38 protein-coding genes and 1 tRNA gene (2 of these 39 only partly in view) are annotated in these 57,671 nt (G+C 37.5%); 26 read left to right on the top strand and 13 right to left on the bottom strand.

What is annotated here, in order from left to right; all coding sequences use genetic code 11:
- From KCTC52924_RS09515 to KCTC52924_RS09470, 10 genes are all read left to right on the top strand, one after another.
- A protein-coding gene (locus KCTC52924_RS09515; RefSeq protein WP_251807997.1) for an RNA polymerase sigma-70 factor crosses the window boundary here: on the top strand, positions 1–33 show its 3' end. It extends 516 nt beyond the left edge of the window; 33 of the gene's 549 nt are visible here — the last part of the coding sequence; its start codon lies off the left edge, out of view; its stop codon occupies positions 31–33.
- A 52-nt stretch (positions 34–85) separates the two neighbouring features.
- Positions 86–1,231 carry a FecR family protein gene (locus tag KCTC52924_RS09510; RefSeq protein ID WP_251807996.1) on the top strand — a complete coding sequence of 382 codons (1,146 nt, stop codon included), beginning with the start codon at positions 86–88 and terminating at the stop codon, positions 1,229–1,231.
- A gap of 149 nt (positions 1,232–1,380) precedes the next feature.
- The gene (locus KCTC52924_RS09505; RefSeq protein WP_251807995.1) at positions 1,381–4,758 is read left to right on the top strand and encodes a TonB-dependent receptor; all 3,378 of its coding nucleotides are present in this window, start codon (positions 1,381–1,383) and stop codon (positions 4,756–4,758) included.
- A 30-nt stretch (positions 4,759–4,788) separates the two neighbouring features.
- Positions 4,789–6,432, top strand: coding sequence for a RagB/SusD family nutrient uptake outer membrane protein (locus tag KCTC52924_RS09500; protein WP_251807994.1), 1,644 nt, complete (start codon positions 4,789–4,791; stop codon positions 6,430–6,432).
- 31 nt (positions 6,433–6,463) lie between these two features.
- The gene (locus tag KCTC52924_RS09495) at positions 6,464–7,387 is read left to right on the top strand and encodes a sugar phosphate isomerase/epimerase (RefSeq protein ID WP_251807993.1); all 924 of its coding nucleotides are present in this window, start codon (positions 6,464–6,466) and stop codon (positions 7,385–7,387) included.
- Between the two features lie 7 nt (positions 7,388–7,394).
- Complete coding sequence (locus KCTC52924_RS09490; protein WP_251807992.1) at positions 7,395–8,690, top strand: Gfo/Idh/MocA family protein; 1,296 nt, start codon at positions 7,395–7,397, stop codon at positions 8,688–8,690.
- Positions 8,691–8,706: 16 nt separating this feature from the next.
- Positions 8,707–9,837 (top strand): metallophosphoesterase, encoded by a 1,131-nt coding sequence (locus KCTC52924_RS09485; RefSeq protein ID WP_251807991.1) that lies wholly within the window; start codon positions 8,707–8,709, stop codon positions 9,835–9,837.
- A 188-nt stretch (positions 9,838–10,025) separates the two neighbouring features.
- Complete coding sequence (locus KCTC52924_RS09480) at positions 10,026–12,242, top strand: sulfatase-like hydrolase/transferase (protein WP_251807990.1); 2,217 nt, start codon at positions 10,026–10,028, stop codon at positions 12,240–12,242.
- Positions 12,239–13,792 carry a sulfatase gene (locus tag KCTC52924_RS09475; RefSeq protein WP_251807989.1) on the top strand — a complete coding sequence of 518 codons (1,554 nt, stop codon included), beginning with the start codon at positions 12,239–12,241 and terminating at the stop codon, positions 13,790–13,792. Before KCTC52924_RS09480 ends, KCTC52924_RS09475 begins: the two co-directional genes overlap by 4 nt.
- 63 nt (positions 13,793–13,855) lie before the next feature.
- Positions 13,856–14,068 carry a hypothetical protein gene (locus tag KCTC52924_RS09470; RefSeq protein WP_370671535.1) on the top strand — a complete coding sequence of 71 codons (213 nt, stop codon included), beginning with the start codon at positions 13,856–13,858 and terminating at the stop codon, positions 14,066–14,068.
- On the opposite strand, the gene KCTC52924_RS09465 is transcribed toward KCTC52924_RS09470, so the two are convergent.
- Together KCTC52924_RS09465 and KCTC52924_RS09460 are read right to left on the bottom strand one after the other, a co-directional pair.
- On the bottom strand, positions 14,048–14,410 hold the full coding sequence (locus KCTC52924_RS09465) for a DNA-directed RNA polymerase subunit alpha C-terminal domain-containing protein (protein WP_251807987.1): 363 nt from the start codon (positions 14,408–14,410) through the stop codon (positions 14,048–14,050). The two genes, KCTC52924_RS09470 and KCTC52924_RS09465, sit on opposite strands and share 21 nt — an antisense overlap.
- A gap of 324 nt (positions 14,411–14,734) precedes the next feature.
- Positions 14,735–15,322 carry an RNA polymerase sigma factor gene (locus KCTC52924_RS09460; protein ID WP_251807986.1) on the bottom strand — a complete coding sequence of 196 codons (588 nt, stop codon included), beginning with the start codon at positions 15,320–15,322 and terminating at the stop codon, positions 14,735–14,737.
- 134 nt (positions 15,323–15,456) lie between these two features.
- Between KCTC52924_RS09460 and KCTC52924_RS09455 the strand changes: the two genes are divergently transcribed.
- The 10 genes from KCTC52924_RS09455 (at position 15,457) to KCTC52924_RS09410 (ending at position 33,461) form a co-directional block, all read left to right on the top strand.
- Positions 15,457–16,623, top strand: a complete 1,167-nt coding sequence (locus KCTC52924_RS09455) for a FecR family protein (protein ID WP_251807985.1) — start codon at positions 15,457–15,459, stop codon at positions 16,621–16,623.
- Between the two features lie 155 nt (positions 16,624–16,778).
- Entirely contained in the window at positions 16,779–20,222 is a 3,444-nt protein-coding gene (locus tag KCTC52924_RS09450; RefSeq protein ID WP_251807984.1) for a TonB-dependent receptor, read from the top strand.
- A 12-nt stretch (positions 20,223–20,234) separates the two neighbouring features.
- Entirely contained in the window at positions 20,235–21,749 is a 1,515-nt protein-coding gene (locus tag KCTC52924_RS09445; RefSeq protein WP_251807983.1) for a RagB/SusD family nutrient uptake outer membrane protein, read from the top strand.
- Positions 21,750–21,887: 138 nt separating this feature from the next.
- Positions 21,888–23,285: a sulfatase gene (locus KCTC52924_RS09440; protein ID WP_251807982.1), complete on the top strand. Its 1,398-nt coding sequence runs from the start codon at positions 21,888–21,890 to the stop codon at positions 23,283–23,285.
- Positions 23,286–24,058: 773 nt separating this feature from the next.
- Entirely contained in the window at positions 24,059–24,253 is a 195-nt protein-coding gene (locus tag KCTC52924_RS09435; protein ID WP_251807981.1) for a helix-turn-helix domain-containing protein, read from the top strand.
- A gap of 1 nt (position 24,254) precedes the next feature.
- Entirely contained in the window at positions 24,255–27,050 is a 2,796-nt protein-coding gene (locus KCTC52924_RS09430) for a DEAD/DEAH box helicase family protein (protein ID WP_251807980.1), read from the top strand.
- Entirely contained in the window at positions 27,051–28,688 is a 1,638-nt protein-coding gene (locus KCTC52924_RS09425; RefSeq protein WP_251807979.1) for an N-6 DNA methylase, read from the top strand. It begins immediately after the preceding gene.
- The gene (locus KCTC52924_RS09420) at positions 28,685–30,583 is read left to right on the top strand and encodes a restriction endonuclease subunit S (protein ID WP_251807978.1); all 1,899 of its coding nucleotides are present in this window, start codon (positions 28,685–28,687) and stop codon (positions 30,581–30,583) included. The genes KCTC52924_RS09425 and KCTC52924_RS09420 overlap by 4 nt, the downstream gene beginning before the upstream one ends.
- Positions 30,580–32,352, top strand: a complete 1,773-nt coding sequence (locus KCTC52924_RS09415) for a restriction system-associated AAA family ATPase (protein ID WP_251807977.1) — start codon at positions 30,580–30,582, stop codon at positions 32,350–32,352. The genes KCTC52924_RS09420 and KCTC52924_RS09415 overlap by 4 nt, the downstream gene beginning before the upstream one ends.
- A complete protein-coding gene (locus KCTC52924_RS09410; protein WP_251807976.1) occupies positions 32,352–33,461 on the top strand; it encodes a hypothetical protein in 1,110 nt (369 codons plus the stop codon). The genes KCTC52924_RS09415 and KCTC52924_RS09410 overlap by 1 nt, the downstream gene beginning before the upstream one ends.
- A 603-nt stretch (positions 33,462–34,064) precedes the next feature.
- Here KCTC52924_RS09410 and KCTC52924_RS09405 read toward each other — a convergent pair.
- The 6 genes from KCTC52924_RS09405 to KCTC52924_RS09380 all read right to left on the bottom strand — a co-directional run bounded on the left by KCTC52924_RS09405 (position 34,065) and on the right by KCTC52924_RS09380 (position 39,148).
- A tRNA-Val gene (locus tag KCTC52924_RS09405) sits at positions 34,065–34,139 on the bottom strand.
- 116 nt (positions 34,140–34,255) lie between these two features.
- Complete coding sequence (locus KCTC52924_RS09400; RefSeq protein WP_251807975.1) at positions 34,256–35,467, bottom strand: folylpolyglutamate synthase/dihydrofolate synthase family protein; 1,212 nt, start codon at positions 35,465–35,467, stop codon at positions 34,256–34,258.
- Between the two features lie 120 nt (positions 35,468–35,587).
- Positions 35,588–36,478, bottom strand: a complete 891-nt coding sequence (locus tag KCTC52924_RS09395; RefSeq protein WP_251807974.1) for an energy transducer TonB — start codon at positions 36,476–36,478, stop codon at positions 35,588–35,590.
- Positions 36,478–36,864 carry a biopolymer transporter ExbD gene (locus KCTC52924_RS09390; RefSeq protein WP_251807973.1) on the bottom strand — a complete coding sequence of 129 codons (387 nt, stop codon included), beginning with the start codon at positions 36,862–36,864 and terminating at the stop codon, positions 36,478–36,480. The genes KCTC52924_RS09395 and KCTC52924_RS09390 overlap by 1 nt, the downstream gene beginning before the upstream one ends.
- A 9-nt stretch (positions 36,865–36,873) precedes the next feature.
- Positions 36,874–37,566, bottom strand: coding sequence for a MotA/TolQ/ExbB proton channel family protein (locus KCTC52924_RS09385; RefSeq protein ID WP_251807972.1), 693 nt, complete (start codon positions 37,564–37,566; stop codon positions 36,874–36,876).
- 355 nt (positions 37,567–37,921) lie between these two features.
- Positions 37,922–39,148, bottom strand: a complete 1,227-nt coding sequence (locus KCTC52924_RS09380; protein ID WP_251808237.1) for a Glu/Leu/Phe/Val dehydrogenase dimerization domain-containing protein — start codon at positions 39,146–39,148, stop codon at positions 37,922–37,924.
- Between the two features lie 240 nt (positions 39,149–39,388).
- Here KCTC52924_RS09380 and KCTC52924_RS09375 point away from each other — a divergent pair, with 240 nt between their 5' ends.
- The 3 genes from KCTC52924_RS09375 (at position 39,389) to KCTC52924_RS09365 (ending at position 46,826) form a co-directional block, all read left to right on the top strand.
- Entirely contained in the window at positions 39,389–40,531 is a 1,143-nt protein-coding gene (locus tag KCTC52924_RS09375; protein ID WP_251807971.1) for an acyl-CoA dehydrogenase family protein, read from the top strand.
- A 312-nt stretch (positions 40,532–40,843) separates the two neighbouring features.
- Entirely contained in the window at positions 40,844–45,352 is a 4,509-nt protein-coding gene (gltB, locus tag KCTC52924_RS09370) for a glutamate synthase large subunit (protein WP_251807970.1), read from the top strand.
- Between the two features lie 7 nt (positions 45,353–45,359).
- On the top strand, positions 45,360–46,826 hold the full coding sequence (locus KCTC52924_RS09365; protein ID WP_251807969.1) for a glutamate synthase subunit beta: 1,467 nt from the start codon (positions 45,360–45,362) through the stop codon (positions 46,824–46,826).
- Between the two features lie 165 nt (positions 46,827–46,991).
- On the opposite strand, the gene KCTC52924_RS09360 is transcribed toward KCTC52924_RS09365, so the two are convergent.
- The 3 genes from KCTC52924_RS09360 to KCTC52924_RS09350 form a co-directional block, all read right to left on the bottom strand.
- Positions 46,992–48,683, bottom strand: coding sequence for a SusD/RagB family nutrient-binding outer membrane lipoprotein (locus KCTC52924_RS09360; protein ID WP_251807968.1), 1,692 nt, complete (start codon positions 48,681–48,683; stop codon positions 46,992–46,994).
- A gap of 11 nt (positions 48,684–48,694) precedes the next feature.
- Complete coding sequence (locus KCTC52924_RS09355) at positions 48,695–52,246, bottom strand: SusC/RagA family TonB-linked outer membrane protein (RefSeq protein ID WP_251807967.1); 3,552 nt, start codon at positions 52,244–52,246, stop codon at positions 48,695–48,697.
- 208 nt (positions 52,247–52,454) lie between these two features.
- On the bottom strand, positions 52,455–53,585 hold the full coding sequence (locus tag KCTC52924_RS09350) for a FecR family protein (RefSeq protein WP_251807966.1): 1,131 nt from the start codon (positions 53,583–53,585) through the stop codon (positions 52,455–52,457).
- A gap of 187 nt (positions 53,586–53,772) precedes the next feature.
- On the opposite strand from KCTC52924_RS09350, the gene KCTC52924_RS09345 reads away from it, so the two are divergent.
- On the top strand, positions 53,773–54,327 hold the full coding sequence (locus KCTC52924_RS09345; protein WP_251807965.1) for an RNA polymerase sigma-70 factor: 555 nt from the start codon (positions 53,773–53,775) through the stop codon (positions 54,325–54,327).
- A 55-nt stretch (positions 54,328–54,382) separates the two neighbouring features.
- Here the strand turns inward: KCTC52924_RS09345 and KCTC52924_RS09340 are convergent, their stop codons facing one another.
- Positions 54,383–55,969: a sulfatase gene (locus tag KCTC52924_RS09340; RefSeq protein ID WP_251807964.1), complete on the bottom strand. Its 1,587-nt coding sequence runs from the start codon at positions 55,967–55,969 to the stop codon at positions 54,383–54,385.
- A 33-nt stretch (positions 55,970–56,002) separates the two neighbouring features.
- Entirely contained in the window at positions 56,003–56,656 is a 654-nt protein-coding gene (locus KCTC52924_RS09335) for a DUF1080 domain-containing protein (RefSeq protein WP_251807963.1), read from the bottom strand.
- A gap of 257 nt (positions 56,657–56,913) precedes the next feature.
- Here KCTC52924_RS09335 and KCTC52924_RS09330 point away from each other — a divergent pair, with 257 nt between their 5' ends.
- Together KCTC52924_RS09330 and KCTC52924_RS09325 are read left to right on the top strand one after the other, a co-directional pair.
- Entirely contained in the window at positions 56,914–57,255 is a 342-nt protein-coding gene (locus KCTC52924_RS09330; RefSeq protein WP_370671534.1) for a transposase, read from the top strand.
- Between the two features lie 43 nt (positions 57,256–57,298).
- A protein-coding gene (locus tag KCTC52924_RS09325) for a transposase (protein WP_370671546.1) crosses the window boundary here: on the top strand, positions 57,299–57,671 show its start. It continues 563 nt past the right edge of the window; only the first 373 of its 936 coding nucleotides appear in the window; it begins with the start codon at positions 57,299–57,301; its stop codon lies off the right edge, out of view.

Below are 57,671 nucleotides of genomic sequence, written 5' to 3'. Positions count from 1 at the left end.
TTTCTAACACTATTTTTTATAACTTTTTTATAATTGTTTTAGGTACACCTTCTATTTGAATCGTCTATATAGTATAAGACATACTATGGAACGTGATCAAATATTGAAATATATACAGGAAAATACTTCTCCTCAAGAAACTCGTGAGATAGAAAAGTGGATCCGGTCATCAAAAGAGAATACCCAAAAGTTCAATATCCTAAAAGCTAGATATTTAGCTACTACATTTGAAGAAACTTCCAAAATCATAAATATTGGAAAAAGTTTAGAGGAATATAAAAGGGTATTAGATCAGGACACCATAGCCAAACGTAAGAGAATCTGGGTCGAAACTCTTAAGTACGCTGCAATGATAGTGGTGGTTTTTGGTTTGGCAACCATATATCAAGTAAATACTTCGGACACCAGTCCTATCGTTTCCATTCCAGAAAATACCATTACACTTAAGCTAGAAAATGGCGATATAAAGACAATAGATGACGATGGTACTACACGGGTTGTAGACTCCCATGGTAATATTGTAGGGACCCAGCATGGGAATCGAATAATATATAATAATGAATCGCGTGTCGAAAAGTTGATCTATAACATATTAACAGTTCCTTATGGAAAACGATTCGATATCATACTTTCAGATAGTACCCGTATATTTTTAAATGCAGGCAGTTCTCTTAAATATCCCATAAAATTTATCAAGGGTCAAAATAGAGAAGTATATCTCTCCGGAGAAGCTTTTTTCGAGGTAGCCAAAAATGAAAACCCTTTCATTGTTAATACTAATGAATTGGATATAATGGTTTTGGGCACATCATTCAATGTTACCTCCTATCCAGAGGACAACACTACAAATACAGTACTGGTTGAGGGGTCTGTTGCCCTATACCAAGATGAAGATCAGGACTCTAATAGGAAGACACTCCTAACTCCGGGACATTTAGCTTCGTTGAACAAGACAAATATGGAAATCACTATAGAGAAGAGCGAGACCTTCTTATTCACCGCATGGAAAAATGGCAACATTGTATTCAGGCATACCACTTTTAATGAAATTATTAAAAAACTAGAAAGACATTATGATATCACTATAATAAACAACAACAAGGTCTTAGGCCAGGAATTATTTACGGCCAGCTTCGAAAATCCATCACTGGAACATGTACTTAATACTTTCGAGGATAATTACGGGATAGAATATATTATTGACAATAAAAAAATTACAATTAATCCTTAAAGTTAGATTTAATATGATTTAAACTTAAATATGAAAATTTCACAGAGCATATCTTTTTTTACAAATCCTATTAAAATTGGGAAATGTGTCAGCATTTCCCGATTTACGATTTGACTAAATTATTTAACCACCTAAAAACCACAAAAATAATGAAAAAACCAATTATTAAAAGACAGCATATTCCTTTTCAGATGTGCTTAGATTTAAAGATGAAAATTACCGCTCTCATTTTGATCATTTCAGTGTTTCAAATGAATGCCAATTCTTCCTATGGCCAAAATGCAAAAGTCACCTTAAACTTTAACAATGTTAGTTTAGAGAAAGTCTTAAATAGGATTGAGGTGATAACCGATTATAAGTTTGTATATAAAGACAAAGAGGTTGATTATAGAAAATCCGTATCCGTTAATGTATCAGATAAATGGTTATCGGAAGTATTGGATGATCTTTTTTCAGAATCAAATATCGAATATAAAATGTATGAAAAGCAGATTATTCTACGAGCGCAAATAGAGCCTCAACCAAAGCCAAATGAAAAATCTATTATACTAGACAAAGCACAATTTGAAATAAGTGGGATGGTGATAGATTACGATGGCACTCCACTACCAGGTGCGAATGTGATTGAAAAAGGCACAACAAACGGAGTTACGACTGATTTTGATGGGAATTTTACTTTAATGGTTAAAAGCGAAAAAGCATCACTAACAGTTTCTTATATCGGATTCGCGACAAAAGAAGTTGTACTAAACGGGCAGAGTAATCTTACTATTACATTGGAAGAGAGTGCAGCAACCTTGGATGAGATTGTAGTAGTAGGGTATGGAACTCAGAAAAAAAGTTCCGTAACAGCTTCTATATCAACTTTAAAAGGCGATATGGTATCCGACAATCCTGTAGCGAATATAAATAACAGTATTGCTGGAAGAGTTTCGGGAGTACTTGCGTTTCAGCCTAGTGGAGAACCAGGAGCAGATGCTGCAGAAATTAGGGTAAGAGGTCTTGGAACAATTGGTTCTAATTCTGGAGCATTAACTATTGTTGACGGAGTTCCACGGAGCTATTCCCAAATTGACCCCAATGAAATAGAAAGTATTACAGTCTTAAAGGATGCGGCTGCGGTTGCCCCTTATGGCTTGGCCGGTGCTAATGGTGTGGTTGTTATAACCACTAAAAGAGGTAAAGAGGGAAAAATCAATTTCAATTACAATACATGGTTCGGTATCCAGCGACCCACTCGGTATCCAAAATACTTGGATTCTTATGACTTTGCCACTGCACTGAATGTGGCCAGTAAAAACGCTGGATTAGATCCAGCTTATAGCGAGGAAGAACTTCAAAAGTATAAAAATGGTAGTGATCCTGATCATTATCCGAATCACGACTGGGTCAAAGAAGTAATTGATTTTAATGCACCGATGTTAAACCACAATCTAACTTTTTCAGGTGGTTCTGACAAAATTCGGTTTTTTAGCTCACTGGGTTATCTGTATCAACAAGGTTCCGTAAAAACAATTAATTTCTCAAGATATAATCTAGCGTCCAACATTGATTTTGACGCAACTAACTCAACATTAATCTCATTCAATATCAAAGGTAGTTTAGAAGTGACTGAAAATCCCGGATCTGTAAACGGAGCAGGCATATATACACAAGCAACCAAGCAACCTCCATTGTTCCTAGATCAATTATCCTTTAGCAATGGTTTACCGGGAAATAAACTATTACCTTCCATTTACGATAGTGGCTACAACAACGACAAAAAAAATACCCTATACACACAGTTATCCATAGAGCAACAGATTCCAGCAGTTCCTGGATTAAGTTTAAAAGGAGTAATATCATATGACAAAGGATATACCTTAAACAAACAGTGGGAAACACCATATGTTTTTTATGCCTTAGATAGTAATGACGAGTTTATTGAAAGAAATGGAGGTGTTACATCACCAAGACTAAGTCAGTCTTTTCGCGAGAGGATAAACACAACCATTCAAGGCTATATTACCTATAACAACAGATTTGGAAAGCATGGTATTGATGCTCTATTTGTTGCTGAGCAAAGAAATGGGGATGGAATAGATTTTTCTGCCTCTCGAATCAATTATCAGGTCGACCTTGATGAGCTCTCGATGGGAAGTTCTTCTAAGAATGATTTTGATAATAATGGGTCTTCAAAAAGCAACAAGCAATTGGGCTTGGTATATCGGCTTGCCTATGATTATTCCCAAAAATATCTTGCTGAATTCTCCGGACGATATGATGGTCATTATTATTTCGCTCCAAACAACCGATATGCCTTTTTCCCCGCGGTATCTCTAGGTTGGAGGTTGTCCGAAGAGTCTTTTATTAAGGACAACGTTTCCTGGATCAATAGTCTTAAACTACGTGGTTCCTATGGGAAATCGGGCAACCTAGCAGGAGGGCCCTTTCAATATTTAAGTTCATTTGATCTTGTTAACAGCTATGTATTTGGTGGTTCTCAAGTACAGGGTGCGGTGGAGCGCAAGGAACCGAACGTAAATATTACTTGGGAAGTAGCCAACAAGATCAATGTGGGGCTGGAAGGAACATTTCTAGCGGGTCGATTAGGTTTTGAACTTGATTTTTTCAAGGAAAAACGATCAAATATGTTGGTTTCCCCAAATTCAGTAGTCCCTTTGGAATATGGAATAGGGATTTCTCAAATTAATGCAGGAGTTATGGAAAATAAAGGATTTGATTTTTCCTTAACCTCACAAAATAGCTTTTCAAATGACCTTAGAGTCGATTTTGGTCTGAATCTTTCTTACGCTAAGAATAAATTGATACAGACATTTGAGAATGAATCCACCCTGAACAATCCAAATAGAAGTAGAACTGGAAGACCACTTGACACACAATTTGGACTTAGGGCAATAGGCCTTTTCCAGTCTCAGGAAGAAATTGATGCCTCTGCTACCCAATTTGGTCAGTTACAGCCAGGAGATATAAAATACGAAGACATTAATAATGATGGAAAAATCAACAACGACGACGAAGTTGTTATTGGAGACTCTGCTTTCCCCCAAATCATTTATGGTATTACAGGCAATTTAAAATGGAAGAACTTTGACCTAGGCATGCTATGGCAAGGTGCTGCAAAGAATAATTTCCTTCTAACCAACGAAGCCGCAAACCCATTTTTTAATGGTGCAAAAATTTTCGAGGATCAGTTGGATTATTGGACCCCAGAGAATAGGGACGCCAAATACCCCATCATTTTACCATCGCCCAGCGCTAATAGCACTAAAGCTTCCTCTTGGTGGATACGGGATGGAAGTTACCTTCGACTGAAGAATTTAGAATTAGGGTTTAATCTTCCAATAGACGTATTGGAAAAGATGAAAATGCAATCATTAAGAATTTTCCTTTCGGGACAAAATCTCTTAACATTTTCATCGGAAGATTATCTTGACCCAGAGATAGGAGTCAGTGGCGGCAGTAAAAGGGCGAGGTATTATTTCCAGCAAAAGGTTTTTTCTTTAGGTCTTAATATTGGCTTTTAATTCATTTAATAAACATAAAAACATACAATTATGAAACCATTATATACTCCGTTTTTGATTGCTATATCCTTAACAATACTTTCATGTAGCGACGAAATGATAGACGTACAGCCCACCGATCAATTAAGCGATGGTACATTGTGGAGCAGTGCAGATAATGCAGGACTTTTCTTGAACGATATTTACAATAGTTTGAATCCAGGACCAGAGTCTTCAATTTGGACAAATGTACCATCAGAAATCAGCAATGATCCCCTTGATAATTTCTCAGATAATAGCGTAAGCGGGAATATAGCAGGTATTCCTTCCTACGAAAATTTCGCATTGGGTACTTATGGACCATCAACGCCAATATTCAATAGGCATTGGAGAAATATGTATGAAAATATCCGTAAATGCAATTTATTAATTGTCAATGTGCAAAAGGCGGACTTTAAGGAAGATTCAAAGAACTCCCTGATTGCTCAAGCAAGGTTTTTACGTGCGTACTATTATAAATCCCTTGTGGATCTATACGGCGGTGTTCCACTGATTCTAAAGCCATTAAATCGTAATACCGATGGCGATGAAATATTTACGGCCAGAAATACTTATGAAGAATGTGTTTCTTTTATACAGACTGAATGCGAAGAAGCATCAATAAACCTGCCCTTGACCGTTTCATCCGAAAATATTGGACGCGCTACAAAAGGTGCTGCCTGGGCCTTAAAGGGAGAGTTGGAACTTTATGCTGGAAAATGGCAGGATGCTGCTTCCACCAACTTAAAAATAATGGAGTCCAGTGCAGGTTACGACCTTTATCCTGATTACGAAAAACTGTTTCATATAGCCAATGAGAACAATGAAGAAATAATATTTGATGTGCAGTATGAGGCAGAAATAAAGGGAACAATAAAAGAAAAGTATTGGAATCCGATCCACGTGGCAGATGGTAATGGATGGGGAGCCGTTAATCCTACGCAGGATCTTATAGATAGCTATGAGTTTCTTGATGGCAAAACGGAAGCAGAAGGTTCTGCATTATTCGATCCCTCCAACCCATATAAAAACCGTAGCCAAAGATTCTATGGATCTATAATTTATGATGGCTCAACTTGGAAAGATGACATTATTTATACGAGGTTAGGCATTCCAAATAATAGGAATGAGATAGATGTTCCAGGTAAGGGCGGCAAAACTCGCTCTGGATACTTCCTTCGAAAACTAATAGACCCCTCAATTGTTCCAGGAAATAGCAGTGGATCAAATGCAATAATTTGGCGATATGCAGAAGTGCTGCTCAATTATGCCGAAGCAAAAAATGAAGTCTCCGGTCCGGATCCAAGCATCTATGATGTAGTAAATAAAGTAAGACAAAGAGCAGGGTTGCCCAACCTTCCCGTTGGTCTTTCCCAATCCGAGCTTAGAGAGCGAATCCGGAGAGAAAGAAGAGTAGAACTTGCATTTGAGGGGAAACGATTGTTCGATTTATGGAGATGGAAAATCGCAGATGATGTGTTTAACAAACCACTTCAAGGGATGAAGATTTCAGAAGACGGAGGGAACTTGGTCTATGAAAAAATAAATATAGGTGGCGGAGATATCCTTTTTGATGCCACAAAAAATTATCTAATGCCTATTCCTGAAAATGTGATATCATCAAATTCAAAAATCTCGCAAAATTCAGGCTATTAAAACTATTGTCATAGATAAAAACGACGCCTAGATGCGAAAAAAAATAACAAGAAAGGAATGGGGACATCTAACTCTAAGTGGTTTAGCATTACTTTTTGTGCCATTAGACTGTTTAGCAATGAGTAGTCCCTATTTACTTTCCAAAGATGAAAAGGACATCGTTCTTGGGGTTCAAACCTATAGCTTCCGTGACCGATCCTTAGATAAAGCCATTCAGGGAATGAAGGAATTAGGGATTAAAAGCTGTGAGTTATGGGAAGGCCATGTAGAGCCTCTAGAATTTATGTGGAAACGTAATTCAACACCAGAAGAAACCAAATTTAAAAAAGATGGATTGGCAAAATGGCGTTCCACTGTTACTATGGATGAAATCAAATCTATACGAGATAAAATTAATAATGCAGGAATAAATATCCAGGCCTACAACGGATCCTTTAAAGACAATGTCACAGATAACGATTTAGATTTGATTTTTAGAATAGCTAAGAATCTGGGAACTGATACCCTGACTACATCGGCCACGGTAGCTGTGATGAAACGTGTAGATAAATTTGCCCAAAAGTATAGAATAAAGGTAGGTATGCACAACCATTCGCACGTTGAAAATCCCAATGAATTTGCGACGCCTAAAAGCTTTACGGAAGGAATGAAAGGCAATTCAGAATATATCCGGATAAACCTCGATATCGGACATTTTACTGCTTCCAATTACGATCCAGTTGAATTTATACGCCAAAATCATAAGAAGATAGTATGTATCCATATTAGAGATCGAAAAAAAAATCAAGGCCCTTCTGTTCCATTTGGAGAAGGGGACACCCCTATCAAAGAAGTATTGAAATTGATACGAGACAATCAATGGTCCATTCCTGCCAATATTGAATATGGCTATGATGGAAATGACACAATGATCGAGATGAAACATAGTGTAAGCTACTGTAAAACGAACAGATAAACCATCTATGCAAAATAAAAAAAACACCACTGAAGGCAGAAGAAAATTTATTTATCAGACCGCTGCCTTGGCTTCTTTTACCATAGTTCCGAGCTATGTATTGGCACTCAATGAAAAGGCTCCAAATAATAGGATTAACTTAGGTTTTATTGGGGCTGGCAGACAGGCATTGAATTTGCAAAAATCCTTTTTACAAACCCAAGAAATTCAAATTGTAGCAGTAAGTGACGTATATCGTTCCAAAATGCAACACTTTATATTCGAACTGGACGCATGGCATACAACAAATCAAAGTAATTTTAAACAAGATTGTGTCGCCCATGAAGACTTTATGGAGCTATTAGATCGTAAGGACATTGATGGGGTTGTAATTGCCAGTCCGGATCATTGGCATGCGTCAATGGCTGTAAGAGCGGCTGAAGCCGGTAAAGATATTTATTGTGAAAAGCCGCTGTCCCTTACCATTTCCGAAGGTTGTGCCATGGTAAATGCAACTCGTAAGAATAAAAGAATATTTCAAACCGGGAGTATGCAACGATCATGGCCCGAATTTAGGCAGACAGTAGAGTTGATCAAGAATGGTTATATTGGTGACATTCAGTCAATAAAAGTGAACGTTGGCGGTTCACCAAAACCTTATGATCTGCCCCAAGAAACAATTCCCTATGATCTTAATTGGGACTTATGGTTAGGACCCAATGAATTCGTTCATTATAACCATCAACTTAATCCTGCTATCGGGGATGATTTATGGGCACAATGGCGTTATTATAAAGGACTTGGAGGAGGCGACATGACGGATTGGGGGACGCATATGTTCGATATCGTCCAATGGGCACTGGATAAAGATGATAGTGGCCCTATTGAAATAATACCGCCTGATGGGAGCAACTACCCCCATTTGACTTTTAATTATGGCGACGGAATCGTAGTGACCCGTGAGGATTTTGGTAAAAATCACGCTATACAGTTCAAAGGAACCGAAGGCTCCATAGAAGTACAACGACACAAGTTGGTGACCTTTCCCGAATCGCTATCAACCGAATCTATAAAAGAAAATGAAAACAAGGTCTATTATAGCGATAACCATTATAAGGATTTTCTAGATGCAATGAGATCACGTAAAAAACCAATCGCCGATGTTGAAACAGGGCATCGCAGTGCCACAATATGTAATCTCGGCAATATAGCTTGTGAACTTAGGAGACCATTATATTGGAATCCCAAAAAGGAAAAATTCAAACGGGATTCAGAAGCAAATAAATTGCGTTCCCGCAAAATGAAACCCGAGTGGAGTGTATAAAATAAACAGATTCAAAATGAGAATACTTTGTATTGATTTCAAAAAAGCAATAGTGCTGTTTAAGAGAAATTTCCAAAACTGGAATTTCCCTACATTAGCTCTTATTTGTTGTCTTTCTGGATTATCCGTTTCTGCACAAGACAACTATGAGCCACCGCACTTGAGCTCCCCGGATTCTTGGTCGATTATTTTACTTCCTGATCCGCAAACGTATGTGAAATTTGGAAGGAATCAACCTTTGTTAGAATTAATGACCACTTGGATCAGGGAGAATATAAATACATTAAACATTAAAATGGTACTCTGTACAGGAGATTTAGTAGAGCAGAACGAAAAAATAAATCCCAACGGCATTTCTTCTAATCAATCTAGCAAAGCGCAATGGGAGTCCGTCTCACATGCTTTTGGACGCTTAGATGGATTGGTGCCCTACATTACTGCCTGTGGCAACCATGATTACGGATATGTAAATATTGAAAATCGGAAATCTAACTTCATGAATTATTTTCCAGTAGATAAAAATTTTAAGAATCAAGAGATATTACGCGAAGTAGGATTAAATGCCGAGAATGTCCCTACTCTAGAAAATGCAGTATTCGAATTCGAATCACCACAGGGAAGGAAATTTTTATTCGTTTCCCTAGAATTTGCTCCCAGAGACACCATAGTGGAATGGGCAAAAGAGGTAACCAGTATGGAGAAATACAAAGACCATACCGTTGCGCTTCTCACCCATTCATATCTGAACCCCAAAAACGAACACATCGTCAAAGAACACTATAAAATTGAAGATTGTAACTATGGTGCAGCTTTGTTCGATAAATTAGTAAAGCCTTCTAAAAATATCCAAATGGTATTTGCTGGTCATATAGGTCGACCCAATGACCCCAAATCTCACGTAGCATTCCGTACGGACAGGAATGCAGGAAATAAAAAAGTACAGCAGTTGGTTTTCAACGCCCAGGCTTTGGGAGGGGGATGGATGGGAAATGGTGGCGACGGATGGCTTAGAATCCTAGAATTTTTGCCAGATAATAAGACCGTAAAGGTCAAAACATTCTCGCCTCTATTTGGAATATCTCCAACCACCCAAAAATATGCATGGCGCTCGGAATCCTATGATGAGTTTAGTTTTGAGCTTGATTAAACTTTCATTGTCCATCGTGAAATTTATCAAGTCCGATCAATCCTATTGTCTCAATGAGATAATTGCTCTTTCCATCGGGGCCAACATAATTATCTGGAATAGAATATCAATTATTAAAAATCTAATCCCAACAATGATATTTAGTGACCATATTTCTTAAACATTAATTGAACTAAATCCTCACAAATATGAACCGATCAATCATTATGGCCATTATGTTAATGGTTCAACCTAGTTTAATCACACTATATGCCCAAATCGATAACCAAAGACCTAATATCATTCTAATTATGGTTGACGATCTTGGCTATGGCGATCTTGGGAGTTACGGACAAAAAATGATCCACACTCCAAATCTTGATAAGATGGCGGAGCGCGGGATGAAATTCACCAATTACTATTCCGGCTCTACTGTTTGTGCTCCATCAAGAGAAGCACTTTTAACAGGCATGCATACCGGGCATACTTTTATAAGAGGTAATTTTTTAACAGATGAAATGGCGGACCCCGCCTTACCGACTGAAAAGAAGACCATCGCAGAAATCCTCAAGAACAATGGATATAAGACCGGACTCATCGGAAAATGGGGGTTAGGGGAACCAGGAAAGGGACCAAAATCTCAGGGATTTGATTATTCTTATGGTTATCTTGATCAAATTAACGCACACAACTACTATCCTCCCTTCCTTTTCGAAAATGAAAAAAAGATTTTACTAGATGAGAACGAAGATGGAAGACAAGGAACTTACAGCCATGATCTTTTTATTGATAAAACAAAGGATTTTATTGATGGACAACAGGCTGAGCGACCATTCTTTCTCTATTTGCCCTATACCATGCCACATGGAAAGCATGTAATACCTGATAATTCACTTTACGCAAATCAAGATTGGCCAGAAAAATTTAAGAATTATGCCGCAATGATATCTCGTTTAGATAAAGACGTGAAGGGCATAATCGATCATTTAAAAGAAAAGAATTTAGATGAAAACACCATAATATTCTTTACAAGCGACAATGGGGCCAATCCAGAATTTGGTAAATTCTTCAATAGTAATGGAGGTTTCAGAGGTGCAAAACGTGATATGTACGAAGGAGGCATCCGCGTTCCATTGATAGCCTATTGGCCACAAAAAATTAAAGGCGGCCAAGTATCTGATGAAATTCTTGCCGCATGGGACTTTATGCCTACGATTGCTGAAATTTCGTCGGTTTCAATTAAAGAACCTATTGATGGAATTTCGTTTTACAATACCCTATTCGGTACAGGAGTACAATTTCCACATCCTTATCTATATTGGGAAAATTACACTTATAATTATAGTTGGGACAAACCCAACAACGCTTTACCAAGGAATTGGCTAAGCAGTAGGGCAATAAGAATGGGAAAATGGAAGGCAGTATCTACTCACACCCCAGATAGCAAAAATGAAACTATAGAGCTCTACAACTTACTGCTGGACCGCCAAGAAAAACATAATGTGGCAGAACAGCACCCCGATATACTTTTGGACATAAAAAATATATTCGAGACTGCTTCTACAAAGAATGCTCCCTATTTCCCATATCAATTGCATACTTATGATATAAAATCTTCAAAGCAGCTTAAGGATTTTTTTAGATATTCTCCAGTAAAGAAACCAATCGTGAGTGCACATAGGGGCGGACCTCGACAAGGTTTCCCGGAAAATTGCATCGCCACCTTTAATAATACGCTGTTGCACACCCCCGCAATTTTGGAAATCGACCCCCATTACACCAAGGATGGAGAAATCATACTAATGCACGATCCAACTCTGGATAGGACAACCAATGGGTCGGGAAAAGTTTCTGATTATACCTTGTCGGAGTTGAAAAAACTGAGATTGAAGGATACAGAAGGGGAATTGACCAACTATCAGATCCCTACCTTGGATGAAGCACTTATATGGGCCAAAGGCAAGACGATCCTTGTATTAGATCAAAAAGATGTTCCAATTGAAATGCGAATTCAGAAAATAGTGGAAAACAATGCCGAAGCCAATGCCATTGTTATAGCATATTCCTTAGAAGATATTAAAAAAGCTTACCAGCTAAACAATAATATTGTAATGGAAGTTATGATGGGGAAAAAAAGTAATATTAAGGACTTAGATGAAAGTGGGGTTCCGTGGCAGAACGTTATTGGTTTCATTAGCCATGATCTACCTCCCAATAAAGAAATTATAGAATTACTTCATGAACGGGGAACCATGTCCATCCAAGGTAGTTCCAGGAACATCGATAAACAATTCGCTACAGGAAAAATAGATAAAGTCCAGTTGATTAATGGGTATTTGAATATTCTTGGAAGCGGGATAGATATTATTGAGGTCGATTTAGGAATAGAGGCGGGAGAAGCCTTGAAAAATATAAATAAGCCATGAGTTTAAATTATTTGACAAACAAAAATCCTATCAAAATCCATGTTATCAAAACGGATTTGAAACCATATAAGACAATTTACTTTTTAATATTCTCACTCTTAACGATAATCAGTTGTGGAAGTAAAATAGATAAAAATAATCCTGATTTTAATACCAGAAAAAAAGAACTCAACGCAATGGATGATAGGCCAAATATCCTTTGGATCATCGCAGATGATCTAGGCCCCGATCTAAATTGTTTTGGAGAATCCCTGGTTTACACTCCCAATCTGGATAAGCTCGCTTCTGAAGGCGTAAAATATTTGAATACGTATACTGTGGCAGCCGTGTGCTCGGTAAGTAGATCAACCTTAATTACGGGCATGTACCCCGGAAGTATTGGTTCTCAGCAACACAGGACCAGATACAAAGCCTCCTTGCCAAATGGGGTCAAACCTATCACAGAATATTTTAAGGATGCTGGCTATTTCGTTACCAACAAGGGTAAAACAGATTACAATTTTATCCATGATAAAAAAGACTTATATCATGGAACCGATTGGAAGGAAAGAAAAAAAGGGCAGCCATTTTTCTCCCAAATTCAAATTCCCATACCACATCGCCCATTTAAAAAAGACACTTCCCATCCCATTGACCCTAATACTATAAAATTGCCACTTTATTATCCAAATAAGCTAATGGTAAGACAGGATTGGGCAATGTATCTAGAGACAGTGCAACTAATGGATCAAAAAGTAGGTGAAATCCTCAATCGATTGGAAGCTGAGGGACTTTCAGATAACACAGTGGTATTCTTTTTCGGGGACCAAGGCAGGCCTCATGTAAGGGAGAAACAGTTTTTATACGATGGTGGTCTTCATACGCCCTTAATTGTTAAATGGCCAGGAAAAATTGAACCAGGTACAAGTAACAGTAATCTTGTTAGCAATGTAGATATTGCTCCAACGACTTTAAATATCGCCAATATAGAATTCAAAAATAACATTCAAGGCCGTGATTTTCTAGCCCAAAACGCCCTGCCCAGAAAATATATTTTTGGGATGAGGGACAGAAGGGATGAGACGGTCGATCGAATAAGAATGGTGCGTAGCAATGATTTTAAATATATAAGAAATTACTATCCGGAACTCCCATACACTCAATTTAATGCTTATAAGAAGTATGAATATCCAATACTGACGCTCATGCAGATTATGTACAAAGATAGCTTGCTTACAAAAGAGCAAGCTAGATTTATGAAGAATAAAAGAGCTAGCGAAGAGCTTTACGATTTGAAGAATGACCCCAATGAATTATTTAACATAATCAACGACAAACGTTATGAAAAAGAAAAAAAGCTATTGAGCAATGAATTAGAAAAATGGATAGGGAAAACAGATAAAGGGCAATACCCCGAAGATTCGAACGAAATTGAGTATGCAAAAAATATGATGACCGAACTATTTAAAAATCAAATGGAATCCAGAGGTTTAAACCCCAATATTTCAGACGAACTATATTTAGAATATTGGAGAGATTATTTAAAAGCCCAGTTTGAGCCTGTAAATTAAATTAATCCTTATAGATAAAAATTGGGATCATATATTACAATAAAATCCCTCAAGGAAAGGGGGATGAAATATTCTGGAATTACGGTACTTTCCAAAGGGGCCACTCCCCACTTTGAAAAAACACGCAACAAAAAAAGAAAACAGGTAATCTTAAAGAATGAGGATATAGAAAATTGGTTGGATAATGGCCTTTCTGAAAAAATAAATTCAACAAGTGATGCACAAGGAAAGGAGGTATGGGAGAGTGTCTCTATTCTATTGTCGCTTCATTTTTAAATTGACGAACATACAAAGCTCTTGAAATTCATCAATGGTTTTGTGGCCGGCATTCGGAGTGTGTAAAAGTTCGGTCAAGGTGATTTTGGCCAAATCCTCGGTCGTATCTTCCAAGATATCAATATTGTCCATTGCTTTCAGTACGTTCATTGCTCTTGTAGATAAGGGTAATCTATAAATTTTGGTATTCTTGTCCACACCGATAAATTTGGATAATGATCCCACCTCTCCTTCCGTTTCCTTATAAAGTGTAGATACTTGCTTCCTGAATTGCTTTACAATTGCCAAAGCTTCTAAAAATTCATCGTAAGTGACCCTATCTTTTGTTATGGCTTTTTTCATTAGATTATGTTTTAATGGTATCAACAGTTTTCATTTCGCTACTTAACCATACTATGTGACATCTGAAATATTCTAATCCTTCTATCTCTATATAATTATTTTAATCCAGTAATAAACTAACAATGAGATGAAGAGGTATAAAAGTTTATTTGTAATCTAGCTTAAACCTATCTATAAAAATTAATTTCACAATGCTAAAGATAAATCTTAGTGAACAAATAATTTCCCTTAACCTCTTGAAGCTCAAAAACAAGGGGTTAGACTTCCATAGCATTTACTTTAGATTTTTAATATAACCACTATTATTTTCTTGAACAGGAGACATTAATTATTACAACTCTTATTACAACTCAAGAATACTATCAGTAAACTTGTTTTTTTCTCCTTGAGCCATGTCTTTATGGACTGTGTTGCACGACTAATATGTTTTTCCACCGCCTTTTCTGAAATATCCAATTGGGCCGCGATTTCCTTGTGCTTGTACCCAGATTTCTTGCTGAGCAAAAAAACCACCTTGTTTTTTTTCGGGAGTTGATCTATGGCCTTTTCTAACAGTTTCATTCTTTCTTCTAAAACTGCTTCATCTCTTTCCTCAAAATCTACTAGGATATCATTTTTGAGCTCTAAAAGTGCAAGCTCTTCTTTTTTAAGCTTTCGGTATTCTTTAAGAAAGGTATTATAAACAGACCGATAAAGATAATTCTTAAAAGAAGAATGGATATCTAGGGTTTCCCTTTTAATCCAAATTTTCACAAAGGTTTGTTGTACAATATCCTCTGCTCGGTCTTGGTCCTTGGTTAAGTTATAGCAATACATTACTAGACTTGTATAGTATTTATGGTATAGGTTTTCATAAGCCCTTTCTTCTCCATTTTTAAGGCCGTCTAGAAATAAAGTATCTTTCTTGTACAAAATGTTTATATGGTTGATAAGATGTTAATCTATATAAAATTCTTTAAAATCTACGGAAATAAAAATAAAAGTCAAAAATAATGTAGGGATTAGAATAAAATTGGGGTCATACTAATGTAAATGATAATTTAACTATGAAGAATAGTAACTTAGAGCATCTTATTCAAGATTACTTGGATGGAAAAGTGACGGAGGCAAAGATGTATGACTATCTAAAGGAATATTCCTCGGAAGAAGTGAAAAAGAATTTTACGGATTTCATGGAAATGGATTATCTTTTATCCAAGAAATATTTAAAAACAGATCCAGAAAGTGCCTTCGAAGATTTTCTGAATCAAATTAGAAAACCGTCTATCCCTGTGAAAAAACCAAAAAGGCGAGCGATTCCAACATATTGGAAATATGCCGCCATTTTTTTAGGTTTAGTTGGATTAGGGATAGGGTTGACATTCTTATCAAGATCCAACAATGGGCAAGAAACCCTAATTATCGCTAATAAAGAAGTAAATCTACAATTAGGTAATGGTAAGCTAGAGATAATTAAAGGGACAGGTAGTAATAATATTATGGATTCTGAAGGGAATATTATCGCTGTGCAGACAGGGGATAAAATTAAATATAATCCAGTATACCATTCTGAAGAAATAAAATATAATGAACTAAGTGTCCCTTATGGAAAAAAGTTCGAAGTAGAACTGTCGGATGGCACTATAGTATACGTTAATTCTGGATCTGTTTTAAGATACCCTATAAGTTTTGCAGCCGAGAATTTTAGAGAGGTATCTCTAAAAGGAGAAGCCTTTTTTAACGTAACCGAGAATAAGGAGCTTCCATTTATAGTTAAAACAGGAGCTGTTAACGTAAGGGTGCTAGGCACAGAATTTAATGTTTCTGCATACAGCGAAGATAGACAAACTAGTACGGTCTTAGTTTCCGGAAGTGTACAGTTGTATGATTCCATATCCACAGAAAAGAACCGGATAAACTTACATCTTGTTCCCGGACAAAGAGGCACGTGGAGCAAGGAAAGACTGGATTTCAATATAGATAAGGTGGACACTTCCCTTTATATTTCTTGGTTGCAAGGCAAGCTCATTTTTAGGGACGTACCCTTTAAACAAATCCGTAAGCAATTGGAGCGACGTTACAATGTAACCATTATTAACACAAATGAAGATTTAGACAATAATACTTTCAGTGCAAATTTTGAGGAAGAAAGTATAGAAGAGATTCTGGAAATTCTAGATAGGACTTACGGAATAGATTATTCAATGGAAGAAAATCAAATAATTATAAAATAACTAACTATAACCAAAAATTGCCAATGAAATATAACATTTAATAAAAGTAAATATAGGACCAACCCCTAATAAAAAATCGGAAAATGCTCGTAACATTTCCCGACCTAAAGGTGCGGTCAAAAACAGAGTTACCAATTAATAACCATATCAAAGCTATGAAAAAACTGATTATATTCGGGTGTTCCTTTATGCTCACTCCAAAATTTGATCTTAAAATGAAGCTGACTGCATTTTTCCTTTTCGTTTTTATGTTGCAGATCAATGCCACCACCTATTCACAAAATACTAGGATATCTCTTGAAATGAACGATGTAAAGCTAAGTGAAGTCCTTAGCCGAATTGAAACCATTTCAGAATTTAAATTTTTTGTTGACACACAGAAAATAGATGTGAAAATAACAGTAGATATAAAAGCGGATAGAGAAAGAATTTCTGATATTCTCGATAAACTTTTTACTGGAACAAATATTACCTATGAGGTTCGTAAAAAGCAAATTTTATTAAAAAAACCAGATGTTGTTCCCACTAAATTAAAAACTACCAATTACGATCAAAGTTATATTCAAATTCAAGAATTGCAACAGAATGTAATGGGAACAGTAATGGATAATGAAGGAATACCATTGTCAGGTGCTAACATTTTAGAAAAAGGGACTACCAATGGTACACAAGCAGATTTTGATGGCAATTTTTCTATAGATTTAAAAGACAACAATGCGATTTTAGTAGTTTCGTATGTCGGTTTTGCTACCAAAGAGATTGATGTAATGCAACAGACCAATCTTAATATAATTCTAGAGGAAAGTTCCGCAGGGCTTGACGAGGTGGTGGTGGTAGGTTTTGGAACTCAAAAGAAATTGAACCTAACCGGTGCTGTTTCCAGTATTGGAAGTGAAGATTTAGAGAATAGGCCAATTACCAGTGCTAGTCAGGCACTTCAGGGAATGCAAGGTGTATATATAAATCAAGTCGGAGGTCAACCAGGAAACGATGCTGCAACTATTAGGGTAAGAGGAGTTGGCACATTGAACGATAATAATCCTCTAATTTTGGTGAATGGAATTGAATTCTCTATGAACGATTTAAATCCTAATGACATTGAAAGTATTACTGTTTTAAAAGATGCTGCTTCTGCTGCAATTTATGGCTCACGTGCGGCTAACGGAGTGGTATTGGTAACAACTAAGAAGGGATCCCAAAAATCTGAAATAACCTATAGCTCATCGGTCGGTATCCAAGAGGTAATCTCTTTACCAAGGGTCATAAAAGATCCTATTAGGTGGATGGAATTATATTCCCAAGCACAATTAAACTTTGGTACCAGCGAGAACGCACTGGTTTTTCCGCAAAGTTTAATTGACGAATATAGTACCGGCATGCAAACTGATCCCTATACCTATCCGAGTAATGATTGGCATGATATAATGTTCGATCCAGCATTGATGCATGAGCATAATTTAAGATTCACCGGTGGGAGTGACAAAACTTCCTTTTCCCTGTCCTTGGGCCTCCTTGATCAAAATGGGGTTTTGAGGAGCACCGATTCGGAAAGGTATACAGCAAACCTTAATGTTAGTTCGGTTATGAACAAAAGCATAACAATTGGAGGGACTTTTAATGTTTCACATAAAACTAGAAACGAGCCTGTTGTGGGAATAACGGAAATCATGGAAATGATTTTTAAAGCTCAATCTTATCACCCAGCAAAATTAGAAGATGGAAATTACGGAATGAATTTTTTTGATATCCCTGGACATCGAAGATTTCGAAATCCTCTGGCACTTGCAGATGAAGGTGATAGTAATATAAGGGGCCTTAAATTGTTTTTAAATACCTATGCTGAAATTAAGCTTCCGTTTAATATAGATTATAAACTTAATCTAGGTTACACAAATGATGCTCAACGAAGAAAAATTTTCACTCCCCGTATTGTATTGTACGACGCTAAAACAAAAGAGCCTACGCAAATTCAGGCTGGAGGAAATCCTTTCGTAACCTTTCAAGGACAAGAAAGAGGAGTTGACCAAAGAGATGATGAATCTCAAAATTTGACTGTGGTTAACACTTTAAATTGGAACAAAGCATTCAGCGATGATACGGATTTATCCATCTTACTAGGAAATAGCTATGAGAAATTCGATCGGAGTTTTTTTACCGCAAGTAATGAAGGGTACCTTAGCAATAATTTATATGAGCTGAATGCGGGTAGCACCAATCCTGTTGTATCCGGGACTTCAACCGAATCTACCCTAATATCTTACTTTGGACGTGCCAATTACGTATTGGATAGTAAATATCTATTTGAGGCGAATTTTCGCTACGATGGATCCTCTAAGTTCGCCAAAGGCAACAAATGGGGCTTTTTCCCATCAGTTTCAGCAGGATGGAGATTAAACGAAGAACAATTCCTTAAAGATGTTGATTGGTTGGGCCAACTAAAGGTTAGGACTTCTTGGGGGCAATTAGGGAATGAACGAATAGGCTTATTTCGTTATTTGGATTTAATAGCGCCCGGCCAGGATTATATCTTCGGAGGTAATATTAACCCTGGTACAGCAGTTCTTGTAGATAATGATGACGAGATTTCTTGGGAAACTACTACAATCTCCAATTTCGGGATAGATGCCACTTTTTTAGGTGGGAAATTCTCTACCAGTATTGAGTACTTCAATAAAACCACTAAGGACGTCTTACGACCCGTTGGGATTCCTTCTCAGGTAGGTTCTCTAGGTGGTCCAATTAGAAATATAGGTTCAATTGAAAATAAAGGTGTGGAAATAGCATTGGGACATCGAAATATTCTTGGTGATTTCAGATATGATGTTTCTGGTAATTTTACCTATATTACCAACAAGGTTGTGGATTTAAATGGTGAGATAATACTCGAAGATTTATCGTCGGATGGTAGGGGGCCTTTTAATATCACAGAAGAAGGGAAACCGATTAATCAGTTTTATCTTTATCAGGCCGATGGTTTGTTTCAATCTCAAGAGGAAATTGACTCCCATGCCTTTCAAGGTGCGGATACTCAACCAGGTTATATTAAATTTAAAGATTTGGATAATAATGGTGTTATTGATCAAAATGACAGAGTAGCGGATGGTAATACCATACCAAAATACACCTATTCATTTAACATCAAATTAGCTTATAAAAATCTTTCTCTAAATACATTTTGGCAGGGGGTTGGAGATGTGCAAACATATAATAAACATGTAACGGGAGTACCTTTTTGGTTTGGAACCGCCTTGCCAGTGGGTTGGGCGAATGATTCTTGGACCCCGGACAATCGAGATGCAGGTTTTCCAATTATCACAAGATATCAAGATACGCAAAACACGCTTTTTAGAGATAGTAATTATTGGCTTCTTGATGCTTCTTACCTAAGGTTGAAAAACATACAACTTACCTATGATTTTAAGCAAGAATTGTTAACTAAGATTGGACTTAACAAGTTATCAATCTTCTGTAATGCACAGAACCTTCTTACGTTTACATCATTAAAGGATTTTGATCCTGAAACAGAATTGCTAGGTAATAATTTCTACAATTATCCATCTACGAAGATATACACCCTTGGATTCAATTTATCTTTCTAAAATAAAAATATCATGAAAAAAAACATATATATAATCATTATTCTCAGTCTGAATATGGTATCTTATAGTTGTTCTGAAGATCTACTGAACTTAGAACCAGCGGACCAAAGTAGTGTAGAAACTTTTTGGACTTCAGAAGTCAATGCGGAATCTGCCCTTACCGGTTGCTACGAAACATTGTTAGGCCCTTATAGAGGAGAAGGGTCATGGTTACTAAAGCTTGAGGACCTAACACCAAATGCATTTGAGATCGATGACGGAAGCGGAGCCTCTTCAATCGCAAAAGGCAACAATAATCCTACGCTACCACTTGTAAATTCTCGTTACAGAATTTCATATGAAGGTATCGGAAGAACTAATACGTTACTGGATAATATAGATTTGGTTCCAATGAACGAGGAACTGAAGAAGCGTTTTAAAGCTGAAGCGCGATTTTTGAGGGCTTTTTATTATCTTAATTTAATAGAGTATTATGGTGGGGTACCTTTAATATTAGAAACTCCTAATAATAATACCCAGGGTCAATTACCCCGTAATACCAAGGCAGAAGTCTTAGAGGTAATTTATAATGATCTTGATGTTGCCGCTGCGGATTTACCTATTTCATATCCTAGTACCGATAAAGGACGTATTACAAAGGGCGCAGCTTTAGCCTTGAAAGCTAGGACTGCACTATATAATGAGGACTGGGATAAAGCACTCTCCGCTGCACAAGCTGTTATAGATTTAAACATATACGACCTTTTCCCGGATTATCGCGGCTTATTTCTTCTAGAAAATGAAGGTAATAATGAAGTGATTTTCGATGTACAGTTCCAATTTCCTGAAGTAACAAATAACTACCATGAATTGTTCCAACAAGGAAATGTGTTGAAGGATTTATACGACGCGTATTTGATGACCGATGGAGAACCGATTACCACTTCACCTTTATTTGACCAAGCGAGTCCAAATGCAAATAGAGACCCACGACTATCCCAGACATTAATTACAATAGGATCAATGTTCAATGGAGAATTAGTGACTGGAGATGAATTATTTGCTGATTTGACGGGATATGCTTTTAAAAAGTATACTTATTATGTTGATGATGTTAAAAGGACAGCACCTCAGCCTAATCAGTCTGAAATAAATCCTATCCTTATTCGATATGCTGAAGTATTACTAACTATTGCCGAAGCGGAAAACGAATTAAATGGACCAACCGATCGAGCTTATGAAGCCATTAACAATGTTAGGAATCGAATATCTGTAGCTATGCCAAATGTTATACCAGGGCTAAGCAAGGAAGAGTTTCGCAATATTCTCCGTTTAGAAAGAAGAATTGAATTTGCAGGTGAAGGTCTATATTACAAAGACATTATCAGATGGAAAACAGCAGAAACCGTTTTGAATGCAGATGGTTTGGATAAAGATGGAAATGTAATTGAAAAACGAAGTTTTAATGCCACAAGGGATTACTTGTGGCCTTTACCAGATCGGGATATTTTGTTAAATACAAACTTGGAACAAAATCCAGGCTATTAATATAATGGAGCTGTTAGGCTAAGCAGAAATAACAATCTCTAAACCAAAGCTTTATTCAACGGGCTTTTCTGTTAGAGATTTAGCATACATAAAAAACACCTTTAAAAAGTAAAAATTGAATTATTTAAAACAAATACAATGAAAATATTCACCAAATTATTTCATATTGGTATGGGAATTATATTTTATTCCCTAAGTACGTTTGGGTATTCACAGTCTTCGAATTTAAGTAAACCTAATGTCATAGTTATTATGACAGATGACCAAGGCTCCATAGATCTTAACAGTTATGGTGCTACGGATTTGTATACTCCAAATATGGATAGACTCGCAAAAGAAGGAGTCAGATTTACCCAGTTCTATGCTGGAGCACCAGTTTGTTCACCTTCACGTGCTGCCCTTTTAACGGGTAAGACCAATTTACGTGCCGGTCTTCCAAACAATGTACCTATACCTGAGAGTGCAGAAAGGACTGGTAGTTATGGATTGCCAACGAACCAGATCACTATGGCCGAAATGCTAAAGGATAATGGGTATTACACAGCTTTAATCGGAAAATGGCATTTAGGTCATCGCGAAGAGAATTTACCCAACGGCCAAGGATTTGATTATTTCTTCGGGCATCAACGTGGTTGTATTGATAACTATTCACATACTTTTTATTGGGATGGACCCAATAAACATGATCTTTTTAGAAATTCCAAGGAAGTTTTTTATGATGGTTCTCATTTTACCGATTTAATGACCGAAGAAGTAAAGCAAGTAATCAATCACAAGAAAAATGAGCCATTCTTCATTTACTGGGCATTTAATGCCCCACATTATCCTTATCAAGGAACCACAAAATGGCTCGACTATTACAAAGACTTTCCTACCCCAAGAAAGGAGTATGCAGCATTTGTTTCCAAGACTGACGAGTCAATAGGAGTTGTATTGGATTATCTGGAACAACAAGGGATGGCGGAAAACACTATAGTAATCTTTCAATCAGATCATGGACATTCGTTAGAGGAGCGTGCATTTTGGGGAGGAGGAAATGCAGGTCCCTATCGCGGCAGCAAATTCAGTTTGTTTGAAGGAGGAATCCGTGTTCCAGCTATTATTCGATATCCTGGGGTAGTTCCTTCCGATCAGAAGCGTGACCAACTTGTAATGCAGATGGATTGGTTTAGCACTATTGCAGAACTCACCAATTCCAAAGTAACCGAAAAAGTCGATGGAAAAAGTCTAATGCCTATTATTTTGGATGATAATAAAGAATCTTTGCATGACGAAGTACACTGGCAATTTGGGAGTTACGATGATAACACAGCTCAATGGGCAGTTCGAAAGGGGCCTTGGAAACTTATTGGAAACGTTAATGAACCCTCAGGAAAAGGAAAAAAAATCGAATTAGATAAGTTATTCCTGGTCAATTTGGATGAGGACATCACAGAAAAAAATAATCTAGCAAAATCCAATCCAAAGAAATTAAACGAACTATTACAATTACATAAATCTTGGTTAAAATCGGTTCGATTAGAGATGAATCAATAACCAATTATTTGATTGAAAATTTATAAAATGGTTACGATCATTAGCGAAATTTAATACGGTTGAGTTATTTAGTTTAGTTGAAAAAGGAACAATGGGAAACTATTGTTCCTTTTTTTTAGACGCTATCCGGTAAACTGTGAAAGTTTAAAAAACAAGGTTGGACTTTTCAAAGTTTGATCCCTTATTCTCCATATAGTTACACGTAATTTTGGAGACTTCCCCAGGTAATGACATCTTCCCCGCCTGTACCGGACGGGCAGGCCCGCCTGAAAGGCGCGGGCAGGTTTCCCTCGATTCCTGCCGTATCTACATAAATGCACTTTTAGTATTCTTTTGGGCGTTACAATGATGTGCTTGCTTATCCTCGTATATCGGCCTCTTATGCCATTCCTGTTTAGCCTGTCCTGAGCGAAGACGAAGGGTTATCCCTGCACATCAGGGACTTGCATCCTCTAGATTAATTATTTACCTTTCGGTAAATAAAAAGATGCCCATGCTGGGCACACACACGCTATATAATTAATGGCCCAAAACAAATTAGCCTGAAAAGGGCCACTGATCATATAGCCATCGTTGTGTTTCATGCAAAAAAAAGCCAGCCGCACATTTTAGCACATTTGGTTTTGCCAACGCTCTTAGTCAACTCTGAAAAACCAAAAGAGCTAAAATCTCCCCACGCACGGAGGGCGACAGTAATTCGAACGGTTTTTATATCGGAAAATGAGATAGTTATAAGATATAATCTTATCTTGGTTGGATAAATTTAGACGGAAATGAACCGAATAAAGGAAGTACTCGAAGAGAAAGGGATTAAGCAGACTTGGTTGTCAGAAAAACTAGGAAAGAGTTATAACATGGTAAACGGCTATGTTCAAAACAGACAACAACCTCGCTTGGAAATACTGAATGAGATTGCAAAGATCTTAGATGTCGATATAAAGGACTTGATAGTCTCAAATAAGAGTTAATATGAATGAGGCTCAAACTAGAAAAGAATTAATTGATAAACAGCTTCAAGAAGCTGGATGGAATATAAACGACCAAACTCAGGTCATTTCAGAATTTGATATAAAAGTAGATCTGCCTGATGGAGTTAGTGAGCCTCTTACACAATATCAAGGACGTCAATTCTCCGATTACGTTTTACTCGGAAAAAATGGGAAACCACTTGCCGTAGTTGAAGCTAAAAAAGCCAGTGTTGACGCAAACATTGGAAAGGAACAGGCTAAACAATATTGTCACTACATCCAAAAGGAACATGGCGGTGAACTTCCGTTTTGTTTTTATACAAATGGACATGAGATTTTCTATTGGGATCTTGGTAATTATCCACCTAAAAAAGTAATTGGTTTCCCGACAAGAGATGATCTTGAACGCTATGAATATATCCGTAGAAATAGAAAACCACTTGCCTCAGAATTAATAAATATTGATATAGCAGGAAGAGATTATCAAATTCAGGCAATCCGTTCCGTAATGGAGTCTATCGAAAAGAAAAAAAGTAAATTTCTTTTGGTAATGGCTACAGGTACTGGAAAAACTCGAACATGTATAGCACTTTTAGATAGTTTAATGAGAGCTGGATGGGCTGAAAGAGTTTTGTTTCTTGTTGATAGGATTGCTCTTAGAAACCAAGCATTAGACGCATTCAAAGAACATTTACCAAATGAACCAAGATGGCCAAAAGTTGGTGAAAAATCCATTGCTAAGGATAGACGAATTTATGTCACTACTTATCCTACAATGCTCAATATCATAAGGGATGAAGAATACAGTTTGTCTCCTCACTTTTTTGATTTAATTGTTGTAGACGAAAGTCATCGATCAATCTATAATACCTACCAAGAGGTCTTAGATTACTTCAATACTCTTACTCTCGGCTTAACTGCAACACCAACTGACGTAATTGATCATAATACCTTCAAACTATTTGAGTGCGAAGACGGACTTCCAACCTTTGCTTATTCCTATGAAGAGGCAGTAAACAACATCCCTCCTTATCTGAATAGTTTTCAAGTAATGAAGATTCAAACCAAATTTCAAGAAGAAGGCATAAGCAAACGCACAATCAGTTTAGAAGATCAAAAGCAATTGATCCTTGAGGGTAAAGAAGTTGCTGAAATTAATTTTGAAGGAACTGACTTGGAGAAGTCTGTAACTAATAAGGGAACTAATGTCACTATTGTAAAGGAGTTTATGGAGGAATGTATCAAAGACCCAAATGGTGTACTTCCTGGCAAAACAATTTTCTTCTGTTCTACAAAAGCACACGCAAGAAGGATTGAACAAATTTTCAACTCTCTATATCCTGAATATCATGGGGAACTAGCCAAAGTGATGGTTTCTGATGATCCTAGAGTTTATGGAAAAGGTGGCCTTTTACATCAATTCACACATAATGATATGCCACGTGTTGCTGTTAGTGTAGATATGCTTGATACCGGAATTGACGTAAGAGAATTAGTGAACCTAGTTTTTGCTAAACCCGTATATTCATACACTAAGTTTTGGCAAATGATTGGTCGTGGAACACGACTATTAGAACCAACCAAGATAAAACCTTGGTGTCCCGAAAAAGATGTATTTCTCATCATGGACTGTTGGGACAACTTTGAATATTTCAAACTGAACCCAAAAGGCAAAGAACTAAAAGCTCAAATTCCTTTACCAGTCAGGTTTGTAGGTTTTAGAATTGATAAAATCGAAAAGGCTTTGGATAAAAGCCGAGAAGAAATCGCGAACAAAGAGACCGAACTACTTAGAACACAAATTAATGAGTTACCTAAAAAATCTGTAGTTATTCAAGATGCTAAACCTGATTTAGCCAAAGTAGAAGATGATACTTTTTGGAATCATTTGACACATGAAAAAATTGAATTTCTAAGACATACGATTAAGCCATTGTTTAGGACTATTTCTCAATCTGATTTTAAAGCGATGAGATTCAAGAAAGATGTTCTAGAAACTTCGCTTGCTCATTTGTCTGACGAAACTGAGAAATTTGATACCCTGAAAGAGAACATAATTAATCAGGTGAGCGAACTTCCTTTATCAGTCAATATTGTGGCAAGACATACTTCCTTCATCAAACAAGTTTTATCGAACCATTATTGGTCTGTTATTGAAGATTCTGGTTTTGATGAATTGTCAGAGACCATTTCACCATTGATAAAATTCAGAGAGCAACAGATTACTACTGATGGCCCAGCCAAATTGAACCTTTCTGATGTGATTAAAACAAAAGAAATGGTGGAATTTGGTCCTCAAAATGAAGCCGTCAGCATTTCAAAATATCGTGAAATGGTGGAAGCTAAAGTTGCAGAATTGACTCAACGAAACCCAATTCTTCAAAAAATTCAGGCTGGTGAAGCAATAACAGAAGAGGAAACAAATCTATTGGTGGAGGAGCTTCATAATGAAGACCCTCACATTACTGAATCATTGCTGCGCAAAGTCTATAAGCATCAGAAAGCGAAATTCATTCAGTTCATTAAACACATTTTGGGCATAGAAATACTTGAAAGTTTTGATGACCAAGTAAGTAAGGCTGTACAACAATTTATTCAGGAACATACGCAATTAACTACTCGCCAAATCGAGTTTTTAAACTTGATGCGTGACTATATAATCGAAAGAGGGAATATTGAGAAGAGAGACTTGATACAAGCTCCTTTCACCATTATACATCCAAAAGGCGTGAGAGGAATATTCTCACCTATGGAAATCAAAGAGCTATTAACATTAACAGAAAAATTCGCAGCATAAATGAGTTTACTTAGTAATAACAGTACCATCAAAAACAAGATTGATGATCTCTGGCAAAAATTCTGGAGTGGAGGTATTTCAAATCCTTTAACGGCAATCGAACAAATCACATACCTGCTTTTCATGAAAAAGCTGGATGAAAACGATTTGGAAGAATTGTCAAGAAGCGAATTTTCAGGAGACCCTTATACTTCAAAGTTTGAAGGGATATATCTGCTTCCTGAAGATCGTCCAAAAGCTGATGCAACAATAGAAGAGATAGAAGAAATTGAAAGAACAAAGGGAATTGATAAACACACTTTGAGGTGGAGTCAATTCAAAAGAAAGCCTTCTGATGTAATGCTTGCATACATTCAACGTTATGTATTCCCATTCCTAAAGGATTTGGAAGAAGATGATTCTCTTTTCGCAAAGCATATGGTAAATGCTGTGTTTATCATTCCGAAACCATCACTTTTAAAAGAAGCCATTTCATCAATTGATGAAATTTTTGAAGAGATGGAAAAAGACTCCAATGAAAAAGGACAGGATTTTCAGGACATTCAAGGAGATGTATATGAATACTTACTAAGCGAAATTGCCTCTGCGGGTAAAAACGGACAGTTTAGAACACCACGACATATCATTAAATTGTTAGTGGATTTAGTTGATCCAAAGCTAGGACAAAAAGTAGCCGACCCTGCTTGTGGAACAGGTGGTTTTTTGTTGGGTGCTTATCAATATATGGTAACCCAACTCGACAAAGGGAAAGGTCAAAAAGAACCAGATGAAGACGGTTTTATTCGTAACAGCAAAAGTGCCCTGCTAACTGAGGAAGTAAAAGAGATTTTGGATAAAAGTTTATATGGTTACGATATAGACTCTACAATGGTTCGCTTGGGTTTAATGAACCTTATGATGCACGGTATTGACAATCCTCAAATTGACTACAAAGACACCCTAAGCAAAAGCTATAACGAAACTTCTGAATATGATGTGGTTTTAGCCAACCCCCCATTTACAGGAAACATTGACAAAGGAGATATTCATGAAGAGCTACAACTAAAGACTACCAAAACAGAACTCCTTTTCATAGAGCGTATTTTTAATATGCTTAAAATGGGAGGATCAGCTGGAATAGTAGTTCCCCAAGGAGTGTTATTTGGGACCAGTAATGCTTTCAAAGATGCAAGAAAATTCATGATTGAGCAATCTGAATTGAAAGCAGTAGTTACCGCCCCAAGTGGTGTTTTCAAACCTTATGCAGGCGTAAGTACTGCTCTACTAATATTTACCAAAGGAGGTGAAACTGAAAATGTTTGGTTTTACGACATGGAGTCGGACGGTTACACATTGGACGATAAACGCACTAAACAAGAAGGTTATGGAGACTTGCAGGATATCATCACCCAATTCAAAAATAGAGATGCCCAAAAGGAAGATGAACGAGAAGGTAAACATTTCTTTGTGCCTAAGAAGGAAATAATAGATGCTGATTATGATTTAAGCTACTCAAAATATCGAAATGAAGTTTTCGAAGAAATAGTATATGAAAAGCCTGACGTAATTATAGACAAGCTTGTTGGCAATGACGGAAATGGTGGTTTGGAAAATGAGATAGTTACTAACCTAAACCAACTAAAAGAGCTATTTAGATGAAGATGCTATTAAAAAGCTTAGAAGAAGTAGCTGATATAGTCGCTGGTCAATCTCCACCTTCAAAATTTTACAACAAAAATGGAAATGGACTACCATTCTTTCAAGGTAAAACAGATTTTGGGGATAAATATCCAATGGTAAGAGCGTGGTGCACCGAGCCTTCAAAAGTGGCATCTGCAAACGACATATTAATGAGTGTAAGAGCTCCAGTTGGACCAGTAAATATTGCAACTGAAAAATGTGTTATTGGCAGGGGGATTAGTGCTATCAGTGCTAAATCTGGTTATTATAGTCTTTATCTTTACTACTACCTAAAAACTAATCAGAACCTGATAAGGAAATATTCAACAGGCTCTACTTTTAAAGCAATTACTCAAAAGGAAATTAAACGGATTCCAATAAATATCCCTGAGTCATTAAATGACCAAAAACGAATTGCTAAAATACTCTCTAATTGTGAAGCTTTAATCCAAAAACGAACAGAAAGTATTGACTTATTGGATGAACTTTTGAAATCTACTTTTTTAGAAATGTTTGGAGATCCAAGATCAAATTCAAAAAATTGGGAAAGTGGCCCAGTGATAGCTTTTGCAGATTGCATTGTTCCTGGGAGAGACAAACCTAAGAGTTTCACTGGTGATACACCATGGATAACCACTAATGACTTAAACCATTTAGGAACGACAACTAGTTCTAGGCAAAATATAGGCTTATCACCAAGTGAAATAAAAAATGTACGGGCTAGAGTTATACCCAATAATAGCGTATTGATAACGTGTGTTGGTGATCTTGGTGTAGTTTCATTAGCAGGTGGTAACATGGTCGTAAATCAACAATTACATACATTTCAATGTAAGGAGGACATGATTCCTACTTTCCTAATGTTCACATTGTCTTTTCAAAAACAATACATGTATAAAATGGCATCAAAAACTACTGTGCCTTACATGAATAAAACCACCTGCAATGGTATACCAATCATCAAACCTTCAAAGGATCTTCAAGAGGATTTTGTAACAATTTATGAAAAAGTGAATTCAATAAAAACTCAATTCATTTCAAGCCTTCATGAACTCAAAAATCTTTATTGCAGTCTAAGCCAGCGTGCATTTAAGGGAGAATTGAATTTGAGTAAAGTAGATATTTCAGATATGGAAGATTCAAAAAAAAAAGTTGATCCAGAAATTGAAGATGGAAGGATTATGAGTGAAGAAGAACATACAGCACAACATGCACAAATTAATAAAATAATATCTTCAGAAATTGAAAATGAATCGTATTTGACTGAGAATGTAATTTCATATATCAATGACTCAAAAGAGCTAAGAGATGTCATTTACGAAAAAGTAAACAATAAAAATCTAGATTTAGAAAGCTTAAAAAAGTCATTATCAAAGGTCAATAATTTAGGAGAAAAAATAGCAGTCGAAGTAATAGAGTTTACTCCTTGGCAGATTGAACAGCATAGATCAATTGAACGATATATTTCTTTATTGCCTGAAAATATTTTAGATGAGTTCCCGAATATAAATCAGTTTTCCAGAAATAACTTTGACTATGGTTCTATGTCCTTAGATGACTACTATGGCATTCCACATGAAGTAATAGCTCAATACGGTAGTATCGAAAGTCATACAATGGATTTAGACTTCTTCTTTAGGAAGTATTTTTCAAATAAATTTTTCACAATGAAAGATGTACAGGACATATATGATAAGGTAGTATATGACAAAGGTGGTTGGTTTAAATATGAAGATATGAAGGAATACATTTTTAAATCCTTGGAAGGTGAGGATGCCTTGTTGACACAAGAGTTTGTTGAAATCGAAAAAACAAACCCTGCTTTAGGAAAAAAAGAAGTATCAAAAGAGGTAATGCTAAAAGTTCTGCCATGAAACTCATTCGCCTAAAAATAACTGATGAAGATGGATTCAGATCCTTGCAAAAGGACTTTGAAATTTACTTTCTAAGAGATTTTGATTACAAACATGCTCATGAATTTAATCCCAATATTCTTGCTGGACGGAATGGTAGTGGTAAATCAAATATTCTTGAAGCCTTAGCCAATATCTTCTATCATTTAGATTGTATGTATGCTGACAATCTACCAGATGGTTTTTTAAAAGACGAAGGAAACGAAAATGGGTTTGACAATACTATTGGTTTAGTTGATGCTTATGAATTGGAATATTTTACTGAAATTCCAATTTCATTGATGGATAAGCCTATTATTGAGTTACCTCAAATCGCTATAAATCAAATTAAGGCCCACATATTTATTACTAAAGAAGTTGGAGCAAAACCCACTATAGAATGGCTGAATAAGTCTGACTACTCAAATAAATCTGATGGGCTAAGCAAAAAAGCAATTCAGCTTCTACTTCCAAAATATGTTTTGGGTTATTCATCAGGCGAAAATGAATTACTAAGCCTACCCTTTTTTAAAACAAGATTTCTTCATTTCGATGAATACGCAGACAGTTTAAGATTTGAAGAACCATATGGCTATCCACCAAAGCCAGAGGGAAGGTTAGTTTATTTGGATAAGGAATTAAGTCAAGCCATATTATTGGCCAATCTACTATTACATAACCCAGATTCTGAGGAAGATGATTTATCCCCATTACTAGAAAACGTTGAAATAGAGGATATTGATGAGTTTCGTTTGATTATTTGTCAGGATCAGTATTTAGAATTGCATGAAGACATATTGCGAGACAAAGTAATTACAATTGAAGAACTCCATGAAGGAAAACGTCATTTAACAGAACTCACTTCGAACCTCAAGAGAAGTATTGATATTCTTAAAAAATGTGCTACCTGCTTTGAACACCGATACATTGAACAAGAAAATGAAGAAGATGGTCGTGAATATTTAATTCTTGATTACAAAGTAAATTCTGCCACGAAAGAGGCATTTAGATTCCATTTTTCAGAGAAGCCACTCCAATTGTTTCAGCTTTTCCAATTGATGTTGGAGTTGAATGCATATGTAGTTTCAGGAACAGATAAAAAACGTGTGTATGAGTCGAAAAACATTTTCATTAATCATGATATTTATCCAAATCCCTTAGAAGAAAACAGAGTGTTGCGTTTCAAAAATCTTTGGATAAAGAAGAAAGGCATAGAAAAGTCACTTTTCACAAAAGAGTTGTCTGATGGAGAACATCAATTTCTTCATAGCTTAGGTTTGTGCTTACTTTTTAAAAATGAAAATGCTTTATTTCTTTTGGATGAACCAGAAACACACTTCAATCCTGATTGGAAAGCTAAATTTATTACCAATCTTAGACATTGCTTTTCAAATTCAAAAGAAGTAATGCGTGACATGTTGATTACCACACACTCTCCATACTTAGTGTCAGACAGTGAGTCCAAATATGTTCACATTTTTGAAAAAGATAAAGACACTAAAAAAGTATCAAATCGTTTCCCTGATTTTCAGACCTTTGGTTCATCTGTCAATAAAATCACTATAAAAGTATATGACAAGCCAGATACGATAGGAGCTTATGCCAATAGTAGAATTGATGCGTTAAGAAAGGAACTTGAAACCGCTGATGATAAAGAAGCATTGTTAAAAAGAGTGAAAGAAGAAATTGGGGATTCAGTTGAACGTGTACTTTTCATTAATGAAATTCTTGACCAAATAGATAAAGAGTAATGCTGTTCACCTATAAATATATTAAGCATGATATTGAGAAAATTCAAGATTTATTGGACTTTTTGTTCTATGATGTTTGGTTAGTAGCTGAAGGAGATTTTGATGCTGAAAAATTAAATGGCAACTCTGCTTTAAAACAGATTTATATTGATTTTGGTAATGCGGATTTAAAATGGGGTAACTTTTTTAATAGTTCTATTGAAAAGATCTATGAAGAGTTCACAAAGATTGACGATGATTTCAAGCTTGATTTGATTAATCTTTATGATTCAAATAACAATATTGAGATGTTATGTAATGATAAATCCAAGTTACCTATTAGTTATGCTGAAATAAAGTCAAGGTATTCTGACCTTGAAAAAGCCTTTAACGATTTTTACTCAAAGTTATATGGCGCGGAGAGTCCATTTAATCTTGAGGTCTTTGGACAACTCAACAAAAAACTTATACCAAGCCATTATGAAGCTTTTATGACAGATAATAATGAAGAGGTCTGTCCATTTTGTGGCATTCTTCCCATTAAGGGAAACAATCATTCCTATCGTGAGGCTTATGATCATTATTTACCAAAGGGTTTGTACCCATTCAACGCATTGAATTTCAAAAATCTTGCTCCAATGTGTCATGAATGCAACTCAACATACAAATTAACTGACGACCCCATTTATGAGGATTATAAAAAAATTGACCCTCTAAAAAAAGAAGACAATAGACAATTGGCTTTCTATCCTTATTCTGAAAATCATCCAGAATTAGAAATTAAAGTTGAACTAAATTCAAAGGACATTAAAAATCTAAAACCTACGGATATTATCCTCGAAATTAAGTCAGCAGGTAATGAAGAACAGATTGAATCTTGGAAACGTGTATTTGGAATTGAAGAAAGATACAAGGCATTATGCTGCAACAAAAATGAAGGACTCGAATGGTTTAGTGCCGTAGTAGATGGATTTGAAAATGCAAAGGAAATGGGAATAACAGATTTTGCAAAGTGGGTAGATCTGAAATTACGAGAAGCTGGAAGAAATAAACTATCAAATTATGGTTTTTTAAAAGAACAATTTTTAACTGAATGCAGAGACAAAAGAATACTCAATGCTAGCACCTAACAGCCATACACATTGGATATACTGGAGCATGCTGACCCCCCTGAAAAAAGAAGATAGCCAAGTTTTTAAATTATTCTGGAGCATGCTGGGTTCTTCGCCACTTTTGGTGAAACAAATTAATTTGAACTTGCCAGCACCATTCTTCTTAAAAGCTGAAAATCAGCACTTCCGTACATCATTCTTTTGATGTTTTTCAGCTTGTTTACCTGTCCTTCTGTAAGCTTCCCCCAAAACCGAACTTTTAAAAAGTAGAATGGTAATTCTAAATTTAAACAGTATTATAAGATGAAATAAACTACCACCTCATCTCTTCCTATTCTTAATAAGTTGCTGATTGAAAAGCTGCTTCAAAATCTCTTCCAAAAGGTCGGTTTCTCCCAACAACGAAATACTGAATAAATGGCTTCTCGCTTGAAACTTTCCTTCTGAACTTCTGGATTGTACCCCTCCTTAGTATTAAATAATATCAAACACCATCAAATACACATCTGCAGCGTTAAAGTTGTGTTAAATATGGGAAGTGAGCCTAAAGTGAGCCTTATTGCCTTTTTTGGCCAAATAAAAAAGGCTCCCAATTTCTTGGAAGCCTTGTCTTTGTTACTGTGGGCCCTACTGGATTCGAACCAGTGACCCCCTGCTTGTAAGGCAGGTGCTCTGAACCAACTGAGCTAAGAGCCCTAAATTAACAATTTTTCAATTCGCTTCTCATTTCTCTAGAAGCGCGCTCTCCTATTGGAAAGCAGGTGCAAATATATAACAGTTTTTAATATCTCCAAAACAAAAAACAAAAAAAATTAAACTATTTCTGCCACTACAAAAGTACTTCCTCCCACAAAGATAAAATCCGACTTATTCGCTGCAGATTTAGCCGCATTAAACGCCTCAAGAACAGACCCATACGCATCACCCATTAAGCCGTAAGCCTCGGCTCTTTCTTGTAAGGAAATTTCATCTAACCCTCTTGGAATATTGGGTCTACAGAAATAATAATGGGCATTTTTTGGAAAAAGAGGAAATATCTGCTCCAAATTCTTCTCTTTTACAAAGCCGATTACCAAATGCAAGTCCGTAACTTCTTGCTTTTTTATCTGATCCAATACTATGGTCAGCCCCTCTGTATTATGAGCGGTATCACAAACTATTAGGGGCTGCGCTTCCAAAATCTGCCACCTACCTAATAAACCTGTATTGATCGACACATTTTCCAAGCCTTGTATTATATGGGATTCGTGGACCTGAAATCCCTTTAATTCATTTATGACAGCAACCACCCCCTTAACGTTCCTTGCCTGATATCCGCCCAAAAGGGAAGTTTTATACTTTCCTGGAACCACCTCACTGGCAAAAACTATCTTTGAACCCCGTTCTATGGCCACCTCACTAAAAACCACCGCAGTCTCTTCTTGAAGCTCACTGACAACTACTGGCACACCCGGTTTAATAATACCTGCCTTTTCATACGCTATTTTGGCTATGGTATCTCCCAGCATCTCTACATGGTCATATCCTATGTTGGTGATCAAAGACACTTCGGGGGTTATAATATTAGTAGAGTCCAATCGGCCACCTAGGCCAACTTCAACAATGGCGATATCTACCTTTTCCAATTCAAAGTATTTAAATGCCATACCCACAGTCATTTCAAAAAAAGACAACTTATGGGCATCTAAATAAACTTTATTGTCCTTAACAAAATCAGTTACAAAACTCTTAGGAACCAGCTTACCATTTACCCTTATTCGTTCCCTAAAATCCTTTAAATGAGGGGAAGTATACAGACCTGTTTTATAGCCAGCCTCCTGTAAAATAGAGGCCAACATATGACTACTTGATCCTTTGCCATTGGTACCCGCTACATGGATGCTCTTGAATTTCCTTTCAGGATGACCCAAGTAATTCGCGAGACTATGAATGTTATCTAGTTTAGCATTAAAGGCAGACGCCCCTTTTTGTTGGTACATGGGTAGTTGCACAAACATCCACGCCAAAGTCTCCTGATAGGTCATTAGTTATAGCCTGTTGAATTATAAAAAAGAAATTTAAACTGCACTGAAAAATTTGGTAGAATCGAAGATCCAAGACCCACATAAGGTTGCATAAAATTAATTATAAACCCTTAAAAAAGCTTATTCCCCTAATTTAAAATTAACCACAACAAAACCGGTCTGTTGGGTTGGGGCATTGGAATCTAGGTTCCATTTATGTTTTAATGCAGTCGCTTTAGCGGGCTCTAGCAAACACGGATGACTATTGGTAGTGCCCTTAACTCCCGGAGTAGCATTTATAACCTCTCCGTCTCGATTTACGACTATTTTAACCACTACTCTACCTTCTTGATTACATTCTTGCGGAACTTTACCTTGCCTCACTAGAGACCTTCCATTTAGTCCATAACCACCGGTTCCACTACCGGAACCAGGGCTGCCGTAATAACTTGTGGCATAAGGGTCACCTTCCGGCCTACCTTTATCGCCAGCCTTATTGTCATTTCCTTCACTTCCTGATGCAGTACCCTCCGATTTATTGATTCCCCCTATCAGTTGGTCTAGTTTGTTCTTTTTAGCTTGTTGCTCCTGCTGCAACCTTTCTTCCGCTTCTTTCTTCTCCCGTGCAACTCTATCGGTCTCTGCCTGTGCTTTCTTTGCGGCCTCGTTTGCCTTACGCTTAGCTACTTGTTGCTGCTTCATTAAAACCGACTCCTCATTATCCTGAGTAAGGACTTTCTCTGCGGGTTTCTCCTTCGCCACTTCTTCCTTTGGAATCTGTGCTTCCACTTTCTCTTCCTGTACTTTAGGTTCAGCAATAGGTTTGTTTACGGGTTCAGACCTTACTTTTTCCTTGGGCTGCACCCTACCACTTCCAAATTCGGTAGTACCAAAATTAACGGATATACCATTCTCTATTGGTGGATCTAAATAGGTAAGTCCAATATAAAAAAGCAAAAGCAGTAGCACACTTAGCAACAAGGTGGTAAGTGTAAAGGATTTCTTCTCGTGTTTTGTATTTAATAGTGACATTAATTTGGTCGCACTGCCAAAATAACCTTATAATTATTTCTATTGGCAATATCCATAACGTTTACAGCCTCTTTAATGGCCACGCTCTCTTCCGCCCTCAGAATAATTGTCGGTTTCTCTTTTCCTTCCAGTGCTTTTTTTAGTTCAATTTCTATATATTTCCCGTTAATCTTTTCGTTGTCCACGAAGTATTCCAAATTCTTATTGATACTTACCGATACATTTTGAGTATTGGTAGACTTTCCTTTTGCTTTTGGCAACAACAAATCTAAAGCATTCGGTGAATTTGCCGTCAACATAAAGAAAATAAGCAATAAGAATACAATGTCCGTCATAGAGGACATACTAAAATCTGGACTAACCTTATTTCTACCTTTTAGTTTCATGTGTTTAGCCTACAGGGGTTCGTTCAATAAATCCAAGAATTCTACAGCATTGGCTTCCATTTTATGGACCACCTTATCTGTTCTGTTCACCAAATGGTTATAACCAATATACGCAATAATTCCCACAATGAGTCCTGCTACAGTAGTAGTCATAGCCGTATAGATACCGGCGGCAAGGGATCCCATTTCTGCCTGCCCTCCGCTAGAAGCCATTTGATGAAAGGCCAAGATCATTCCTATTACGGTTCCCAAAAATCCGATCATTGGTGCGGCGCCAGCAACAGTTGCTAATACGCTTACGTTCTTTTCCAGCTTATAAACCTCCAAAGTACCGGCATTTTCTATTGCGGTATTAATATCATCCAAGGGCTTTCCAATCCTTGAAATTCCTTTTTCCGTTAACCTCGCAACGGGAGAATCGGTCTGGGCGCACAATAATTTTGCAGCCTCCAATTTACCATTGGTCACATGATCCCGAATCTGGTTCATAAAATTACTATCGATCTTCGATGCTGCCTTTATTGCAAAAATCCGTTCAAAATAAATATAAAGCGCCACAAATAGCATTACGAACAGCACTGAAATAATTAAAATACTTCCCGTACCCCCACTAACTATCAAATCAATCACAGAAAGTGTCTTTTCTTCGGACACCAATTCCTCTACTCCTGCCTCTTGGGCCAGATTTTGTAACAATAACATAAATTTCTATTTTATAAGTGTTGCCTTAATAACGCCCTTTCGGGTTATAAATTATCCTTTCAATACAAAATTTCCAATTAAAATAATTCCAATGCTGCCAGCTGCAATATCATTTAAGGCCAACAACGCTATTTTCCTTAACTACCAAAGAAAATCAATCTTATCCATACTCCCTTCCACTACCCCGAATTCGGAGCTAATACTAACCAAGTATCCCCTCCTACTTGCGTATATTAGCATTAAATTAACTCAACTAGATAATTTCTCCAATTTAAGTTTAAGCTCCAGAGTTCTTGCCATATACCCCCAAAAGAATAAAATTACAAGGCTAGATTCCATGGTTCAATTGGCTTAATTAAATCAATTGCTTCAATGCAATTTCAAATCCAGTCTTACTAAGATTTGTTTTTGTTTTGTTTTCTTTATAGATGTTTAAAATTGCATTTCCAATGGTATTAGAAGTATCGTTAAAAATTAATTCATCATCCAAAGGTACTCTTCCTTCCATAAAATAAGCAAAGACGCGAGCCATTCCACAATTTGAAATAAAATCGGGAATCAAACTTATTCGCTCGTCCGCATACTCCATAATCTGACCAAAGAAAATCTCTTTGTCAGCAAAAGGTACATTTGCCCCACAACTAATCACCTCCAATCCGGTATCGATCATTTTGGAGATCTGGTCTTTTGTCACCAATCTAGATGCCGCACAAGGCGCAAAAATCTCTGCCGGCAAATTCCATATCCGTTCGTTCATCTCCTCAAAGGGAATCATATTCTCAACATGAAGGGTATTCCCTTTTTTGTTCAAATACATATTGGTAACCTCTTCCAAAGAAAACCCCTCCTCCTTGATCACTCCACCTGCCCTATCCAAAATACCCACAAGCTTAACACCCATTTGGGACAAATAAAAGGCTGCTGCAGAACCAACATTGCCAAAACCTTGGACAATGGCCCTCTTTCCAAGTACCGATTCACCATGAATATCATAGTAATGCTTTACTGCCTCAGCGACCCCAAATCCAGTAATTAAATCTGCCACTGTATATTTCCTAGAGGGATCGGGAGAATACTTACGGCTCTCCAAGACCTTCACTACTCCCAACCTCAATTGCCCAATCCTATTAATTTTATCGGCCTCCGTAGGTTTAAAATGTCCATTAAAAACACCCTCCTGAGGGTGCCAAACACCTACGTCTTCTGTAATAGGGATTACCTCATTTATCTCATCAACATTTAAATCGCCTCCTGTTCCGTAATAACTTTTCAACAGTGGGGCAACGGCATTATACCACCGTTTTAGTACGCCATTTTTTCTAGGATCGTTTGGATCAAAATTAATGCCAGATTTAGCTCCCCCAATCGGCGGACCCGAAACCGTAAATTTTATTTCCATTGTTTTCGCAAGGGAAAGCACCTCGTTCATATCTAATCCTTCACGCATTCTGGTACCTCCACCAGCTGCTCCACCACGCAGGGAGTTAATTACCGCCCAGCCTTCAGCATCGGTCTCTGGGTCTTTCCAATTAAAAACAATCTCAGGGGACTTGTCTTCAAATTTCTTAAGTAACTCTCTAATTGTGCCCGCCATTTTGTTGATGTGATTTTGTTTTTTATAATTCCAACACTCTAAACTCCTAATTCCAATTTTCCTGAACTTATAGCTAGTGTTGTTTCATAACAAATAAATGGTTGTACAATCCTTAATCCTCCTAACCAACAAATATAAAAATATAGATCAGGTTTTAATCTTTTTATTCACCATAATTATTTCATTGTATACTCGTATATTTGGTACAATCTCATAATTTATTTTATAATGGATTTTACACTATCGGAAGAACAATTAATGATACAGCAAGCAGCACGGGATTTTGCACAATCCGAACTTCTCCCTGGAGTTGTTGAGAGGGACGATGCACAGAGATTTCCTGCCGAACAGGTAAAAAAAATGGGGGAACTTGGATTTCTTGGCATGATGGTAGATCCAAAATACGGTGGAAGCGGATTGGACACCATCTCCTATGCATTGGTAATGGAAGAACTTTCCAAGGTAGACGCATCTTCCTCCGTTGTTGTATCGGTCAATAATTCATTGGTGTGCTGGGGCCTGGAAATCTTTGGTAGTGAAGCACAAAAAGAAAAATATCTCACAAAATTGGCGAGCGGAAAATGCATTGGCGCCTTTTGCCTTTCGGAACCTGAAGCAGGTAGCGATGCTACTTCCCAAAAAACAACAGCACTGGATAAAGGAGATCACTATTTACTAAACGGCACCAAAAACTGGATAACCAATGGTAACTCAGCCGAAATTTATTTAGTAATAGCACAAACCGATATAGAAAAAGGACACAAGGGCATTAACGCACTTATTGTGGAAAAGGGAATGGCGGGATTTGAAATTGGCCCAAAAGAAAACAAACTTGGTATTCGCGGTAGCGATACTCATTCCCTAGTCTTCAACGATGTTAAGGTTCCCAAGGAAAATAGAATCGGCGAAGATGGATTTGGCTTTAAGTTCGCCATGAAGACTTTGGCTGGAGGAAGAATTGGAATTGCAGCACAGGCCCTAGGAATTGCAGCCGGCGCTTATGAACTTTCCTTGAAATACGCAAAGGAAAGGAAGACATTTGGCACTGCAATAGGTAATCACCAGGCCATTGCGTTCAAATTAGCAGATATGCATACGCAAATTGAGGCTGCAAGACACATGGTATACAAGGCGGCATGGGATAAGGATCAAGGGAACAATTATGATATTTCGGGCGCAATGGCCAAACTTTATGCGTCAGAAGTTGCCATGGCAACTAGCATTGAAGCGGTTCAGATCCATGGTGGCAACGGTTTTGTAAAGGATTACCATGTGGAACGCATGATGCGCGATGCCAAGATTACCCAAATCTATGAAGGCACCTCGGAAATCCAAAAAATTATTATTTCAAGAAGTATTTTGAGGGATTAAATCAATTGATATGGACTTATAGTAAGTAACAAATCCTAAACCAAGATCAAGTACTACTTCTTCTTTTCAGCACCCCCCTATTTATTAATAGCGATATTTTTACCTGAAAAATATAGGACAAGCACGAAAAAACGGAACTACCTCCCTTTAATACCGTCACATTTATCATAATCTTAATTTTAAATACGCAAATACATTAATTTACATTTTTTTTAACGTTTTATTGCAAACGATGAATTTATTGCTAATTAATTGATACAACATTGCATTAAATGCATATATTTCGGTATTTTTGAATAAATATCATAATATATGAAGTTGAAAAAACAAGGTTTATACCTTCCGGAGTTTGAACATGATAACTGTGGAGCTGGCTTTATCTGTAGCCTAAAAGGAGAAAAATCGAACGATATTATCCATAAGGCTTTAGAAATATTGGAAAAATTAGAGCACCGTGGCGCGGTCAGTTCTGATGGAAAAACAGGTGATGGCGCTGGAATCCTTGTAGATATTCCCCATAATTTCTTTCAAGAAGTATGCGATTTTGAATTACCAGCCCCAGGAAATTACGCTGTGGGCAACATCTTCTTGCCACAGAAAGAAAATCAGAGAAATTTCTGCATCCAGACTTTCGAAGAAAATATAAAAAAACAAGGTTTACAATTTCTGGGATGGAGGGATGTACCCGTAAACAGATCCATTCCCGGTAGAATAGCGGCCGAAACAGAACCTTTTCTAAAACAGTTGTTTATTGCCAAACAAGACGAGGATCAAGACTACTTTAATTTTAATTTAAAATTATTTATAGCTAGGAAAGTAACGGAGCACACCATTAACAATTCCAAACTTTCTGAAAGCAATTTTTTCTATGTCCCTAGTCTTTCAACCAAAATAATCATCTTTAAGGGGCTACTAATGCCAGAGGACATCAGTCTTTATTACAGAGACCTAATGGATCCAAGGGTAGTGACCAGATTGGCCTTGGTACACCAACGATTTTCAACCAACACATTTCCCACGTGGGACCTAGCACAACCCTTCAGATATATGTGCCATAACGGGGAAATAAACACTCTAAGAGGCAACGTGTCCAGAATGCGTTCTAGAGAAGAACTCATGAAAAGCGATTGGTTTGGGGATGAAATAAAAAATATCATTCCTATTATATTACCGGGAAAATCCGATTCAGCCACTATGGACATGGTGGTAGAGTTATTATTGATGACCGGGAGGTCGCTCCCAGAAGTAATGATGATATTGGTACCCGAGGCTTGGGAAAAAAATGCTGAAATGTCGGAGGCAAAAAAAGCCTTCTACGAATATCACTCTTGTTTAATGGAACCTTGGGACGGACCTGCCTCCATTCCGTTTACCGATGGAAACTACATAGGGGCCGTGCTGGATAGGAACGGATTACGCCCCTCTAGATATTCCGTCACCAAAGATGGTTTTGTTATTATGTCGTCCGAAGTTGGGGTAATGGATATTGCTCCAGAGAATATTGCCCTTCACGGTAGATTAGAGCCAGGAAAAATGTTCTTGGTAAACATGGAAGAAGGCCGCATTATTAATGACGAGGAAATTAAGGAAGAAATTGCAGTAAGGCATCCTTATAAGGAATGGTTGGCGAACAATTTAGTGCATCTTAAGGATATTCCATACAACGACTGTCCACTGTTCTTGAACGAAGCTTCAGTACAAAAAAGAAAATCCATTTTTGGCTATACTTTGGAAGACCTAGATACCATTATTCTTCCTATGGGCAAAAGTGCAAAGGAACCTTTGGGATCTATGGGATCCGATACCCCTATTGCAGTTCTTTCTGAGCGTCCTCAATTGATCTACAACTATTTTAAACAATTGTTCGCACAGGTCACCAACCCTCCTTTAGATGGTATCCGGGAAGAACTTATTACAGACATTAGTCTTACTTTAGGCGGCGACCAGAATATTTTTGAATTTTCCGAGCTGCATTGTAGAAAGTTGAAAATCCAAAATCCGGTAATTTCCAAAGAAGATCTGGATAAAATAAAAAATTACGATGTTAGCCCCCATTTTAAGATAGTTTCCATCCCCATGCTCTATGACATCGACAAAGGTCATAACGGCTTAGAAGATGCACTACAATCTATTTTGGATCAGGCGGAAACAGCGATAGACGAAGGCACCAATATCATCATCCTATCGGATAGAAATGTAAGTAGTGAAAAAGCCCCAATCCCAGCTTTACTGGCCTGTTCCTTTTTAAACAGCAGCCTACAACGGATTGGGAAACGCTCAAAATTGAGTATCATCATAGAATCGGCGGAACCACGGGAGATACATCATTTTGCATTATTATTCGGATTTGGCGCAAGCGCGATCAATCCCTATATGGTAAATGAAATTATTGCCGAACAAATTGAAGAACAAGATATCACTGAATACTCCATAGAAGAGGCCATTAAAAATTACAATAAGGCAGTGGGCAAAGGGGTTCTTAAAGTGATGAATAAAATAGGGATCTCCACCTTAAACTCTTACCGTGGCTCTCAACTGTTTGAATGTATTGGAATTAACACCAAGGCAGTAGACAAATACTTCCCCAATACGCCAACACGGATCCAAGGTATCGGTTTGTATGAAATTGAAAAGGAAATTTCCATACGTCATAGGAAAGCCTATAATGACCAAAAAATCCCTGCGGATTTGGATTTGGAAATTGGCGGACAATATCGCTGGCGAAGGGACGGAGAAAAACACATGTTTAATCCAATGACCATTGCCAAACTTCAACAAGCCGTAAGAAATAATGAACCCAAATCCTTTAAGGAGTTTTCGGAATTGATTAACGAACAATCGAAACACCTAATGACTATTCGCGGTCTGTTCGAGTTTTCTAACTACGACCCTATACCTTTGGACGAGGTTGAACCGTGGACCGAAATTGTCAAGCGATTTAAAACAGGAGCAATGTCTTATGGTTCCATCAGTATGGAAGCTCACGAGAATCTGGCAATAGCCATGAACAGGATAGGCGGAAAAAGTAATTCTGGGGAAGGCGGGGAAGATGCTGAGCGTTTTTACAAGAACCAATCAGGGGATTGGAGCAATAGCGCCATCAAGCAGGTAGCATCGGGAAGATTTGGAGTAACCTCCAATTATTTGACCAGTGCCAAGGAAATCCAGATTAAAATGGCACAGGGTGCAAAGCCTGGGGAAGGCGGACAATTACCGGGAGCAAAGGTGAATCCATCTATTGCCAAGACTAGGAATTCCACTCCATATGTGGGATTAATTTCACCCCCTCCACATCATGACATCTATTCCATTGAAGATCTGTCGCAGTTAATTTTCGATTTAAAATCGGCTAACCGAAAAGCAAGGATCAACGTAAAACTAGTTTCTGAAATAGGTGTTGGTACCGTGGCGGCAGGAGTTTCCAAAGCAAGGGCGGATGTTATTCTGATTTCGGGCCATGATGGTGGTACCGGAGCATCACCACTCACCTCTTTAAAACATGCAGGATTACCCTGGGAATTGGGAATTGCAGAAGCACAACAAACCTTGGTCATGAACGACCTAAGAAATAGAGTAGTCTTGGAATGCGACGGTCAGTTAAAAACAGGTAGGGATGTCGCTATTGCCTGTTTATTGGGAGCAGAGGAATTTGGATTTGCAACCGCACCATTGGTCGCCTCAGGATGTATAATGATGCGGGTTTGTCATCTAAATACCTGCCCTGTAGGCATCGCCACGCAAAACCCAGAATTGCGTAAGAAATTTGAAGGAAAACCAGAACACGTAGTCAACTATATGTATTTTGTAGCCCAGGAGCTACGTGAAATAATGGCTCAATTAGGTTTTAGGACCATCAATGAAATGGTGGGACAGGTACAGAAATTAGATCGCAAAAAAGTCCTTGCCCATTACAAGGCAGCTGGTATAGACCTAACTCCAATTTTACATAAGGTAGATGTTCCCATTGGCACAAAATTTCACAATACCCAGAAGCAACAGCACGATATTGAGAAGTCCATTGAGTTTGAAATTTTGGAAAAAGCACATCCGGCTTTGTTCAGAAAGGAAAAAATTTCCTTGGATTTCCCTATTCATAACACAGACAGGGCCGTAGGAGCTATTATAAGTAACGAAATCTCCAAGATATATGGTGCGGAAGGACTTCCAACAAATACATTGAAATTAAATTTTACTGGTTCGGCAGGACAAAGTTTTGGGGCCTTTGCCACCAAAGGACTTACCATGATCGTAAACGGCAATACTAATGATTACCTTGGAAAAGGCCTTTCCGGAGCAAAATTAGTCATTAAAGTCCCTTATAAGTCCACCTTAAAACCGGAGGAAAATGTTATTACAGGTAACGTTTCCCTTTACGGTGCCACTTCTGGAGAAGCGTATATAAACGGTAAGGCCGGGGAACGGTTTTGTGTACGAAACTCTGGCGCCAAAGCCGTAGTAGAGGGAATTGGGGATCACGGCTGTGAGTATATGACCGGTGGAATTACCGTAATCCTAGGAGAAGTGGGAAGAAATTTCGGGGCTGGAATGAGCGGTGGAATTGCCTATGTTTTTGATGAAAAAAACACTTTTAAAAAGAATTGCAATACAGAGTCACTTAACCTGTTAACGGTAGAAGATGACACGGATATTGCAGAACTAAAGGAGTTGATAGAAAATCATTACAATGCCACACTTAGCCCAATTGCCCAACGGATATTGGAAAATTGGGAAGAATGTCTAACGAAATTTATTCGAATATTCCCGGAAGAATACAAACAGGCATTGCTTAGGATGGAAAAAGAAAAACTAGAAACTATATAATCGAAACATGGGAAAGATAACAGGATTTTTGGAATTCGATAGAAAAGTAGAGGATTACGCTCCAGTAGCAGAAAGAATAACTCATTACAGGGAATTTACCCTTCCCTTAAAAGAAAAAGAATTAAAAGATCAGGGCGCAAGGTGTATGGATTGTGGTATCCCTTTTTGTCATAGCGGCTGTCCTTTGGGCAACCTTATCCCAGATTTTAATGATGCGGTGTACCGTGGAAAATGGGAGAAAGCGGCAGAAATATTGCACTCAACCAACAATTTCCCGGAATTTACGGGGAGGTTGTGTCCAGCACCATGTGAGGAAGCTTGCGTTTTAGGCATCAATGAAAATCCGGTTTCTATAGAGAATATTGAAAAGAATATTGTAGAAACTGCTTTCTCAAAAGGATGGGTAGTTGCCAAACCACCTAGCAAACGAACAGGAAAAACAGTTGCGGTTATTGGTTCTGGACCAGCCGGCTTAGCTGCTGCACAACAATTGAACAGGGCCGGACATTTGGTGACCGTATTTGAGCGGGACGAAAAAGTAGGTGGCCTTCTACGATATGGCATTCCTGACTTTAAATTGGAAAAGCAGATTATAGATCGAAGGGTTACCATTTTATATGAAGAAGGCATACAGTTTAAAACTGGGATCAATGTTGGTGTAGATCTTCAGGCATCGGAAATCAAGGACCAATTTGATGCCGTTGTCCTTACTGGTGGAGCTACTGTTCGCCGCGGCCTACCCATAGAAGGTGCAGATCTAAAAGGAGTGGTACAAGCGATGGACTTCTTAAAACAAAATAACAAACGGGTTGATGGAGTCTTGGAGCTTGGGGAAGAAATAAAAGCGACCGGAAAAGATGTGGTCGTAATTGGCGGTGGGGACACAGGTTCTGATTGTATTGGAACATCTTTCAGACATGGGGCTACCTCTGTTTCCAATTTTGAAATATTGGGGAAACCAACTTTGGAGCGACCTACAGATCAACCATGGCCTTTTTGGCCGATGCGTTTACGCACCAGTTCTTCCCATAAAGAAGGGGTGGAACGATTTTTTAGTATTACCACAAAGAAATTTATAGGCGACACCAATGGGAATCTTATGGGACTTATTACGTCGGAAGTAGAATGGATTACGGAACCCGGAAAGCGACCCCAACTTAGGGAAATTCCTGGAACCGAAAAGAATTGGAAATGTGAATTGGCATTATTGGCCTTAGGGTTTACAGGGTCCGAAATGACCATTGCGGAACAGCTGGGCCTAAAAGCAGATATGCGTACCAATATAAGGGCAAGTGAGGCCGATTATATGACCAATGTACCGGGAGTATTTGTAGCCGGTGATCAAAGAAGAGGACAGTCGTTAATCGTGTGGGCTATCTCCGAAGGCAGACAGGCCGCACACCATATAGACGCTTTCCTAATGGGGAGTTCTAATTTACCGTTAAAAGGAGAGGGCGATTTGCCAAGGGTTTAATCCCACTAAAAATTACTCTTATTCATTAAAAGAAATATAAAAACCTGTGAAGATATCTTCACAGGTTTTTATTTACTACATTAATTTAACCAGCTCCATTAGGACATCCGTAATAAATTAACATCAGCTTTCAACCAATTAAGGGGAAGTCTTTCTAGGCCATTTTTAATTCCACGGTTTACTAGTGCCTTGAAGCAACCACATTTTTGAATATGAATGATCTCCATTCTGCCCCGATGGCACGTTAGGTGTTTTTTCCAACCTATCTACAGCTTCGTTATAATTGGCAATATATTTAGGATCCAAATTGGGAGACGGGTACATAAACCTAAGAGGAAGCTTGTCTCCAAATAAGGCAACAGGCCCAGTTTGTAAATCTGGATAACCTGTTCTCCTCCAATCAAACCAGGACTCGATACCCATCCAACTAGAAATCCATTTTTGAGAAATAATACGCTCCAATTTATTAGTGGCTCCATTTAGGTTCACATCCAAATTGCTATAGTAGCTGGTAAAATCATTACCTGAATTTGCCAATTCCACCCCATAATCTTCCCAAGATGCCTTAATTGCATTTTGGTAATGTACCTCTGCACTACCCGAAATACCGTAATCACCTTTTAATGCCGCTTCAGCCAACAAAAATTCAACTTCACTAAAGGTTATTAATCGCACCTTTATGTAATCTTCCACATTCTCGCGATACCTTCCGTGCAAAAAGGAAACATAGGGCATCCCTTCCGTAGGATATTGACTAGTATCACCTCCTCTATTGTATACAAGCGCATTACTACCTGCTAAACCGGGAGGCAAACCAACATAAAGTGAATAATTAATAGGCGACGTATTCCCTGCAATAGGGGGCACCAATAGTACATCCTGTGGTTCGCCATAAATATTGACGTAATCTAAAGGGGTTGGCTCCGTAACAGAAGTATCCCATTTTCTTAGTACGGGCAACACCCAACGATCCAATCTCGGGTCCTGAAGGCCCACCAATTCATCTACGATAGTTGAGCAAGGTTTAAATGCAAATCCAGGATTTGAGGAATTCAAAGACCCTCCAGGAGCAGCATTATAATCGGATACTCCTAAAAATTCCATAGTGGCGGAATCGGATCCGCTCTGAAAAACAAAATCACTAGCCGCTTTAAACTCCGTAACGGTGTTAATTCCCAAAGCATTCATCTCAGAACGTTTGTTATCTAATCGCATAGCATATCTAAGCCGTAGAGAATTAGCAAACATGCGCCATTTCTCAGGATTACCACCATAGATAACATCTGCTGAGGAGGCAACTAAATTAGTACTTAAATCTACATTGGTCAAAAGTTCATTGGCTGTCCTCAAATCTTCAAGAATTCCTTTATAGATAAATTTTTGTTCGTCATACTTTGGAAAAAATATTTCCTCATTGGCAGACAGACTCTCAGAATAAGGGCAATCTCCGTACAAATCGGTAACCAGACCAAAAATAAAGGATCTCATCACCAAGGAAATCCCTTGAAAAAACTTATGATCCTCTTCTACAGCCTTTTTATAAATAATTTCATTGTTTCGGAGTATTTCATAATAATTCCCCCAACCTTCTGGGGCCCAATCATAGCTATTTACCCTCAATGCTTGAAAATCAGTACCCCTCTGGGTATATTGCATCGCACCAGAGATATTGTTCCCGTCCCTACCGAGGTTATTGTAGGCTTTGGCCGTTTCGGTAAGCACATAGGTCAACACATAATTAGAAGATACGTCCTCCGCATTGTTTGGACTTACGTTGATATCCTCAATATGATCACATGATGACATAATTAAGAAACACGGCACCAATACCAGTATATTTTTATATAATTTCTTCATCTGTTTTATATTTACAAATCAATATTTAATTTAAAACCATAAGAGGCTACCCATGGCAGGGTATTATAATATTCAATTCCCTGCACCCAATTGTCACCTCCCTTAAAGGCCCTTTCCGGGTCAAAATTGATACCTGCCTCAGTCCATTCAAATAAATTTTTAGCAACTAGGGAAACTGAGACTTTCTGAAGCCCCGTTTTCTGGATCAAGGTCTTTGGAATGTCATAAGTCAATGCCAATTCACGTAATTTCACATAAGTAGCACTGTATATATTATGTTCCGCAAATTCTCTTGCTGAATTTTTATTGGCGTCAAACGGAGTTTTCCAAATCGTCCCTGGTCCTCCAAGATTTTCTACAAACTCCTTGTTTCCGCCAACCACTACCTCACGAACCCCAGGATGGAAACTGGCATCATTTTCCCTACCTAATGATGGGTTGCCCCAATCAAAACCTCCTAGTTCTTCCGTTCTGCCACCTACCCAATACCCAAAATAGGCGTCTGGGTTAGCTTTAATCTGTTCTACAATATCACTATTGGGGTCATAGGGTGTACCAGAAAGGGTATTTTCCAGTTGTCCATTGTTTCTAAAGAACCGCATAGATCCTGAAAAGAATTCCCCCCCTTGTCGCCAATCAATATTGGCCGATAAGGAAAGTGATTTATAGGAGAATTTGGGCTGAAATCCCATAGTAAAGTCGTTATTGAAATTACCGATCTTCTTTAAGTTCTCTGGGTTATTGTCCTTTTGTAATAAACCTCCATTGGAAATTATTGGATATCCAAAATACGGCGAATTTTCATCCTTTACCGTTAATACTGGTCTAGCATAGATATCTCCAATGGTTTCCCCCACATAAGTTCTGACAATAGCATCTCCCTCTTCCCCAAAATTGAAGAATTCCATTCCATCCGAAAGCTCTTCTATCTTGGTCCTATTTCTGGAAACATTTATACCTAAATCCATTTTAAAATCTCCGGCAATAATTGGAGTTGAATTTAATCCAATCTCCCAACCCCTACTGGAAATTAGCCCAGCATTAATTAATTTATTGGTTGCACCAGATTCCACAGGTACGGAGATATTAAGCACTTGGTTTTTATTCTCAACCTCATAATAAGTGGCTTCCAATCCCAATCTATAATCCAATAGCTTTATATCGAATCCTATTTCCTTGGAGGTAGCAATTTCAGGTTTTAAACGGTTGTTGCGAAGTATACCATCTTGATACATCCGTTTTGCATCTCCCCAATCTGCAGCAGTAGAAAAATATTGTTGCAATTGATAAGGGGCTATATCGTTTCCCACCTTGGCCCATCCTGCTCTAAGCTTTGCATAAGGAATCCAGGAAGGCATGTTGAATATATTGGACATTAAGAGGCTTAGCGAAGCTGACGGATAGAAATAGGAATTATTTTCTGCCGGCAAGGTGCTGGACCAATCATTTCTACCGGTAACGTCCAAAAACAACATATTCTCATAGCCCACTGAAATCATACCATAGACTCCCTTAATTGTCTTTTCATTGTATTCACTGTTGTACCTAACCGTCCCTGGTACAGCATTGGAAATAGTAAATAAATCTGGGACTACCAAGGCATCTGCCAAAGTACCTAATGAGTTTCCATATATATTTAAATCACTGACACCAATTAAGGAGTTAATATCCCATGACTTATTAATCTTTTTGTTATACGCCAGGATAAGATCAAAATTTGATTCCTTTCGGTACAACGATTCCACATTATAACCGCCATCTAATTGCCCATAGGTACTAAAACCTTTTTTAGACTGCCTACCTTCCGTATAACTATCTCTGGAATACCTACCTGTTAGGGTTAAATCTTCCATAATATCCCAATCAAATTGAAACTTCGCCACCGTTCTATCCCTTAAAAATGAAATGGTATTTTCATGCACAAGAAACCAAGGGTTATTCTGTTTGTTTTTGTATTTCACCTGTGAAACTCCTTCTAAACCAGGTTCCCAATAATCTTTAAGATCATTGATATTGACATGAGCAGACATTTCATAAACACTTCTCACCACTGTATTACGGCCACCATCTACCACTGGCCTATTATCTGAACTTGATTCGGACACACCAATATTCCCTTGGACTCTGAATTTGGGAGAAACTTTATAAGTACCATTTAGGTTAAAGGATTGCCGCTGTAAATCCGTATTGGGAACAATGCCCGTATTGTTCATATCCCCTACTGAAATTCTAAAATCGCCTAGATCATAATTCCCACCCACGGACACATTGTTGGTATAGGTAATTCCTGTTTGAAAGAAATCAGTTAATCTATTGTTATACGAAACTAAAGGAGCCTTTTGTCCATTGGTATTCCATTGCACCCATTCTTCACCAGCGTCCAATCTAGGACCCCAACTTTCATTATCATCCTCTTCGAACATGTGAACTCCAGCCTTTCCTGGACCAAATTTTGTTTGGTAATTTATATATTTATAAGGATGATCAAAGGTTATGGCAGAACTTATATTAACTCCAATACCTTTTTTTGAACCTCCTCCTGTACGTGTGGTGATCAATACAACTCCGTTTCCAGCTCTTGAACCGTATAAAGCTGCAGCACTTGGCCCTTTTAGAACTGAAACATTGGCAATATTACTGGGATCCAAATCAGATATGGCATTTCCCATATCTGCTCCCTCATAAAAATTATTAAGACTATTTACAATTGGAACACCGTCAACTACAAATAGAGGTTGATTATCACTACTAAGCGATGTAGCCCCCCTAATGATCATATTTACCGACGATCCGGCCAAACCATCCATTTGAGATATACTCACTCCCGTAACTTTTCCCGCTAGTGAATTAAGGACATTCTCTTGGGGTGTTAAATTTACAGCATCCCCATCAACCTCTGAAATGGAATATCCTAATGATTTTTTTTCTCTTGATATTCCAAGCGCTGTTATAACCACTTCATCTAATCCTGCCGTACTTTCGTCAAGCGAAATAATTAGACTATTCTGTTGGCCAACTGCAACTTCCTTGGTGGCAAAACCAACATAAGAAACAATTAAAGAGACATTTTCATTACTGATTCTTAAGGAAAAATTACCATCAAAATCGGATTGTGTTCCATTAGTGGTTCCCTTTTCTAGGATGTTAGCCCCAGGCAAAGGATCTCCATTTCTATCCACTACTAAACCCGAAATTTCTCTTTGAAGAACACCCATTCCTTCATTTTTCACTTTATTCAGCGGACCCATCCTCGGTTTTTCTATTTTATTTTGGGTAAGGATTACTTGTCTATTTAGAACCTTATAGTCCGTATTCGTGCCGTAAAAAAGCAAATAAAGCACTTCCGTTATTTTTTTATTCTTAAGGTGAACGGTTACTTTTCTATTAAGATTAATTTGATTACTCTCATATAAAAATCTAAACTCAGACACATTTTCGATCTCCTCAAAGATCTGCGCGATAGTAAGATTATCCGCATCTAAATTTATTTTAGTTGTCTGAGAGTAGGAATTTGCCTGGATTTTAAACAACGAAACTATAAGTAAAAGTGTTGTTAATTTCATTTTCAAGTCCATTTTAGGAATTTGCCAATATGGCAAACACACAATGAAATATTTTTTCATAATTTTGTAATGATTAAATGATTAATGATAACATTATTTAATTCACAATTCTTAGATCGGGGAATGGTCTCAAGCATTTCCCGATTTTTTATACACCATTATTAACAGGTTTATTACATAGGCAGTTGGTTTTTTAATTAAGCTAATATTAGTCGATCACTATATTTCGGTCGGTTATTTTGTAATTAAAAGGATAAATTTCACTAATTGATTTCAATACGTCATCTATTCGCTCAATATCCGTACTAAACCAGGCGTTCAATTTAATTTCACTTAGTCGAAGGTTGTTATTTTGGATGGACACATTGTACTTTCGCTCTAACTTTTTAGTCATATCGGAAAATGAAGCATTACGAAATATAAGTTCTCCGGTAATCCAACTAGTGTAGTTCTCAACATCTACTTCCTCTACAGCTATACTATAACCCGCTTTATTCCAAGAACCTTTTGCACCAGGTTTCAACATTACGTTGTCATTTGGATTGAAAGTATTGCTCATTTTTACGGAACCTTCAACCAGCACCGTATTAATTTCCTCATCTTCATTATAGGAAGAAATATTAAATATGGTTCCAAGCACCTCGATCTCCACACGCTCTGCATGTACGATAAAAGGCCGATCCATATCCTTCGCTACTATGAAATACGCCTCTCCCTCAATAAAAACTTCTCTTTTTCCAGTATTCAAAAATTTGACGGGGTATCTCATCTTCGTTCCTGAGTTGAGATGAACCAAAGTGCCATCAGACAATTCAACATCAAACACTTTCCCAAAAGGGATTTCCAACTCATTGTATACCAGCTCACTAATATCAGAATCTCCCTTATAACTTATTTTATTTCCCTTTTGCACACCCAACACTTTGCCTGCAATGGAAATAATTTCTTGTCCTCCCCCCTCTTGGATTACCTTAACTTTTTCACCATCCATTTTTAATTTAATAGCAGTTTCTGAAATGGGAACTCCTATTTCAGAATTTCTCAGTTGATAGACTGTATAACTAAATGCTATTAATCCAACAAAAATTGCTGCATACTTTAAAATTGTTGTCCAAAAGGGAACTATCAGCTTTTTAGTAACTGTTATTTTTCTAATAAGTTTATCCCATTCCTCATCTGTATTTAATTCCTCCAAAACCACCAAAGCTTCTGAAACCAAATTTTCGCGATAAATGGTATCCACAATTTCTCTTTCACTTTCGGTTAAACCTTCAAGTATATCACTATCCAATGTCCCAGAATCTAGGATGTTTTTTAAGACAAATTTTAAATTTTCCATACTTGACATTTGAGGCTCTTTATTATAAGTTGAATAAAAATAAAAATAGGGTGACAAAATTTAACTTTATTTAAGAATCTGATAAATTTTATTGTCAATTGAAATTAAATAACTATAATTGAAGCTACAAATCAACCAATAGCACAATTGACCAACCCTAATTAAGGGCGTGGAAAATTGGAAATAAATGCCGTTACAACCTAAAATAAACCAACGGGAATTGAAGGAACTCTTTAAAGAGTACTATCCTATGCTGTGTCTTATTTCATTCGGCATAGTTAAGGATAAAGATGCCGCCAAAGATAATGTCCAAGATTTTTTTATCTCATATTGGCAACGGAAGGACTCTATTTCAATAACAACTTCGTTTAAAGCATATGCGATTAGGGCCGTAAAAAACTTGAGTTTGCTTTGGTTGGAAAAAGAAAAAAAAGAAAAAGCATTGTTTGAAAATTTTCAGATACCTGAATATGAGGAGCTCAATGTTTTGGAATCTTCCAACGCAAGTAGAAAAATTCAAGCACTGCTCAATCAGCTTCCTGAAAGTCGAAAACAAATTTTCATTTCAGCCATCATTAATGGACAAAGTTATGCTGAAATAGCAGAAATGAATGGAATCTCGATCAATACTGTTAAAACACAAATGAAAAGAGCATATGCCTTTCTCAGAGCGGGGACCACAGATAATTTATTAAGCATAATCTTTTGGGTAACACTAATTTCACTAAGCATAGGACATTAGAGTTATTTTCACCCCCCTTTATCACAGTAATTCTAGACCGTTTTAGTCTAAATTCCTAATCCGCCGTCACTTTACTCCCCCACCAGTCGGGATTGGGCTGAAAATCATTGGAAAGATACTGTAGGCGTTCTTTTTCTAATCGCGGTAACATTTCGTTAATTATACGCTCTTTTCTTTTCTGAGCCAAATTTGAATCGTATTCCGGATCCAATTCAGGAATCTTAGCCCCTACCTCCTGAAGCCATTCTGTTAGTTGGGTGCTGAGAGCTGTTGCAAGCTCCTCATTATTCTTAACTACATTGATCTGTTCTGCACTATCAGAAGGCAAATGGTAAAGCTCCTCCCTGCCATCTTCCCAATAATGAATTAATTTCCAATCTCCTTTTCGAATTATGGAGGAGGGTTGACCACCTTGATTTCCATAATGCGGATAGTGCCAATACAAAGGCCTTTCTATCGTTAACCCCTTTCCCTCCAACAAGGGCTTAAGACTTATTCCATCTACATGTTGTCCGGGTTTTAAATCGATATTGGCTAAGTCTAAAATAGTAGGATAAAAATCGGTCCCAATAACAGGAAAGTCGTTTTCCCAACCTCCATTTTTTAACCAGGGCACTTTTATAAAATAAGGTTCACGTAGTCCCCCTTCAAATTGATACCCCTTTCCGCCACGCAAAGGCAGATTACTAGTTGAAAAATTGTCCCCAGAGGCCACCCCACCATTATCAGAAGTAAAAATAACTATAGTATTATCCTCCAATCCAGAAATACGCAAGGCTTCCAATACTTCCCCTACGGCATCGTCCATACTTTCTACAAGACCTGCATAAATTGGATTATCCTGTACGATACGGATTGGCAAAACATCTTCCATTTGATACCCTTTTGCATCGACACCTTGTAATTGGGCTTTATTTCTATATTTTCTCCATTTTTCATTTGTAGTTTGAATGGGACCGTGTACCGCATAAAACGAAAGAAAAGCAAAAAAGGCAGTATCCCTATTTTTCTCGATAAATTCAGATGTCTCCTTAGCCAATCTCATGGAGAGGTTTTCTCCTTTTTCCTTATTGGGCAAGCTTGGGTTAGTCCATGGAGAATAAAAACCGCCAATGGGGCTACCTTTGTCCCATCCTCCCTTATTGCTATCAAAACCATGGTCTTCTGGATAAGACCCCTCATCTCCCAAATGCCATTTTCCGGCAAAGAAGGTCTTGTATCCATTTTCCTTCATAGCTTCCGCCAAAGTTTGATCTTCCTTTGGAAGGGAATGAACATATTCTGCCGGGAGTACTTTATCAAACCTGTTTAATTTTCGCCAATTTTCCCCTGATGGTGCACCTATCCAATCCGTAATTCCGTGTCTGGCGGTAAACTTACCGGTCATTATACTGGCTCTAGATGGACTACATACACGACTGGCGGCATAGCCTTGGGTGAAAATCATCCCTTCACGAGCCAATTTATCAATATTAGGAGTTTCATAAAAGTCACTCCCAGTAATTCCCAAGTCCATCAGTCCCAAGTCATCTACCAAAATAAAAACTACATTAGGCCTTTTGGGGGCTAATTGAGATTTTTTGGCACAACTGTATATTGCACCAACAAGTAGTACACTGGTAAGAACATTAATAATCTTCATAAATATAGAAATTGGGAAAAAAAATAGTATAAATTAAGGCAATGGCCTTACCATGATATCCTTAAAATATATAATACTATTTGCATCGTGGCCCTGTAATGCAAAGGTTCCCCCTTTAAGAACTCTATGTTGTCGATCCCCTGCATCGCGTTTAGGATTTTCCGGTTCGGTGTAATCAACTACTACTATGTCGTTGATCTTTATAATAACCCTTTTGCCCTCTACTTTTATATATTCCGTATACCATTCATTATCACCCACGTAGGTCTCCATTACATTGACAATATCATATAAGCTCCCGGTGCGTTTCCAATCACTTTGAGAGTTGTTCACCTGTACCTCATAACCGTGTATGGGCCAACTAGCCTCCTGATAACGGGTATGGATATAAATTCCTGAATTGGAATTGGGTTTGGTCATAACGGAAGCCTTAAATTCGAAATTTTCAAAATGGTGACCTTCTACCTCTCCCACATAGAATAAATGTGCTTTTGGACCGGCGACCTTAATGGCGGCATCCGCTATGCTAAAAGTATCAGCATTTTCTCCAACTTTCCATCCATCCAGATTCTTCCCGTTAAACAAAGAGACCCAGCCATCCTTATTTATATTTTCCTGTCCAATACTGGTATTCAAAAAGGCAAGGGAAGCTATTAAAATGATTAAAAATTGTACTTTGTTTTTCATGGTCCGTTGATATTATAAAAATTCAACATACAAGATATTAAAAAATTAGGAGCACGAGTAGTTTCGAACTAAAATATAAACATTAATCGGAGTCACAGGCTTCCAATCATAGATAGATAGATAGATAGATAGAATAAATATCACTGACCGTCCCGGAGTGCAAGCGAAGCGAAGCACAAAGGGCCACGGGAACTGATCACGAGTCAAGTGTAAAACTTGGGGAGAATCTTTATCTTTGACAACAAAGAGATTAAATCTTGGATATAGAATTAGTGCGGTATTTGTTGCCAGAAGGCGTATTGGATTACTTTGAAATTGTAGGCCATAAATCATCAGAAGGTAAGATTCATTTTTACTTAGAAGAAAAGAACGTGCTCCCCAAAGAGCACCAATCAGAAATAGCCCAGTCCAAAGGCTTCCTGCCAGAGGTAACAGTTGAGGACTTCCCCTTAAGAGGTAAATCGGTACTGCTCCATATAAAGCGTAGGCGCTGGACTCTTATGGATACGGGAAAGATCATAAAAAGAGATTGGAATTTAATAGCTAAAGGCACTCGGATAACCAGCGAGTTTGCCTCTTTTTTAAAAGGTATCGTTTGACACCCATGCCGTAAGCGCTAAACGGTTTGGCGACTATTATAAAATTAATGGCAAAACCCTACAGTATCACTACAAAAACCATCTTAGCGACTTCAAGGATTGGCCACAAAAGAAACATTCACAAGATTGGTTGCTCTTTGGAAAAAATTTAAGCTACTATTTAAGTTTGGATGAAACCTCTTTGTCCAACGGTGAACTCTATACGATTTTAACCAATAAAGGAGCTAACGGAAAGAAAGGTTGTATAGTGGCCATTATCAAGGGAACTAAAGCGGATGACGTCATCAATGTACTTGATAAAATCCCTGTGGAAAGACGAAATATGGTCAAAGAAGTTACTGTCGATATGGCCGGAAATATGAATTTGATCGCTAAAAAATGTTTTCCTAAAACAGAAATCGTGACCGATAGATTTC

This window comes from Arenibacter antarcticus, assembly GCF_041320605.1.
Lineage (GTDB): Bacteria > Bacteroidota > Bacteroidia > Flavobacteriales > Flavobacteriaceae > Arenibacter > Arenibacter antarcticus.
Note: the sequence above shows the minus strand (reverse complement) of the source record. Positions and strands in the feature narration are given on the sequence as shown.

Coding starts and splice junctions, on each gene's coding strand:
- KCTC52924_RS09510 (WP_251807996.1), top strand. CDS start 86: ATGGAACGTGATCAAATATTGAAATATATACAGGAAAATACTTCTCCT.
- KCTC52924_RS09505 (WP_251807995.1), top strand. CDS start 1,381: ATGAAAAAACCAATTATTAAAAGACAGCATATTCCTTTTCAGATGTGC.
- KCTC52924_RS09500 (WP_251807994.1), top strand. CDS start 4,789: ATGAAACCATTATATACTCCGTTTTTGATTGCTATATCCTTAACAATA.
- KCTC52924_RS09495 (WP_251807993.1), top strand. CDS start 6,464: ATGCGAAAAAAAATAACAAGAAAGGAATGGGGACATCTAACTCTAAGT.
- KCTC52924_RS09490 (WP_251807992.1), top strand. CDS start 7,395: ATGCAAAATAAAAAAAACACCACTGAAGGCAGAAGAAAATTTATTTAT.
- KCTC52924_RS09485 (WP_251807991.1), top strand. CDS start 8,707: ATGAGAATACTTTGTATTGATTTCAAAAAAGCAATAGTGCTGTTTAAG.
- KCTC52924_RS09480 (WP_251807990.1), top strand. CDS start 10,026: ATGAACCGATCAATCATTATGGCCATTATGTTAATGGTTCAACCTAGT.
- KCTC52924_RS09475 (WP_251807989.1), top strand. CDS start 12,239: ATGAGTTTAAATTATTTGACAAACAAAAATCCTATCAAAATCCATGTT.
- KCTC52924_RS09470 (WP_370671535.1), top strand. CDS start 13,856: ATGAAATATTCTGGAATTACGGTACTTTCCAAAGGGGCCACTCCCCAC.
- KCTC52924_RS09465 (WP_251807987.1), bottom strand. CDS start 14,410: ATGAAAAAAGCCATAACAAAAGATAGGGTCACTTACGATGAATTTTTA.
- KCTC52924_RS09455 (WP_251807985.1), top strand. CDS start 15,457: ATGAAGAATAGTAACTTAGAGCATCTTATTCAAGATTACTTGGATGGA.
- KCTC52924_RS09450 (WP_251807984.1), top strand. CDS start 16,779: ATGAAAAAACTGATTATATTCGGGTGTTCCTTTATGCTCACTCCAAAA.
- KCTC52924_RS09445 (WP_251807983.1), top strand. CDS start 20,235: ATGAAAAAAAACATATATATAATCATTATTCTCAGTCTGAATATGGTA.
- KCTC52924_RS09440 (WP_251807982.1), top strand. CDS start 21,888: ATGAAAATATTCACCAAATTATTTCATATTGGTATGGGAATTATATTT.
- KCTC52924_RS09435 (WP_251807981.1), top strand. CDS start 24,059: ATGAACCGAATAAAGGAAGTACTCGAAGAGAAAGGGATTAAGCAGACT.
- KCTC52924_RS09430 (WP_251807980.1), top strand. CDS start 24,255: ATGAATGAGGCTCAAACTAGAAAAGAATTAATTGATAAACAGCTTCAA.
- KCTC52924_RS09425 (WP_251807979.1), top strand. CDS start 27,051: ATGAGTTTACTTAGTAATAACAGTACCATCAAAAACAAGATTGATGAT.
- KCTC52924_RS09420 (WP_251807978.1), top strand. CDS start 28,685: ATGAAGATGCTATTAAAAAGCTTAGAAGAAGTAGCTGATATAGTCGCT.
- KCTC52924_RS09415 (WP_251807977.1), top strand. CDS start 30,580: ATGAAACTCATTCGCCTAAAAATAACTGATGAAGATGGATTCAGATCC.
- KCTC52924_RS09410 (WP_251807976.1), top strand. CDS start 32,352: ATGCTGTTCACCTATAAATATATTAAGCATGATATTGAGAAAATTCAA.
- KCTC52924_RS09400 (WP_251807975.1), bottom strand. CDS start 35,467: ATGACCTATCAGGAGACTTTGGCGTGGATGTTTGTGCAACTACCCATG.
- KCTC52924_RS09395 (WP_251807974.1), bottom strand. CDS start 36,478: ATGTCACTATTAAATACAAAACACGAGAAGAAATCCTTTACACTTACC.
- KCTC52924_RS09390 (WP_251807973.1), bottom strand. CDS start 36,864: ATGAAACTAAAAGGTAGAAATAAGGTTAGTCCAGATTTTAGTATGTCC.
- KCTC52924_RS09385 (WP_251807972.1), bottom strand. CDS start 37,566: ATGTTATTGTTACAAAATCTGGCCCAAGAGGCAGGAGTAGAGGAATTG.
- KCTC52924_RS09375 (WP_251807971.1), top strand. CDS start 39,389: ATGGATTTTACACTATCGGAAGAACAATTAATGATACAGCAAGCAGCA.
- gltB (WP_251807970.1), top strand. CDS start 40,844: ATGAAGTTGAAAAAACAAGGTTTATACCTTCCGGAGTTTGAACATGAT.
- KCTC52924_RS09365 (WP_251807969.1), top strand. CDS start 45,360: ATGGGAAAGATAACAGGATTTTTGGAATTCGATAGAAAAGTAGAGGAT.
- KCTC52924_RS09360 (WP_251807968.1), bottom strand. CDS start 48,683: ATGAAGAAATTATATAAAAATATACTGGTATTGGTGCCGTGTTTCTTA.
- KCTC52924_RS09355 (WP_251807967.1), bottom strand. CDS start 52,246: ATGAAATTAACAACACTTTTACTTATAGTTTCGTTGTTTAAAATCCAG.
- KCTC52924_RS09350 (WP_251807966.1), bottom strand. CDS start 53,585: ATGGAAAATTTAAAATTTGTCTTAAAAAACATCCTAGATTCTGGGACA.
- KCTC52924_RS09345 (WP_251807965.1), top strand. CDS start 53,773: ATGCCGTTACAACCTAAAATAAACCAACGGGAATTGAAGGAACTCTTT.
- KCTC52924_RS09340 (WP_251807964.1), bottom strand. CDS start 55,969: ATGAAGATTATTAATGTTCTTACCAGTGTACTACTTGTTGGTGCAATA.
- KCTC52924_RS09335 (WP_251807963.1), bottom strand. CDS start 56,656: ATGAAAAACAAAGTACAATTTTTAATCATTTTAATAGCTTCCCTTGCC.